General features: G+C 33.7%; 55 protein-coding genes. 11 read left to right on the plus strand and 44 right to left on the minus strand.

Translation table 11 applies throughout. The annotated features are described in order from the left end of the window. Positions 1-22 precede the first annotated feature (22 nt). Together Q0543_RS12330 and Q0543_RS12335 are read right to left on the minus strand one after the other, a co-directional pair. Positions 23-229: an ATP-binding cassette domain-containing protein gene (locus Q0543_RS12330; RefSeq protein WP_299253412.1), complete on the minus strand. Its 207-nt coding sequence runs from the start codon at positions 227-229 to the stop codon at positions 23-25. 300 nt (positions 230-529) lie between these two features. After that, positions 530-1,471, minus strand: a complete 942-nt coding sequence (locus tag Q0543_RS12335) for an arginase (protein ID WP_299253415.1) — start codon at positions 1,469-1,471, stop codon at positions 530-532. Between the two features lie 79 nt (positions 1,472-1,550). Between Q0543_RS12335 and Q0543_RS12340 the strand changes: the two genes are divergently transcribed. Further along, positions 1,551-2,420 (plus strand): META domain-containing protein, encoded by an 870-nt coding sequence (locus tag Q0543_RS12340; protein ID WP_299253418.1) that lies wholly within the window; start codon positions 1,551-1,553, stop codon positions 2,418-2,420. An 88-nt stretch (positions 2,421-2,508) separates the two neighbouring features. Here the strand turns inward: Q0543_RS12340 and Q0543_RS12345 are convergent, their stop codons facing one another. Further along, positions 2,509-3,558, minus strand: a complete 1,050-nt coding sequence (locus tag Q0543_RS12345) for a hypothetical protein (protein ID WP_299253421.1) — start codon at positions 3,556-3,558, stop codon at positions 2,509-2,511. A gap of 226 nt (positions 3,559-3,784) precedes the next feature. Between Q0543_RS12345 and Q0543_RS12350 the strand changes: the two genes are divergently transcribed. After that, the gene (locus Q0543_RS12350; protein WP_299253423.1) at positions 3,785-4,522 is read left to right on the plus strand and encodes a DsbA family protein; all 738 of its coding nucleotides are present in this window, start codon (positions 3,785-3,787) and stop codon (positions 4,520-4,522) included. 443 nt (positions 4,523-4,965) lie between these two features. Then, on the plus strand, positions 4,966-5,799 hold the full coding sequence (gene ygiD, locus Q0543_RS12355; RefSeq protein ID WP_299253426.1) for a 4,5-DOPA dioxygenase extradiol: 834 nt from the start codon (positions 4,966-4,968) through the stop codon (positions 5,797-5,799). 32 nt (positions 5,800-5,831) lie between these two features. Here the strand turns inward: ygiD and Q0543_RS12360 are convergent, their stop codons facing one another. The 6 genes from Q0543_RS12360 to Q0543_RS12385 all read right to left on the minus strand — a co-directional run bounded on the left by Q0543_RS12360 (position 5,832) and on the right by Q0543_RS12385 (position 12,063). Then, complete coding sequence (locus tag Q0543_RS12360) at positions 5,832-6,701, minus strand: ATP/GTP-binding protein (RefSeq protein ID WP_299253430.1); 870 nt, start codon at positions 6,699-6,701, stop codon at positions 5,832-5,834. 29 nt (positions 6,702-6,730) lie between these two features. Beyond that, positions 6,731-8,935 carry a glycoside hydrolase family 3 N-terminal domain-containing protein gene (locus tag Q0543_RS12365; protein ID WP_299253433.1) on the minus strand — a complete coding sequence of 735 codons (2,205 nt, stop codon included), beginning with the start codon at positions 8,933-8,935 and terminating at the stop codon, positions 6,731-6,733. A 124-nt stretch (positions 8,936-9,059) separates the two neighbouring features. Next, positions 9,060-10,031 carry an aldo/keto reductase gene (locus Q0543_RS12370; protein ID WP_299253436.1) on the minus strand — a complete coding sequence of 324 codons (972 nt, stop codon included), beginning with the start codon at positions 10,029-10,031 and terminating at the stop codon, positions 9,060-9,062. Positions 10,032-10,188: 157 nt separating this feature from the next. Beyond that, entirely contained in the window at positions 10,189-10,560 is a 372-nt protein-coding gene (locus Q0543_RS12375) for a globin (protein WP_299253439.1), read from the minus strand. 71 nt (positions 10,561-10,631) lie between these two features. After that, a complete protein-coding gene (locus Q0543_RS12380; protein ID WP_299253442.1) occupies positions 10,632-11,144 on the minus strand; it encodes a TlpA disulfide reductase family protein in 513 nt (170 codons plus the stop codon). Between the two features lie 145 nt (positions 11,145-11,289). Further along, positions 11,290-12,063, minus strand: a complete 774-nt coding sequence (locus tag Q0543_RS12385) for a prohibitin family protein (protein WP_299253445.1) — start codon at positions 12,061-12,063, stop codon at positions 11,290-11,292. A 380-nt stretch (positions 12,064-12,443) separates the two neighbouring features. On the opposite strand from Q0543_RS12385, the gene Q0543_RS12390 reads away from it, so the two are divergent. Then, complete coding sequence (locus tag Q0543_RS12390) at positions 12,444-13,040, plus strand: hypothetical protein (protein WP_299253448.1); 597 nt, start codon at positions 12,444-12,446, stop codon at positions 13,038-13,040. Between the two features lie 221 nt (positions 13,041-13,261). Here the strand turns inward: Q0543_RS12390 and Q0543_RS12395 are convergent, their stop codons facing one another. From Q0543_RS12395 to Q0543_RS12435, 9 genes are all read right to left on the minus strand, one after another. Continuing rightward, positions 13,262-15,004 (minus strand): DUF4974 domain-containing protein, encoded by a 1,743-nt coding sequence (locus Q0543_RS12395; protein WP_299253451.1) that lies wholly within the window; start codon positions 15,002-15,004, stop codon positions 13,262-13,264. Between the two features lie 44 nt (positions 15,005-15,048). Further along, complete coding sequence (locus Q0543_RS12400; protein WP_299253454.1) at positions 15,049-16,074, minus strand: FecR domain-containing protein; 1,026 nt, start codon at positions 16,072-16,074, stop codon at positions 15,049-15,051. A gap of 44 nt (positions 16,075-16,118) precedes the next feature. Further along, positions 16,119-16,721 (minus strand): RNA polymerase sigma-70 factor, encoded by a 603-nt coding sequence (locus tag Q0543_RS12405; protein ID WP_299253457.1) that lies wholly within the window; start codon positions 16,719-16,721, stop codon positions 16,119-16,121. Beyond that, positions 16,718-17,740 (minus strand): SMP-30/gluconolactonase/LRE family protein, encoded by a 1,023-nt coding sequence (locus Q0543_RS12410; protein WP_299253460.1) that lies wholly within the window; start codon positions 17,738-17,740, stop codon positions 16,718-16,720. The genes Q0543_RS12405 and Q0543_RS12410 overlap by 4 nt, the downstream gene beginning before the upstream one ends. Positions 17,741-17,809: 69 nt before the next feature. Then, positions 17,810-18,760 carry a nucleoside recognition domain-containing protein gene (locus Q0543_RS12415; protein WP_299253462.1) on the minus strand — a complete coding sequence of 317 codons (951 nt, stop codon included), beginning with the start codon at positions 18,758-18,760 and terminating at the stop codon, positions 17,810-17,812. A 101-nt stretch (positions 18,761-18,861) separates the two neighbouring features. After that, positions 18,862-19,599, minus strand: coding sequence for a thioredoxin domain-containing protein (locus tag Q0543_RS12420; protein ID WP_299253465.1), 738 nt, complete (start codon positions 19,597-19,599; stop codon positions 18,862-18,864). A gap of 57 nt (positions 19,600-19,656) precedes the next feature. Further along, positions 19,657-20,298, minus strand: a complete 642-nt coding sequence (locus Q0543_RS12425; RefSeq protein ID WP_299253468.1) for a hypothetical protein — start codon at positions 20,296-20,298, stop codon at positions 19,657-19,659. A gap of 70 nt (positions 20,299-20,368) precedes the next feature. Beyond that, positions 20,369-21,046, minus strand: coding sequence for a hypothetical protein (locus tag Q0543_RS12430; protein WP_299253471.1), 678 nt, complete (start codon positions 21,044-21,046; stop codon positions 20,369-20,371). A gap of 91 nt (positions 21,047-21,137) precedes the next feature. Then, a complete protein-coding gene (locus tag Q0543_RS12435; RefSeq protein WP_299253474.1) occupies positions 21,138-22,013 on the minus strand; it encodes a mechanosensitive ion channel family protein in 876 nt (291 codons plus the stop codon). A gap of 147 nt (positions 22,014-22,160) precedes the next feature. Here Q0543_RS12435 and Q0543_RS12440 point away from each other — a divergent pair, with 147 nt between their 5' ends. Then, positions 22,161-22,322 carry a hypothetical protein gene (locus tag Q0543_RS12440; RefSeq protein ID WP_299253476.1) on the plus strand — a complete coding sequence of 54 codons (162 nt, stop codon included), beginning with the start codon at positions 22,161-22,163 and terminating at the stop codon, positions 22,320-22,322. A 20-nt stretch (positions 22,323-22,342) separates the two neighbouring features. Here the strand turns inward: Q0543_RS12440 and Q0543_RS12445 are convergent, their stop codons facing one another. From Q0543_RS12445 to Q0543_RS12530, 18 genes are all read right to left on the minus strand, one after another. Next, positions 22,343-23,005 (minus strand): porin family protein, encoded by a 663-nt coding sequence (locus Q0543_RS12445; protein ID WP_299253479.1) that lies wholly within the window; start codon positions 23,003-23,005, stop codon positions 22,343-22,345. Between the two features lie 380 nt (positions 23,006-23,385). Further along, the gene (locus Q0543_RS12450; protein ID WP_299253482.1) at positions 23,386-23,889 is read right to left on the minus strand and encodes a hypothetical protein; all 504 of its coding nucleotides are present in this window, start codon (positions 23,887-23,889) and stop codon (positions 23,386-23,388) included. Between the two features lie 117 nt (positions 23,890-24,006). Further along, positions 24,007-24,402, minus strand: a complete 396-nt coding sequence (locus Q0543_RS12455; RefSeq protein WP_299253485.1) for a hypothetical protein — start codon at positions 24,400-24,402, stop codon at positions 24,007-24,009. Further along, positions 24,389-24,745 carry a hypothetical protein gene (locus Q0543_RS12460; protein ID WP_299253488.1) on the minus strand — a complete coding sequence of 119 codons (357 nt, stop codon included), beginning with the start codon at positions 24,743-24,745 and terminating at the stop codon, positions 24,389-24,391. Before Q0543_RS12460 ends, Q0543_RS12455 begins: the two co-directional genes overlap by 14 nt. A 23-nt stretch (positions 24,746-24,768) precedes the next feature. Further along, entirely contained in the window at positions 24,769-25,065 is a 297-nt protein-coding gene (locus Q0543_RS12465) for a YtxH domain-containing protein (protein ID WP_299253491.1), read from the minus strand. A 55-nt stretch (positions 25,066-25,120) separates the two neighbouring features. Further along, positions 25,121-25,273, minus strand: a complete 153-nt coding sequence (locus Q0543_RS12470; RefSeq protein ID WP_299253494.1) for a lmo0937 family membrane protein — start codon at positions 25,271-25,273, stop codon at positions 25,121-25,123. A 48-nt stretch (positions 25,274-25,321) separates the two neighbouring features. Then, positions 25,322-25,975, minus strand: a complete 654-nt coding sequence (locus Q0543_RS12475; protein ID WP_299253497.1) for a porin family protein — start codon at positions 25,973-25,975, stop codon at positions 25,322-25,324. Between the two features lie 28 nt (positions 25,976-26,003). After that, positions 26,004-26,612, minus strand: a complete 609-nt coding sequence (locus tag Q0543_RS12480) for a DUF4142 domain-containing protein (protein ID WP_299253500.1) — start codon at positions 26,610-26,612, stop codon at positions 26,004-26,006. A gap of 430 nt (positions 26,613-27,042) precedes the next feature. Continuing rightward, on the minus strand, positions 27,043-27,933 hold the full coding sequence (locus Q0543_RS12485; protein WP_299253503.1) for a YihY/virulence factor BrkB family protein: 891 nt from the start codon (positions 27,931-27,933) through the stop codon (positions 27,043-27,045). 38 nt (positions 27,934-27,971) lie between these two features. Continuing rightward, a complete protein-coding gene (locus Q0543_RS12490; protein ID WP_299253506.1) occupies positions 27,972-28,583 on the minus strand; it encodes a DUF4142 domain-containing protein in 612 nt (203 codons plus the stop codon). Positions 28,584-28,671: 88 nt separating this feature from the next. Continuing rightward, on the minus strand, positions 28,672-30,474 hold the full coding sequence (locus Q0543_RS12495; RefSeq protein WP_299253509.1) for a CHASE3 domain-containing protein: 1,803 nt from the start codon (positions 30,472-30,474) through the stop codon (positions 28,672-28,674). Positions 30,475-30,488: 14 nt separating this feature from the next. Beyond that, positions 30,489-30,935: a response regulator gene (locus tag Q0543_RS12500; RefSeq protein WP_299253512.1), complete on the minus strand. Its 447-nt coding sequence runs from the start codon at positions 30,933-30,935 to the stop codon at positions 30,489-30,491. A gap of 39 nt (positions 30,936-30,974) precedes the next feature. Further along, entirely contained in the window at positions 30,975-31,535 is a 561-nt protein-coding gene (locus tag Q0543_RS12505; protein ID WP_299253515.1) for an AraC family transcriptional regulator, read from the minus strand. Between the two features lie 99 nt (positions 31,536-31,634). After that, on the minus strand, positions 31,635-31,838 hold the full coding sequence (locus Q0543_RS12510) for a hypothetical protein (RefSeq protein ID WP_299253517.1): 204 nt from the start codon (positions 31,836-31,838) through the stop codon (positions 31,635-31,637). A gap of 35 nt (positions 31,839-31,873) precedes the next feature. Next, positions 31,874-32,959 (minus strand): hypothetical protein, encoded by a 1,086-nt coding sequence (locus Q0543_RS12515; protein ID WP_299253520.1) that lies wholly within the window; start codon positions 32,957-32,959, stop codon positions 31,874-31,876. Positions 32,960-33,246: 287 nt separating this feature from the next. Further along, positions 33,247-33,621, minus strand: a complete 375-nt coding sequence (locus tag Q0543_RS12520; protein ID WP_299253523.1) for a GNAT family N-acetyltransferase — start codon at positions 33,619-33,621, stop codon at positions 33,247-33,249. A gap of 214 nt (positions 33,622-33,835) precedes the next feature. Next, positions 33,836-34,834: a HAMP domain-containing sensor histidine kinase gene (locus tag Q0543_RS12525; protein ID WP_299253526.1), complete on the minus strand. Its 999-nt coding sequence runs from the start codon at positions 34,832-34,834 to the stop codon at positions 33,836-33,838. A 510-nt stretch (positions 34,835-35,344) separates the two neighbouring features. Continuing rightward, positions 35,345-36,286 carry a DUF4380 domain-containing protein gene (locus tag Q0543_RS12530; RefSeq protein WP_299253528.1) on the minus strand — a complete coding sequence of 314 codons (942 nt, stop codon included), beginning with the start codon at positions 36,284-36,286 and terminating at the stop codon, positions 35,345-35,347. A 323-nt stretch (positions 36,287-36,609) separates the two neighbouring features. Here Q0543_RS12530 and tpx point away from each other — a divergent pair, with 323 nt between their 5' ends. Together tpx and Q0543_RS12540 are read left to right on the plus strand one after the other, a co-directional pair. Further along, positions 36,610-37,119 (plus strand): thiol peroxidase, encoded by a 510-nt coding sequence (gene tpx / locus Q0543_RS12535; RefSeq protein WP_299253531.1) that lies wholly within the window; start codon positions 36,610-36,612, stop codon positions 37,117-37,119. Between the two features lie 79 nt (positions 37,120-37,198). Beyond that, positions 37,199-38,713 (plus strand): OmpA family protein, encoded by a 1,515-nt coding sequence (locus Q0543_RS12540; RefSeq protein ID WP_299253534.1) that lies wholly within the window; start codon positions 37,199-37,201, stop codon positions 38,711-38,713. 107 nt (positions 38,714-38,820) lie between these two features. Here the strand turns inward: Q0543_RS12540 and Q0543_RS12545 are convergent, their stop codons facing one another. Beyond that, positions 38,821-39,423, minus strand: coding sequence for a PAS domain-containing protein (locus Q0543_RS12545; protein WP_299253538.1), 603 nt, complete (start codon positions 39,421-39,423; stop codon positions 38,821-38,823). A gap of 265 nt (positions 39,424-39,688) precedes the next feature. Here Q0543_RS12545 and Q0543_RS12550 point away from each other — a divergent pair, with 265 nt between their 5' ends. From Q0543_RS12550 to Q0543_RS12560, 3 genes are all read left to right on the plus strand, one after another. Next, positions 39,689-40,366, plus strand: coding sequence for a response regulator transcription factor (locus Q0543_RS12550; protein WP_299253540.1), 678 nt, complete (start codon positions 39,689-39,691; stop codon positions 40,364-40,366). After that, positions 40,363-41,628 (plus strand): HAMP domain-containing sensor histidine kinase, encoded by a 1,266-nt coding sequence (locus Q0543_RS12555; RefSeq protein ID WP_299253543.1) that lies wholly within the window; start codon positions 40,363-40,365, stop codon positions 41,626-41,628. Before Q0543_RS12550 ends, Q0543_RS12555 begins: the two co-directional genes overlap by 4 nt. A 62-nt stretch (positions 41,629-41,690) precedes the next feature. After that, positions 41,691-42,128: a PepSY-like domain-containing protein gene (locus tag Q0543_RS12560; protein ID WP_299253546.1), complete on the plus strand. Its 438-nt coding sequence runs from the start codon at positions 41,691-41,693 to the stop codon at positions 42,126-42,128. A 342-nt stretch (positions 42,129-42,470) separates the two neighbouring features. Here the strand turns inward: Q0543_RS12560 and Q0543_RS12565 are convergent, their stop codons facing one another. The 3 genes from Q0543_RS12565 to Q0543_RS12575 all read right to left on the minus strand — a co-directional run bounded on the left by Q0543_RS12565 (position 42,471) and on the right by Q0543_RS12575 (position 45,936). Then, positions 42,471-44,219 carry an ABC transporter ATP-binding protein gene (locus Q0543_RS12565; RefSeq protein WP_299253548.1) on the minus strand — a complete coding sequence of 583 codons (1,749 nt, stop codon included), beginning with the start codon at positions 44,217-44,219 and terminating at the stop codon, positions 42,471-42,473. Positions 44,220-44,480: 261 nt separating this feature from the next. Beyond that, complete coding sequence (locus Q0543_RS12570) at positions 44,481-45,362, minus strand: M48 family metallopeptidase (RefSeq protein ID WP_299253551.1); 882 nt, start codon at positions 45,360-45,362, stop codon at positions 44,481-44,483. 13 nt (positions 45,363-45,375) lie between these two features. After that, entirely contained in the window at positions 45,376-45,936 is a 561-nt protein-coding gene (locus Q0543_RS12575; RefSeq protein ID WP_299253554.1) for a LemA family protein, read from the minus strand. 206 nt (positions 45,937-46,142) lie between these two features. On the opposite strand from Q0543_RS12575, the gene yiaA reads away from it, so the two are divergent. Beyond that, positions 46,143-46,574 carry an inner membrane protein YiaA gene (gene yiaA, locus Q0543_RS12580; RefSeq protein WP_299253557.1) on the plus strand — a complete coding sequence of 144 codons (432 nt, stop codon included), beginning with the start codon at positions 46,143-46,145 and terminating at the stop codon, positions 46,572-46,574. Between the two features lie 170 nt (positions 46,575-46,744). Here the strand turns inward: yiaA and pdeM are convergent, their stop codons facing one another. Genes pdeM through Q0543_RS12600 form a run of 4 tightly spaced genes read right to left on the minus strand, consistent with a single transcriptional unit; the run spans position 46,745 to position 52,476 of the window. Continuing rightward, positions 46,745-47,389, minus strand: a complete 645-nt coding sequence (gene pdeM, locus Q0543_RS12585; RefSeq protein ID WP_299253559.1) for a ligase-associated DNA damage response endonuclease PdeM — start codon at positions 47,387-47,389, stop codon at positions 46,745-46,747. Next, positions 47,389-49,830 carry a ligase-associated DNA damage response DEXH box helicase gene (locus Q0543_RS12590; protein ID WP_299253562.1) on the minus strand — a complete coding sequence of 814 codons (2,442 nt, stop codon included), beginning with the start codon at positions 49,828-49,830 and terminating at the stop codon, positions 47,389-47,391. Before Q0543_RS12590 ends, pdeM begins: the two co-directional genes overlap by 1 nt. Further along, complete coding sequence (locus Q0543_RS12595) at positions 49,827-51,443, minus strand: ATP-dependent DNA ligase (RefSeq protein ID WP_299253565.1); 1,617 nt, start codon at positions 51,441-51,443, stop codon at positions 49,827-49,829. Before Q0543_RS12595 ends, Q0543_RS12590 begins: the two co-directional genes overlap by 4 nt. Beyond that, entirely contained in the window at positions 51,427-52,476 is a 1,050-nt protein-coding gene (locus tag Q0543_RS12600; protein ID WP_299253567.1) for a ligase-associated DNA damage response exonuclease, read from the minus strand. The genes Q0543_RS12595 and Q0543_RS12600 overlap by 17 nt, the downstream gene beginning before the upstream one ends. Positions 52,477-52,598: the final 122 nt, after the last annotated feature.

The raw sequence follows: 52,598 nt of genomic DNA on the forward strand, positions 1-52,598 counted from the left end.
TACCTGTAAAGTTAATATTTTATCAGTTACTCCCCAGCTTTTTTACCTGACCCGAAGTAGGTTTGATGTGTCCTGCTATGATTTTAGAAAGTATTGTTTTGCCACTTCCAGATGCTCCTGTTAACGCAATGCATTCTCCCTTTTGGATAGAGAATGAAATATTACTTAATACCGTTTCATCTTCGATAAATAAAGAAAGGTGATTGACTTGTATGATTGGCGTGGACATTGGGATTGGTTTAAGAATGAACAAAAACTGAATAACAATTACGAAACTTTTGCTCGAATGGGATTTTTTCACTTTCTATCTATTCTCTAAAGTATCCTCTATTTTGAGAATAGATGTTTAACAGGCATGTGCTCGGACGAACCAAAAAGTCGTCTGAACACTGTGCTTAATAACAATCGGTCTGCTTCTAATTTAAATAAGAATTTCAAAGGTTTGAAGCGCAATGCAGAACGCTCCAAGAATGTTATATCCCTTGGAGCGTTCGAAAAAACGGTTGGCTGAATTATCCGCCAATCAATTCTAATCCATCAACACGTCAATCAATTCTATCACAGCTTTACTCATGCTGTTATTGTTATCGAGCAAGGGATTGATTTCTGTAAATTCCCACAGTCGAATATTTTCTAATCGTTTTAAGGTGTCTACCACTTGTTTTGCTTCATCCAATAACAAACCATTGTACACAGGAGTGCCTGTTCCTGTAGACACACTCGTATCCAATACATCCACATCAAAGGATACATAAACTGCATCGTAGTCTTTAAAGTACGATACAGCCTGATCCAAAATAAATGTAAGCCCTTTCGCTTTCACATCGTAGGGGCTGTAGTGATTTAATTTATAATCGCGTATCAAATGATACTCTTGAATTTCAAAATCACGTAAACCTATAAAGAAAATATCCTCAGGACCAATTTTAGGCATCAGTCGACTTGCGCCGCAATGCTTTAATTCTTCCCAAAATGGTTTTAGTCCTGCATCAATATCGCTTCTAGAAAGCTCTATGTTATCATAACCCATGCATGCAGACAAGGACATACCATGTATGTTGCCAGAAGGCGTTGTATAGGGTGTATGTAAATCAGCATGAGCATCTACCCAAATCACACCTAGTTTTTTATCGGCACCAATTGCTTCTCGAATACCTGCCATAATTCCGATGGCATTGCTATGATCCCCACTGATTACTAAGGGGTAACTTTTTTTAACTACTTCACAAATTTCTTTTGCTGTATTGTTATTTAGCTCAGATAATATCTTTGCATATTTCCCTTGTGCATACGGACCAGCCTCTCCTCTTTTATTCGGAAAACTTGAAAGTATTTTTGAAGGTATGTTTTTTAATACAGGCTGTTTACGCTCTGCATCTGCAACATACAATGCATCTAATGCTAAAGACGTGCCCAAACGTTGTGCGCCAATATCCGATGGTACAGAAACAAGTATTTCTGGCTTTTTCATAATTTAATAATACAATACAATCTACTTGTAATGATACGAAAACCTTTCTAAATTAGATTAAGAAATTATTAATATGATTATGATAAAATATCCTTTGTATGCCGTTCTAAGTTTATTGGTTGTTTTTGCAAGTTGTAAGAGCCATAAAAAACATTTAAGGGATAAAAGCAATTCAGACACTCTTTCAGTAGCAATGCCAATTATCAATCAGTCTGCTGAAGTAAATAATCCATATTATAATACCAATTTTCAATTAAATTTATTTCAAGACAGTGTAACATTTTATGGTTTCAATTCAACAAACAAATGGGAATTGAAAATTGTAAATAATCAAACACTTCTGTTTACTCACGATGGTGAAACAATTGAATTTAAACACGAGAAGCTGTTTCAAACTCAAGACGCATCCATCGTCAAATATTACTCTACTAAATTGGTAGATTCTTTATCCAATAAGGCAGGAAAAAATTCAATCACAATAACCGTTAGCGAAGAAAAGTACTTAGACCTTTCGAGTTCCATATATGTGCCTTTTTCGGTGCGCATTGAACTTCAAAATTCACAAAGATCTGTCGTTTACTCTGGTGGAGGCTTTTATCTGGCTGAGCCAACGATCCACGATATTTGGGTATTGGATAGTATAAATACAGAAAAAATAGAAGTAAAAAAATTCCCACAAGGGCTTCCTACATTAGAATTTAAATTAGAAGGTGGTTCTCTTTCTGGTTTTTCTGGTTGCAATTATTTAAACACCGACTTTTATAAAGTTCGCAACGAAATTCAATTTGGAGATATGGCCTTAACGATGAAAAGTTGTATGGATGTAACCGGAGAATCGGATTTTATTACGTTGCTTAATAAAAAGCGTTATTCCTATACGTTAAAAAATGGGCAGCTTATATTAGTACATCGTGATAAATCAAAATTGGCTTTTCGCAAAGTAGATTAACATTCGATTGATTTAAATTTTCATACCCTAGTATACAAAATAAAAGTCCGCTTATAACGGACTTTTATTTTGTAATTATTTTAGCAAATTAATACGCTTGAAAAGATGTCGTTGAATATACATCAACTCCACTACTATTTTTCAATGAGAAATCCAATTTATATCCATCAGAACTGCAAGATCCGTCGAAAGGAGTGTTATTTGGTGCAATATACTTATATCCTGCTGTTGCACTCCAAGCTCCAGTTGTAATTCCTCCTGCTGAAATAGGATTATTTGTCAAATCTACCGTATACTGAACTTTCCCTTGTTTCAAAATATAAGGTCCTTCATATGTTGTTCCGCAATTAGACCAGTTAAATGGAGTTGCTAGTTGGCACACAAATTTATCTCCATCTCTTGATATACCGTACTCGCTTGTTGAAACAAATTCGCCAGGAATATAAGTGTCCAATGCTATCGTGGTATCACCTTCAACTGTAACTGCTATTCCTGCTGCTGTTCCGTTAGAAGTATAGGTATTTTTTCTGCGAATATTCCATTCCCTAGTTACATTATGAGTACCTGTACCCGTTGTGTCAAATGTTAATGTTAACAATCCTCTTACTCGATGCTCTACCGTTGCTGGGGTTGTTGTATACAAACTCAACATCGTACCTCCGTTTGGACCATTTGTTACATAACTAATACCATTGTAAGTAATCGATTGATTGTTTACATAATACAATATTTTATATTTGGTATATTCTATTTTCAACACTGCGCCTGGGTCTGAAAATTGATTCCCTGAAAAAAGACTTACTTCAACAGATCCACTCAATACCCTTGTGCCACAATTCATGCCAGACTTAGAATAATCAATTGTAAAACTTTTAGCATTAAATGTGACTTTACCGCAAGGTAAAATTGCACCGCCTGCGGTCGTTCTGAGGTTAGATGCATCTGAATATTGTTGAGAATTATATACCTTCTCAATATCACTATAAACTTTATCTAGTTCATTACGGGCACCTGCATCATCTGGCTTTGATCTATCAACAATGGCTGGAGTTACTGGCGCTTCTTCCCTAGGCTTACAACTGCTCACAAAAGCCGCTATAGATAAGCCTAACAAAATGGGATATACTACTTTTTTCATAAACTATGGTCGTTATACTTCAATATATATGTTTAAGGAATAGAATGTAACCAAACAGCTGTTCCTAATTTAACTTATTATTATACGCTATCATTTTCTTAACGTTTTACTATTCAACAATTTGATTTTTAACTGAGTGTAGGCAATGCGTTTTCATAAAACAACGATGAATCAATTTCCTATATTTGATGTTGAATAAAGCACAATATTCATTTACGGAGTATTTATGAAAAAATCAACATTGTATATTTCTACCATTTTTTGTATTCTATTGCTAACAAGCTCAGAAGTAAAAAAATATGAAAGCCTCACAAAACCAATTAAGCTTATTTATGTATATGATGCACTTTGCGGATGGTGTTATGGCTTTGGGCCTGTAATCAATCAAATTGGGAATGATTATAAAGACAAAGTTGAAATTGAGATTTTAAGCGGAGGTATGGTGCTGGGAGATAGAATTGGACCCATTAGCAACATGTCCGAATACGTATTAAGTGCTATTCCCATACTTGAAGAAGCAAGTGGAGTAACATTTGGACAAGCGTATATAGAATTAGTAAAAGAGGGTAGTTATGTTTCCTCTTCTGAAAAACCATCCATTGCACTTTGTGTATACAAATCATTCACATCAAAAAATCAGATCGCATACGCACACTCCATTCAAAAGGCTTTTTTTATAGAAGCGCGAGATATAAACCAAGACTCTGTTTATGCAAACATTGCAACTCAATTTGATCTTGATAAAGTTGAGTTCTTAAAAAGAATGCAAGACACTGCCTATCTTAATTTAGCGCATGCAGAATTTGCTAAAGCGACAAAAATGGGTGTTACAGGATATCCCACTCTTTTACAAAAAAAAGAGAACGGATATCAAGTTTTATGTGAAGGATATGTAAGTTATAAAGCTCTTGAAAAAAAGATAAATAAAGCGATAAAGGAAGAAAATAAAAAGGGCTCTATTTGATTAAAAATGGGTAGCGACAAATTATATAGAGCCCATTTTGTTTTTTTATGTGTCTATAAATAAATTTGTATAACCATTGTACAAGTGCCGACCACCGCGAGGTCGCATATTTATAGTATATAACTATACGCCAATTTATACGCCCAATCATCAACTTATATTCAAGCGATTAAGATTAATCCTTTCGTAATTGCGCCTGTTTATTTACTTATTTTTGTTTTGCTATAAATATGTGAACCTGCCGCAGTCATAATGCATTTAATTGTTTGCAAAAATTTAGAAAGTCAATATATGATTACCTACTATAAATCATATAGAGGCATAAAAAGTAAAATTGCTTATCTGCTAATGAATTAATTTATACTTTAACAGTTATAGCTTTAAAATTTCTATTCATGAACAGGAGAGCATTTATTAATACAAGTACTTTATTTGGTTTCACTATGTTAGGATTACATCAATTTGCCCGTGCTTGGGATAATGAGCAAACCATTGAAACAGTAATGCCTGTCTTATTCATTGGACATGGAAGTCCAATGAATGCAATTGAACAAAATAGGTTTACGGATACATGGAAAAATATTGCTAAAGAAATTTCAATTCCCAAAGCAATCATGGTTGTGTCTGCACATTGGGAAACGGTTGGCACAAAAGTTACTGCAATGCAACACCCTCGAACCATTCATGATTTTGGTGGTTTTCCCAAAGCACTTTTTGATGCACAATATCCAGCAGCTGGAACTCCGGAATTTGCGAAACAAACGCAAGACCTTTCGACCCATTGGAAAATTGATGAAGATCACGAATGGGGTTTAGACCATGGAACATGGTCTGTATTGATGTCGATGTATCCCAATGCAGATATTCCTGTTTTTCAAATGAGTTTAGATGTACGCAAAAAACCGGAAGAGCAGTTTGCTCTTGCACAAGATTTATTTGAATTAAGAAAACGAGGTGTACTCATTATCGGAAGCGGTAATGTAGTACATAACTTACGAATGATCAAATGGGATAACTCTGCTTTTGATTGGGCTGAAAATTTTATACATACCGTTAAAACTATTGTTGATACAGATAATTTTAGCCCATTGATACAGTATACGTCTCTTGAAAATTATAAATATGCGATACCTACGCCAGAGCATTACTTGCCCTTGTTATATTGTTTAGGCTTAAAGACAAAAACAGATTCTATTCGTTATTTTAATGATGTAACAACGAATGGTTCCATCTCTATGCTTGGTTTGCTTATTCATCAAAAAAAAGAAGCTCGATAGTTTTACCGAGCTTCTACAATTTTTTTTTAAAATTACTTTGTGATGGTATACGCCATTACTGAATTACCAAAAAAAGTAGGCACAATTAATAACTGTTCCGTATCTACATAGCATGCATCTGCTGCATTTAGTTTGGCTGCTTTTGTATCTAATATTTTTTCCACAAGTGTATCATTAATATAATACACTTCTCCTGGCCAACAAGAGATAATGTATTCCTTTTTAGAAACCTGCATTACCCCATCTCCACCTGGAATGCCTTGTGCAACACCTGTTAATTTCTTAGTTGTATAGTCAGCATCGTAAAATAAACCTGTCTCCATGTCAATAATACGTAAAGAACTATCTAATGCATACAAACCATTTGGTTTAAGTAACATCGGATCTTTTGCCCATAAGCTTACCACGCCGTTTCTATAAACATGGATTGTTCTCGCATCCGAATCTGTAAAGTATACATCGCCTTTGGCATCAATTGTAACATCATTCAAAAATTGTGCACTGTCCACAACGATTGATTTTTCAATTGTTGCCGTTTCCATATCAATTATTACGAGCTTATGAATATCTGTTACATACATTTTTCCATTGTATACACCCATTCCTTTTGGTGCATCTAATCCCTTAACCCATTCCAACTGCTCTATTTTTCCATCTAAACTCATACGACTTATGAATCCATTGCCATCTACACTATCTGGTTTACCATTGATGTTCGAAACATATAGAAATTCATCTGCTTTATTATATAAAACAGATTCGGGCACTTTAAAAATAGTATCTGTTTGCCATTTTAAAATAGCCTTTACTCCTGTAACCAACAGTTCTTCAGGTTCTGGTTTTTTATTTTCTGAACAGCTTAACAGTAAGAGTACAGAGACGAAATATATAATTTTATTCATGCGTACATTTTTAATTTAGTTGAAAATAATTATTTATAATATACTAGTGCTTTTTGATTTGAAATCATTATTTCAAAAATTCCCTTTTCGGTAACGGTTTTAAGTGCTTCATTTACAAACGCAAGATCCCTCTTTGTTAATACAAAGTCAACGGATTTGGTTTCTCCTGGTATTAAATTTATTTTCTCAAATTTTCTCAATCGCTTCACACATGGCGTAATCGATGCAACCAAATCATGCGTATACAATTCAATTACTTCTTGGCCTGCTACCTTGCCCGTGTTTGTAACTTTTACAGAAATTCTTAATGAATCATTTATTGCCAATGTATCTGTATTCATTATAATCTTTCCATACTCAAACGTTGTATAAGACAATCCATGGCCAAATGGATATTGTGGATTGAACTCATAAAAATAGTTGTATTCTGGTTCAACAATTTCTACCGCTTCATCCAACAATTTATGATCGTAGGTAATCAATGTGCCACTATAACGCGGATAGGTAAAAGGTAATTTCCCACTTGGATTATACGTTCCATAAAGTACGTCGTAAATGGCTTGTGCACCGTGTGTGCCCGGCCAATAAGCCAATACTATAGCGCTGCAATAAGGTTCTATTTCTCTAATAATTCTCGGGCGACCCTCTAACAATACCAATACAATCGGCTTGCCCGTGCTAGCAAGTGTTTTTATCATATCCACTTGTGTTGAATCAAATGCCAAGTCTGGAATATTGCCTGGAGTCTCTGCATATGCCGCTTCCCCAGCACAAATTACAATAACGTCTGAACTCCGTGCTGCTTTTATCAACGCTCCTTTATTTAATACGTTCGATTTATCCCAAGCAGATAAATCAAATATGCTTGTTAGCGGTGCATTCTTTTCAAACGCTTCAGCAATGGTTAATAAAGTGTCTGGATAAAATTCTTCCTTATTCCCTTGCCATGTGTAGGACCAGGCGCCATGTAATTCTGATAAAGTATTTGCAAACGGACCAGTAACCAATACACGTGTTTTGTCTGTGAAGGGCAATAGGTCATTTTTATTTTTTAGCAAGGTAATTGATTCACGTGCCGTCTGTACTGCTGTTTTAGTATAAGCTGGCTTAGAAAATGCTTGCAATGCGTCTTGTTCTAAATAGGGGTGATCAAATAAGCCCAGATCTTTTTTTAATTGTAAAATTCTTCTGACGGATTTGTTAATGCGTTCTTCTGAAATCTTTCCTTCTTTCACTAATGCAATTAAATCGTTTGTGAAACTAAAATCAAAGGGAACAATGCACATATCAATTCCTGCTGTTACCGCTAGGTATACTGCGTCCTTATGGGTTTTCGCAACATGATGACGTTCTTGAAGTTTCAATATATCCAACCAATCTGTAATTACAACTCCTTTAAATCCCAGCTCCGTTCGTAATACATCCGTTAACAAATATTTACTAGCATGTACTGGAGTGCCATTTATTTCTGCTGAATTTACCATCAACGTATGTGTTCCTTCATTTACAGCCGCTCTAAACGATGGTAAAAAATATTCGCGCAATACAATTTCGGGTATATATGCTGGAGCTCTATCTTTCCCATTTTGCGGCATGGAGTATCCAATAAAATGTTTCATACATGCTGCCACATGAAATGGACTAGAAACATCACCCCCTTCAAGTCCTTGAATGGACGCAAGGCCCATCTCGGAAGTCAAATACGTATCTTCGCCAAAGGTTTCTCCAAATCGCGACCACTGCTGATTGCGGCCAACATCTAAGACAGGTGCAAAGTTATATCGAATGCCAGCAGCCCGAACTTGAACAGCTGTTATTGCTCCACATTCTTTTGCTAATACTCTATTTCTGGTAGCCGCCAAACCAATATTGTGAGGGAACAAGGTTGCGCCATAAACATAATTCGCACCATGTACTGCATCAATGCAATATAAAAATGGGATTTTATGTCGTGTTTTTTCTAAAGTTAATTTTTGAATGGGTTCAATTATCGCATGCCATTCGTCTAGTGTATATGCATGTGTTAATACATTTTGAATAGAACCCACATGATGTTTTATGATAACATCGTTTACCTTCGCAGTATCAAGTACCACTGTACTGTCAACTTCATTTGCAATGGTTGCTAAGGTAAGGTTTGTCATTTGTCCAACCTTTTCCTCAATCGTCATCTGAGAAATAATTTTTTCAATTTCTTCTGAACTTGCTTCTTCGTGTTGTTTGGAACACGACATACAATAAAGCATGGAGACAGCAGACAATATCCTTATGATTTGATTTTTATACATCCCTTATTTAAAAATTAAATGAAACGTGGACTATTAATTAACCTGGAGAATATTATATGGTGTTGGATTATTATTGAGACCAAGCTGTTGGCTCTCTATCCCAACGGTGTTTTTTCAGCACATTGTACATATCTGCATCAAGTCTTGTGCCATCACTAACAGCGGTATTTGCTAATACATTGCGTTCTTTTCTCATACCCGGAATGGTTGTCGACACATCGTCATTCATTAAGATAAAGCGTAAGGCAAGCTCCGCCATAGACATTTCTTTTGTAACGAAAGGTCTTAAAAGATCTGCATGCTCTGCACTCGCAATTAAATTTTCTGGAACAAAATAGCTCGCTCTCCAATCGCCTTCGTCAAAAGTAGTGTCTTTGGTAATGTTTCCTGTTAAAGTCCCTTCATCAAAGGGTACGCGCGCAATGGTAGCAATGCCTAATTTTTTGCATAAAGGAAACAAAACATCTTCAGGTGCTTGATCAAAAATATTATAAATCACTTGCACAGAATCTATCAAGCCCGTTTTTAAGGTGTTTAAACAATTTTCTGGTTCCCATCTATTTACGCTTATTCCCCAAGCATCGACTTTGCCTTCCTTTTGCAAATCTTCTACTGCTCGCTGCCAACGATCATCAAATGCCCAGGCATCTTCCCACACATGAAACTGCATTAAGTCTATCTTTTCTAGACCAAGATTTTTCAAACTTGTTTCCGTATATTTCTTTATATGGTCTGCGGGAAAACATTCATCTAGGCTATAAGATTTTTTAGAAGGCCATTTAAAATTCATCGGCGGAATTTTAGTGGCTACATATATTTTTTTGCTTTGGTGTCTTTGAACCAATTTGCCTAACAACTGTTCGCTATGTCCTTCGCCATATCCCCAAGCTGTATCAAAAAAATTAACCCCTCGTTCAACAGCAAGGTCTAACGATTTTTCAGATTGGCTATCTTCTGAACCTTTCCAGCCACTTGCACCCCACATGCCGTAACCAATTTCACTAACCTGCCAATTTGTACGGCCAAACTTTCTTAATTGCATATACTTACTAAATTATATTACTAAAACAAGGTAAGTTATTTTAATGAAATAAGAAATGGGGTATTTAACTTTGAAAAAATCTATTTAAAAATTGAATGTATTTAACATTTGGTTATACAATTATAAAATCATATGTTCTTTTAGCTTAGCTGAATTCTCACTCTTCATTTACCATAAACATTGCTGTTTGGGGGAAACGAGCAAACAATTCGTCTTTTAACGTTTCGTCTATCGGCAGCTTTCCAATTGCTTGCGACATGCAATGCAACCAAGCCATTGCATCGGGTTTTGATATTGGATGCGGCAAATGACGTGCGCGCATTTGTGGATGACCGAATTTTTGAGAGTATGCTTGTGGACCGCCTAAAAATTGTGTCAAAAATAATCGTTGTTTCTCTTTTATCTCTTCTTTGTCATTTTTAAATAAATGGGCAATTTGCTCATTTACAAATACCAAATCATAAAAGTACTTAACTAATAAATTTAGATTTTCTTCCCCTAGCCTTACATACAATGCATCTATATCCATCTCATTAATTTTATAGATGCAAATTACTAAAAACCCATTAAACCAACCAAGAATATTAATTGCTAAGCTTCTTATTTAGTCGGATATTGTTTCTTTAGAAATTTTTTAAGCTGTTTGTAACCTATATCCATAGCTAAAATCTTTCCTTTTTCATCAATTACCTGAATAGAAGGAGTACCAGATGCTTTATAATCTAACATTGTTTTAGCAGCTCCATCAAAAGGATCATACCCATGTATGGCAAAATTTAATTTATCTTCTTTTATCACGGGTCTTAATGTGCTTGTGTCCATATCAATGGCAACCATGATATACGCAATGTTTTCATCTTTATACGGCGCCATGATAATGGGTATAAATTGGTTTGCTTCTCTGCAATGGGGGCATGTTGGGCTCCATAAATGAAGAATTACTAGCTTTCCTTTATAGTCTGATAAACGTATGCTATCTCTATCCAAACCGGCTACTGTAAAAGCAGGCGCTTTATCACCAACTGAAAGCATGCTTAAAAATGTACCTGCGCTAAGTATTGCTATCAAAGATAATACGATAACATATAAGGAAATTTTGTTTCTGGCTTTCATAGTTGTGCTCTTAATTCATTTCAAAATTAAACAAAAGCAGCTTCAACCTCTTATACTATTACAGCAATTGATTGCAACATACCAGCTAAAACAAAAATACAATTTATTGGATTAGAGGGTTTTGGGTACCCTCTAATCCAATATTTTATTCACCACCTACCATTATGGGCACCTGACCATTGGTAATAATTACTTTTGCATTACTTGAAGTTGACAAGTACTTCATCATATCAATATACTTGTATTTTAAAGCAGCCTCTGTCATTGCAGAATTTATAATGTCTTGAGACTTTTTAATTCCTTCTGCTTCAACAACAATTCTTTCTGCTTCTTTTTGTTGCTTTAAAATAACATACTCCATTTGCATTGCTTCTTGTTGCGCTTGCACTTTATTTTGTATGGCTTTTGTTATTTGTTCTGGCAAAACAATATCTTTTAACAACACAGCATCAATAATAAACCCATATTTATTTACTGCAATTAACATTTGTTCTTTAATAGCAGATTCTATTTTTTCTCTTTCTGTGGCATACAGTTCAGTTGCATAATAACGTGCTGTAACCTCTCTGGTTGTTGCTCTGAAATTTGTCATGATTGCAACCTCTTCGTAATTCTGTCCAAACCGAACGTATACCGCTTTAGCACTATCCGGATTGATGTGATACAACAAACTAATTTGTGCGTCAATACTTAATCCTTCTTTAGTAGGTACTATTAATTTACTATACACTTCCGTTACTCGAACGTTTATTTTAATAATTTTGGAAACAAAGGGATTAAAACCTTTTGAACCTTGCAAAACAGGCAGTGTTTTTATAATGCCAATTTTTTGTATCATTCCTACCTCACCCGGTCGAACAATAGTACAGCTGCTTATTGCAACTAAAACAATAGCAATTAAAATAGTTAGCTTTTTCATGAAATTTGATTTAAAGGGTTTTAAATGAATGTGCGAAATCTATTCAGAAATTATGTTGTGATTCTGTAGGGTTGGTATAGGGATATAAAATAGGTCAACATCTATGAGTTATGGAGCTTTTGGAGCCACTAATTATTTTTGTAGTTGTTAGGGTTTTGCTAAAAATGAATGCGGCCGGTTCATGCATAACATTAAAATGTCATAGTTGTCGTTAATATCATTCTAACGATCGATAATTTACCTTTAAACTATTGCATGAGTGTGTATCACAATGTGCGTTAGTGAAATGTATCACCTCACGATCTCGGTTTTAAAATCAACTATTTTTCATTACTTTCAATAAATTTAACTTTTGAATATGAAATGAATATGAAATGAATATGAAAAACGAAGTGAACACACATTTAAATCCGCTTCCAACGGGCAAAGTGGAGATTGCGGGTATTGCATTGTTTTTGATTGCGCTTTTTCTAAGATTTACACATCTGCCTTTTTCAGGACCATTAACAGTTCTTTCCTTAGGTACATTGGCGGTTATTTATATAATTCGGGGCTTTGAAATAATAGGTTTTCAGCAAGATGAAAAGCAATTTAATGCCGTAAATATGATAACAGGAGTTATTCTTTCAATTACGTGTATCGGCATTTTGTTTCGCTTGATGTATTGGCCTTTTAGCCAAATGCATTTAACAATTGCGTGTTTTGGTTTGCCAATTGCATTTGGTTGGTTGTTTACTGTTCGTACAAAAGTAATTTATAAGGAAACTGCTCATGTATATTTTCTTAAATTAATTCGGGTGGCAGTATTTTTTGCTTTAGCTGCAACACTTTATTCCATATCATTAAAAACTCAAATTGACATTGAAAATTGGGACGATACTAAAATGGCAGAATTAAAATACAAGTATATGAGCAACCAAAATAATGCGCAGTATAGAGAAGAATATTTAGAGTATAGAAAAAATAAATTGAAATAATATTTCTATAGCTGAATTAAGCTTTTGGTATTTCTGCGTCTTTAATTAAGGATAAAATAAATTTCTTCCTCTATTAAGTTGAATACTTGATATTATATTTGGCGTATCAGTTTTTTCCATTTCTATTTGGCAAGTCTTTACAACAATTTCTACTATGGGGCTATAACGATAGAAGCCTTCGCATGGAGCGAAGGCTTCTATATGCACAACGTACGCTTTTATTAAAATCGAATACCCGCATTAAAGCCCAGCCAGTAAGGGTTGTAAATGTTATCCCCGTTTGATATTTTAATCGTATTTTGGTATACAATAGCTTTATTTGGAATTATTTTTGATCCTTTTACTCCACTTGAATTTATATACTTAGAAAACGACGTGTTGAATGTCGGTCCCGCAAACAAGGATACTCTCTTTGATATCTGTAAACCCAACATAATACGTAATTGAAGTTGCTCATTCATCCTATTTGTGAAGGCTTCATTTTCATTTATATGTAATGCTACAAGATCAAAAGATATTGTTGAATTCTTACTCATTTGCGAAGTAGTTCCAAGTCCATAACCAAATGTCCAGCGATAACTTACAGAATTAAAATTTACTCCGAATTCAAAAATATTATACAATCCTTTTACCCCACTTTTAATGGCAATATTTGCGCGTGTAGTTTCCGAATAATATGCTTCTATTTTAGCATATCCATTTTTAGCAATAGATAATATTCCAAAAGGCACGCCATGTATCGTATCGCAAATATTAATGAGCCCAAATTGAAAACCATTTACTTTATGCGCATGATTAACTAAACCAATTTGTCCGCCATTCACTACGCCATTATGCTGATTAACGATACACGCTAGTTGTAAACCGTCTAATTGTTCCGTTCCTACATTTACAGCACCTGACACTTGTACGCCAGAGGCTGCACCATTCGCAACATTTACAAGACCCGCAAATTGCCCACCAATAAGCTCTTGATTTGTAATGTTTGCAATCCCTGCAAACTGTGCACCTCGCACATATTCTCCAACAATATTTGTTATGCCTGCCATTTGAACACCATGTACTTCTCTGCGGACTATATTTGCTACACCACCGTATTCAAATTTTGATACTGCGCCATTATATCCAATAAGTCCATTTAACGAATACTCATTTCTATAAAGACCACTCGTTAAGCCATGTGATGCTAAAGGGTAAATTCCAGTAAATTGAAAATCATCTTGAATCAATAAATCTTCGCTGTATTGAATGTTAGATGTATCTGTAATTTTTTTGGGTCTACGCTCCAATTGTTTCGCGATCATTATACTGTCGCGCAATTGTTTGTATTCCTTTTCAAGCGCTAATTTAGATGCTTTATAACTCTTTTTTAATTGCGTATTATTTAAAAAAGATTGAATGGCTACACTATCTTTTTTTTGAACATAGGTAGAATTTAAGTCTATAAGTCCTTTTGAGTACGAATTATCTAATAGCTTTATTGCTTGCACCGTGTCTGTCGAAATAAATTCGAAGGGCTTTGCAATCAATATTACTGGTGGAATTAGTGAATCTTTGTCAGACTCTATTATTGTATTTGTTTCAGGTGTTGTCTCTAGATTTGTATTGGTCTTAACACTCGTATTATTTTTCGGGGGCGCCGGATAATGATGTTCAGCTTTATTTCTTTTTAATACAATCTGATTACCTACTGCTCTATAAACGATAGGTGTTGATTTAAATAGTTTGTTCAGAACGTAGCCTAGACTTTCATTTTTAACATAAAAAGTTACGTGTCTACTTAAATCCACTTGGTCTGGAGAATAAGAAAAATTTACACCGTACGTGTTCTTTATCTGTTTAAGTGCTTGTTCTATACTAATGTTTTGGAACTGAATAGTTACTTTTTTATCCAGTACTTGCGCAAAAATTGCATGTGTGGAAATGAATAGAAAAAGTAATGTCAGATGAATTTTTTGTCTCATCTTAAAATTTTTTCTATAAATATACTAAAAAGTCTTTTAAAAAATTATTTGCACCCTTCTCCTTTTAAGATGTATAAAGAACCTTGTTTCTCGATTTGCATATTCATGGAAAGTGCAATTACTTGTAAAATTTCTTCCACATCTGCATTGTCAAATTCACCCGTAAATCTGCATGTACCCATGTCTGGATTATTTAGTTTTACGTCAACACCTGTTCGACTTTTTAAATCCGTTACTACTTGATTTAAAGGAGTCCCAGTAAAAATCAGTAGGTCCGCATTTCTCCAAACGGCAGGCTTCGTATTCATTGTTTCACCTTTGCGCAAGTTGCCAATTCTATCTACGGTACACGTCATTCCTTTTGTTAGCATGACTTCTTTACCAGAGCGACTGTATTTTTCTAGCACAGCAACTTTACCTTCTTCCACTTTTATAACATCTACCGAATCATTTGCTCTACTGCATACCAAAAATTTGGTTCCTTTTACTACTACTCTAGATCTGAATGATAAAACAGTAAATGGCTTTTTTTCGTTTTTTTGTACTTCAAAGAACGCTTCGCCATCTAAATATACGATACGTTCTGTTTCGCCATATGTAGACGCATACCGAACCGTAGTTGTATCATGCACATATACTTTGCTGCTATCAGGAAGATAAAACTCCTTCATTCCTCCAAAGGATTGTAAATCTGTAAAAGTAGGTTTGGTAAATACAACATTACTCATAGCCCACGTTATACATGCTAAGAGCAATACTGCTGCTGCAGCTTTGGCCACTGGTGCTTGCCAGATATTCACCCATAAAGAAATACTCTTTACTTCTTTACAATCTATCGTTTGCGCTTTTACAGCATTCCAAGCCTTAACAATATTGAATTCAGGGAATTGATTTCTCTCTCTCGAAACTTTCCAAGATTTTTCAACTTCTTCAAAAAACAACTTATGCTCCGGCTTTTCCGCTTTCCAGAGGTAAAGTTCTTGCACTTCTTGTTCCGAAAGTTCTCCCTGCTTAAAAGCAGTGATTGTTTCGTACCAGTAGTCGCTATTTAGAATATTTTCGTTTTTCATGGTCATTTCAATACTAAGACAATTGAGCAAAGGATTACCCCTATTTATATATTGAAAATAATTGTGCTATTTTCAGAAATAAATATTGCGAGAAATAAGAGGAAAAGATGCTCTCTCATAATTCTCAGCGCTTTACCCATATGATTCTCAACTGTTTTAACAGATATTTGAAGCATTTCTGCTATTTCTTTGTAAGATAATTGCTCTTCTCTGCTCAACATGAAGACAGTTCTGCAAGCATCTGGCATCGATGCAATTGCCTTATTAATTGAATCTTGCATTTCTTTACCCTCTAATTCCAAGATTGGGTCATAAGAAACAGACGCTGTTTCTTCGCTCAAAATTGACACGTCTTCATGTACAATTTTTTTAGCCCTATTGTATTCATTTATGCTTCTATTATAAACCGCACGAAATAAATAGGTCTTAAAAGAAGATTGAATGATCGTACTTGTTCTTTTATCCCAAAAATTTACAAAACACGTTTGTACAACATCTTCTGCAAGATCCTTATCTCGAACAATTCGAAATGAAAATCTACATAAGTGTTTGTAATAGGTATGAAACAAAGATTCAAAATAGTCTTCTTCGTTATCAGAAGGCCAATCTTTTTCTGTGTCTTTTATAAGCCTGTGAGGGGTACTCATTTATTTAATTTAAGACGTAACAAATACATATTTGCTGTGATATACAAATAAGACTCTGTATCATCTAGGGCAACATTTGAAGCATGTTCTTTAATTTTAATCGTAGCAATATGCTTTCCAGCTGGATTGAAAACCCAAATACCCATCGGACCAGAAGCGTATATATATCCCTTGCTATCCATCTTTAAACCATCGGGCAATCCTTTACCTTTATTTACAAAAGGAGTTGCATCCATAAATACGTTGCCGTTACTAAGTTTACCCAAACTGTCAATATCATATACCGCCCAAATTGCGCGTGCTGGATCCGAATTGGCTACATATAATTTCTTTTCATCATTAGAAAGAATAAGTCCGTTGGGACGGGTTAAAGAATCAATGATTTGTTCTACAGAACCATCTGCATTCAATCTATACACGCCTTCTTTTGTTTGTTCTTTTAATGGATCATTTTCTTGTTTTTCTAATCCGTATGGAGGATCAGTGAAATAATAATTTCCCTTTTTGTCTGCAATAACATCATTTGGGCTGCTAAAGCGTTTGCCATCAAATTTATCAGCAAGTGTTTTAAAATCTGCTGTTGGAGCATCTAAAGGCGCGAGCATTACTGCTATGCGTCTATCACCACATTGTGTTAATATTAACTTGCCTTCGCTATTTAAACAAAGCCCATTAGATCCTGTTTCGCCTCCACGTGTAATTGTATCTGTATACCCAGATGGGGTTAAATATAGTTGCAGACTATCTTTCTCTGACCAGCTATTGATGGTGTTTCTGGGAACATCTGAAAAAATTAATTTGTGTTGGTCTTTTAACCAAAGCGGACCTTCTGCCCATAAAAATCCTTGTGCAAGAATTTCTGCCTTCGCATCTTTTGAAAATAAGGTTTCTGCTTCGGGATCTAATATTTCGATTTCACTCAATGTGTCTGCTAACTTAACTTGAGTATGTTGTTTTTGATCGGTACAGCTTGACAAAAAAATTGCCAAAATGGAAATAACTAAAAGACTCTTTTTCATTAAGCTAAAATACGCAATTTATTGGTATGAATAAAAACAAGGCAATTTCTTAATTCGAAATACCTATACTTAGGTAGTTTGAGATTTTTGAACGAACCAATTTTGAGGCAAGCGTTTTGTGATTTTTACGACTACAAAAGTAACAAGCAATGCAAATATCATTCTAAAAATAAACACCATCGACCAGTGTGCACCCATGGATATCATTAGCAATGAGTCTTCAATTAAGCTGTGACATAAGCCCATTAAAACAAATGCATAAAATACATCCATGGCAGGAATTTCCTTTTCTTCTGTCTCCTTAATAATTAATGCGCCTCCATATAAAATACCTAAACTCATGCCAATCACTGTCATGGGTATTACTTCTTTGTTAATCCCCAAGATGCTTAGTATTGGTTTTAAACCTTCACTAAATGTATTTAATATTCCAGATCTTTTTAATACACGCATTACAAACAATAGCGCCATCACAACAAAGAATACTATGATGTATTTTTTAATTTCACCCAATACCCAATCCCCGATGCTGGGGTTTACAAGAATTTCAGGTTTCCATTGAATACTATTTGGTTGTTGTAAAAATTGGGTTTCATTTAACAATAGATTCATGCAAATAGCAGTAAGGATTCCAAAACCAAAACGAATTAAAAACATAATCCAAAGTTTGCACCCTGCTTTGCGCGCTATTTGTAATTCTATTGGAAGTGCATGTGCCATCAACATCATACAACATAAGATGGATACTTGCGCGGTTGTCAAGGTGTTAGAAATATCTAAGGAATAAAATGCAATCATTCCTCCGTAAATATTGGTTACCATAGTTGTAGCCCAAATGATGCCGCAAGCGCCTGGTAAGCCAACAAATTTCATTATGGGGGCAAGTGCAGATCCTAAATAATCAATCCATCCTAAATACTGCAATACCTTTACAGCGATAGAAATGGGTATCATTATTTTATATAACAGCAATGCTGATTTACTTGTGTCTTTTATTAAACTTTTGGAGGCCTTAATCATAGTTGCATGAAAGAATTCAAAAATAGGCAGAAAGTAATTCATAGAAAAGGGCTTGTACGTTTTAAACATACAAGCCCTTTCTTTATGTAATTAAAGAGTACTTACTTTAATTGATTCACCAATTGTTTTTTTGTTTTATAGCCAATGTCATCATAAACCAATTTCTTGTTTTTATAAATATGTATCGCTGGTAAAGATTCTATTTCAAAATGCTGACTCAGTGTTGGGTTTTTGTCTACATCAATACGTACAACAGTAACTTTATCGGACATTGTTTCAGCAATGTCCTTCAAGTCTGGCTCCATTTGTTTGCATGGCCCACACCAGATTGCATAAAAATCTACCAAAACATATTTGTCCGTTTCTAATAATTTTTGAAATTCAACCAAACTCATCTCTTGTTCTGATTGAGCAACACTTGGTGTATTTCCTTTTTCTACAGGCAATGTGGCAGCATTCCATTTTAACATTCCTCCATCTAATTCGTATACTTTTTCAAAACCTTCCGAACGTAAATAGTTTGCAGCACTCGCACTTCTTCCACCGCTTAAACAATATACAAACACAGGTTCTTTTTTATTTAAAGGTGCTACTTGGGTTTTAAAATCTGAACCATTCCAATTCACATTTTTCGCATTTTTTATATGCTCTTTATTAAACTCTTCTTCCGAACGTACGTCCAGAAGTGTGGGATTTGCAGTAGCCTTCACCATATTGCTAAATTGAAGCGCATTAAGTTTTAGTGTGTCGTTGGTTGCTGCTGCAGATTGCTGATTTGAACAAGCGCTTAGGCTTGTTGCAAAGAATACAACCATCATTCCGATAAAAATTTGTTTCATATTTTTTACGTTTGTTTTAGAACACCTAATTATACGTTTAAAGTTCAATAATAGAGATTATTCGGCAGAAATGGTAGTTTTATGGGGAGTTCTGACATATACTTTGTGTCGTGCATTGTATTTAGAAATAAAAGGGAAAGATTTTTTATTGTCTGGGTCTTTTTTAATTTTTTTGAAACTAGCAGATAAGGCTGGGTCTCTAGTTATAATTGGCTCCAATGTTTTTTTATCAACTTTCGCAATTACTCCAGATGTATAATCTAAAAAGTACATTGTTATTTTAATCTGACCGTTGCCTACTGTTGATCGGTCTGCATCATTTGCTGGGACTGAAACCCATTCTTTTATCATAAAGGTTGAAATAGCTGCTTTTAAAAAAATCGGATTTAATTGGGATTTATAAAATATAAATAATCGCCCATTTATAACCGTTGCATATAAATTCGCTTCAAACTTTAAACGTGTGTTATTGCTGTTTATATAAAATAAATTATCAACGTTAATTTTATCTTGAATGGCTCCAATCTCTAATTCGCAATTGGGGAATTTCGGAGTATTGCTTCTTACCTCTTTTAAAGACGTATAAATTCCATTTTTTAATAGTAAACTGTTGTCAAATAACATGCTATCATACTCTGTTTGAGCAAAAAGTGTTATGGCAAAAAATGCAAGTATAATACAGGTAATTGTTTTTTTCATTGAATCAATTTGTTTCCGTCCGATTATTTGTACTCAAAAATATGTATAAAGAATTCAAATTTCCTGATTGTTATTCTTCTGATTTAGGTATTACGGGCAATACGTAAATATACATAGGATTTCGAGTATTGTATTGAGAAATAAAAGGATACGACTTTTTATTGTTAGCATCGCTTCTTATTTTTTTGAAACTTGAATATAAGACAGGATCTCTCATAATTATTGGTTCCAAATTTTCCTTATTTACTTTGGAAATAAAACCTGTAGCAAAATCCAAACAATATATGTTGACTTCTACACTACTTGTAGTTACGGGTACCGTACTTCCATAACCTGGATAGCCATAACCCATATTGTTTTGCGGCATATAGGTTGTCGTTGTAACAATTTCATTCAGTATAAATGTAGATATTGCCCCTTTCAAAAAAACAGGATTTAATTGATTGTCATAAAAAATAGATAAGCGACCTTCAACAACAGTCGCATATAAACTCGATTCAAACTTTAAGCGTGTGTTTCTGCTATTTCTATAATATAACGTATTTAAATATATTCGATCTTGATTTTTCTCTAATTCCAATTCACTATCCGGATATCTAGGCGAATTGTATTTAAGTTCCTCTAAAGTGCTATAGATTCCATTTTTAAAAACAGTTTTGTTGTCAAATAAGATACTATCAAAACCAATTTGAGCAAAAAGAGGTAGCATCAAAAAAAGATATACCGCACACAAAAACGCCTTTTTCATATACCAATTTATATAAAATTCCGCAGTAATTTGCAGAAGTTTCAATTGCAAATAAAAATGTCTGAGCCAACGCTCAGACATTTTTATTAATTTACTCTTGTAAGGTTGCTATTTTGGTTGCTTGATGAATAACGCGTTGTGGAAATGGAATTTCAATTCCTTCTTTATCAAAACCAATTTTGATTCGTTTTCTTAACTCACCTGTTACATCCCATTGTTTAATGGGTAAGGTATCTCCTACTATTTTAATATCAATAGCTGAATCCCCTAGTTTATCAACTCGTAAAAACTGAGGTGCTTTAATAATAAAGTCTTTCCACTTTTCATCGTTTGCTAAGTCATTCCCTATTTTATTGACAACGTTAATCACATGATCTAAATCTGCACTATAAGAAACGCCTACATTTAAATTTACACGAGAAAATACTTTTGACATATTTGAAACGGTCTTAATTTCTCCGTGAGGTACGTGATGTACGGTACCATCCATATCCCGTAGGGTTGTCATGCGCAAACTTATATCTTCCACTAAGCCTCCAATAGTTCCAAAACTTACTACGTCGCCTATTCTATATTGATTTTCAATGATGATGAATAATCCAGCAATGATGTCGCGAATAAGATACTGACCGCCAAAACCAAAAGCTAAGCCAACAATACCAGCACCAGCAAGGATGGGCCCAATCATCAACCCAATTTCTCCTAAAATCATTAAGGTAGCAATCGTTAAAATTAAAATGGTAGAGCTAGTACTAAAAATTTTTATAAGTGTATCTTCTCTTTTCTTCTCCCCATCTTTTGAAGTTAATTGATCGGCAGTTATTGTTATACGAACAACTTTCTCAATAAACCGATTTGCAATTTTATTCAAAATAAAAGAACCTATTATTATAAAAATAATTTTAACTCCATGTTCAAGTGCCCAAGGTAAAATATTTTCTAAATATGAGATTAATTTTTCTTTCATACGTGATGTTTTTAATTATAAAACATATTTTCAGAAATACATTTTCTGTTTCCTGTTTTATATTTGGTTTTCTCAATTGATTTCGAACGTATTTAAGCAGGGGCTTACATACACTTTGTTCCACTATCTACAATATACAAAATTTATATGGCTTATGTAAGTGATGTACATGAATTGTTGTTGAACAAAATACCCATAACCATTCAAAGTGCTCGTCAATATTATATTATAAATGTTTGTTATTCTATTATTTTAAAAAATAAAATGTTCAAAATAGAATTAATGGTAGCTTCATTAACAGTAGCGTAAATTTAATTTATTTTTATTCGTTAATATATTCTGAACCCAACTGAAGCTTGTAGCCATATATTTTTGTACCGTGGAGTTTGAGATGAACTGTTTTCTCTATTATGTGTTACATCCCAACCTGTTCTTAATCCAAAAACAACATTATTAAAGTTAAAATCTAAACCGCCTGTCAGACAAAATATATTATGGCGCACTGGTTCGCTTTTAAACTGTTCTTCTTGAAAACGATTTAATGACGAATTTGTAAAAACATTGCTTTGACTCATTAAAAATGAATATTGAGGTCCGAATAGAATTGTTAGTCGTTCAATAGGCTTTACTGCAAAAAATATGGGTATGTCGACATAGTTTAATGTGCGCTTCAATTCATAGCTGCTTAATAAATAAATACCTGAACTATTAAAGCCACGTTGAGATAAGAGTACCTCTGGCTGTATACCAATATACTTTGCGATAGGTATGTACAAGAATGCGCCTCCTGCAAAGCCTGCTTTCCCTCTTGCATGAAAGTTTTCTGTATGAGAATTATATATACTTGAAAAATTTATCCCTGCTTTAAAACCGAATGAAATGTACTCTCGTGAGTCTTCATTCTGTGAAAATGCATTTATTGAACTTAAGAGCAGAAATACGAGGCATATTGTCAATTGACGCTTACAAATATTCTTTCCAAAATTATACATACCGTACTAATCAAGAGAAGGATACTTTAGATTCTGTTTTAATTGAATTTCTATTTTCTCCACTTGTACTTTTTGATTGACTTCCTTATAACTCATCTCCTCTTTCGACTGAGAATTATTTAAACCAAATGAAAGTACAGTGCCTATAGATAAGCATACTAGTGATGAAATGATGAATGATTTGATAAATTTCATAGCGGTAACATTTATATGATTTAAATAATGTGTTTCTTCTTTTTATAATTCTTAAAATTAATCAATCGATACATATTAGGACTTACAAAAAAATACAAAATCGTTATAAATTTTTATACATAAAAAAAGGTCAGCGATTTAAGATAAATCGCTGACCTTTTTTATATATGCTATTGTAGTTTTAATTATTGAACAAATGTCCCGTCTTCCTTCACATATAAAATTACTTGATCGTTACTTACATTTGAAGATTTTTCAGTTATTACATAATATGTTCCTTCCTTAGTAATATGCTTATACGTATACACATCAACTATTTTATAATCTGGATAGGTTTTCTTGATTGAATTATAAACTGTTTGTGAAAGTTGATCCGTTAAAATTTGATGTTTTTCCTCGATTATCTTCCCTTCAGAATTATAAGTAATCACACCCTTTTTACCATCTTCTAAATATACTACTTTATATGATGTTGGATTGTTTGTGTCTTCGTTTAGTATAGAGTCCTTTGACCATAGAATATCACTAGCTCTTGTATGTTGCTTTTTAAATTCTTGTTCTATTGAATTTACAGAAACAGTCTTTTTTTCTTTTACCACTACAGTTTCTTCTTTCGAATTGCTGGGTTTTGGTTTTGCTGTTTGTGGACTTTCCTTTACAACCGTTTTGGTTGGAGTTGAAGTTTGCATGTTCTTCTTTGTACAAGAAGAAAAAATTCCCATATACATTATAGTAATGGAACTGAATAAAATAAATGATTTTTTCATATTACTGCTATTAATAAGCTTATGAATGATTTTTATTAATTAATGTATTATTTCAGTTTTAGCTTTTTTACTAACCAAATTGTTGAATATAGAACTTGCATAATCTTTAATCACATCCGAGTTACTTACTACAGCTTTTTGTACACCAAATTGCAAAATAAAACCTAATGCCTTTTTAAATAGATTATGCGAACCACCAACTAGTACTTTTTTTGAAAGATAACCTGTTGCAATACCCATCAGATTGTCCACTATAGAATTCTTACCCTCTGCGTCTGAAGTAAAGGAATTAAATAAACCTTTAATTAAATTTACAGGCTTGATTGATTCAACAAGATCATGAAAATGTTCATTAATCAAAGCACGCTCAATTTTTTTCCGTTTTTTCAAAATACTAATCGCTTCCTTTAAATTATCGTATTCATTCTTCATCATCGTCCTTTTTTAAAATTTCTTTAACCACAATATTCCTTGTTGGATTTTTTAAGAGTTGCGTTTTAAAAACAAAAAACACAATAAATAAAAAAACATAAAATCCGGATACGATTAAAAACCCTTTATACGGACTTAGAAGAATTTCACCAATCCAAAGTGACATTCCTACGCTCAACATCAATAAGAAAAACACAACCACCATTAATAAAACTAAATTGCTTACTAACCCTGATACAATATCAGCTGCTTTTTTTATTGTAGTCAGCTTATATAACGTTGCGTTTGTTGTAACGTAATCTTCAAAGTCTTCTATTATTTTCATTAATGGTGATGTGCTTTCCATAGTTGTATTTTTATCTTTTGATATTAAACTTCTGATAATGAATTTTTCAATTCATTTTTAGCTTCATTTTTAGCTTCGTTATATCTAGACTTTCCTTTTGCTATTGCACCATGGATATCCTCAGATTTTTCTTCGAATTTATCTTTTAATGAGCTTATCAAATCGTTGAATTGATCCTTAACATCTTCTAAATAATCATCCCCTTTACTTAAGATTTTCTTTCTTGTTTCTGAACCTTTATCCGGTGCTAATAATGTACCTACTAATGCTCCTACTGCAATTCCTGCTAATACGCCTAATAATGCTTTACCTGAATTCATAATTGTATAGTTTAAGTTGTTAGATTTTCATTTTTTTATTTAGTTGGGTTTAAATTTAAACCCTACCACCTTGTATTACTCTAACTAATACAGCGATTACAGCTAATACTAATAGAATGTGAATAATGCCTCCAGCTGTATAAGCGAAGAAACCGATTGCCCAAAAGATGATTAAAATAACGGCGATGATGTAAAGTAAATTTCCCATAGTTGTAATTGTTTAGTTTAGTTTTTTTAATTTTAATTTTTAAATTTTTTATAAGAAAGAAATAGCTAGATATAAACTTGCAACTCCATTATTGGCATTTGGAAATCTATATGTATTTCCTAAATATTGTTGCTCTTTGCCAATCTTTGTTAAGCCATAATTATACCTCGCTCCGATGCCAACATGGCCAATATCAAATCCAAGACCAACTGCAATACCTGCATCTAATTTATTATAATCTTCATTGTTAATATTTCTTCTAAAATCAATTAAATTGAAATTAGCGTCGTTTACTGCTTTGCCTCCAATTAAATAAGAAACATAAGGGCCAACATGAATATTAAAATTGTCCGTTACATTTACAACAGCTAAAATAGGTAACTCCAAATAATTTAAATTAAACTCTGTACTTCCTTTCGTAAGGAAAGAATTGTAATTAATTTTTGCACCTTTCGTAGAATAATATAATTCTGGCTGAATTGCAAAATGTCTGGATACTGGAATTTTCGCAAATAAACCAGCATTGAAACCCGTAAGCATTTCTGAATTTTCATCGCCATCTTTTGTATATAAGTTAGAGAAATTAACTCCTCCTTTTATACCAAATCTAGCATGTAAATCTTCTCCTGTAACTTGTGCATTCGTATGCAAAGCGCATAAGCTAATGCATAACATAGATAGTGAAGTGATAAATTTTTTCATAGCTGGTAGAAGTTTAATAATTTTAATATTACATTTTATCAAATTTGGCTTGAATTGCCATTGCATGATCCAAGTGCTCTCTCAAACCTGGCAACATTGAAGTAGCCCAAGCTCTAATATCTGCATCGCTAGAATCTGTTGATTGTTTTTCAAATAAGTCTATCGCGTCTTTATGGCCCTTAACCATCATGTCTGCATACGCTTTATTGAAATCTTTTTGATCCGTTTTGTCGTTTAATTTTTTATATGCATCCTTAATATCATCTGTATTTTCAGTTGGTATTGAGATGTTTTTCTTAGCAGCTAATGTTGTTAAATCTGCAGACGCTTTAGTATGAGCTGTGACCATCATTTTTCCTAAAGCTTTAATATCCGCATTAGTACTTTTTTCTTGTGCTAGTTTTCCTAATGAAATTTCTTCAAGGTTAATCTCATTTGCTTTAACTAAAAATTTAGCGTTTTTTTCATCTGCATTATCATCAAACTTTGCGTCGTTTTGTTCTTTCGCCAATTCTTCTGTTTTAACTTCACTATGGTTTTCTTCAGCAGCGTGATCTTTATGGTCTTCACAAGAAGAAAATCCAAATAGAGATGCGGATAAGAAAACAATAATTGCGGATGATTTAACTTTAGACATTTTCATACTTTTAAAAGATTTAAGTTGTTGTTTGTTTAGCTTGTTGTTCATTTATAACATTACAAATTTGCATTAGATTGCTAAAGATTATATTACATTAAAAAAATATTATGTTATATGATTTCCATTAACACGTCTTGATCGACAACAATTATAATTCAACTATTTAAAATAGTTAATCCTATTTGTTGCGTTTGAGCTTTGCCACAACTTATTACCAAGTGGGTGGTCTAAACAACACAACCACGACAGAAGCAATGCAGATAGCATAATATTATATCCTTTGTAACATTACAAAACAGCATTGATCTGTATTGTATTTATATGTTAACCATCTTACCATAATGCATTTCATTTATTAAATTGCCATCTGTCTAAATAAAAATGGCCTGTAAAATTTACAGGCCATTTTTATTTAAATACTTGAATTTCATTTTTCATCACGTACTATTTCTTTTTCTTTAGGAAAGAAACGTTTTGAATACGAGTAAGTAAACTCTGCGCCAAAAAATAAAATCATTGAAGAATAGGAAACCCATAATAATAATAATACAATAGACCCGCCTGCTCCATAAGCAGATTCTGGTGAGGCTTTACCAAAATAAAAACCTAATGCTGTTTTGCCGATCGTAAACAATACGCCTGTCACCAAAGAGCCCATCCACACCTGATTCCATTTAATTTTTGTGTCTGGTAAAATTTTAAACATAAGACCAAATAAAAATGAAATAACAATTAAGGAAAAGATGAAATTTATAATATTAAAAATATATAACATGAAATCTGATCTGTCCGTATGAAACCATTCTCCCACAGCAGATAATGCTGTTGACAATACAAGCGAAATCAATAATAAAAAAGCAATTGCTAATATTAGACCGAATGAAAATAATCTGTTCTTTAATAATAAAACAATTTTGTTTTTCTTTTCTTTTATTTCCTCTGGCTTTACTTCCCAGATTTCATTTAACGTTTTTTGTAAGGCAATGAATACTCCTGTAGCGCCTATAATTAAAGTTGCAATACCTATAATAGAACCTAAAATTGTTTCCTTTCCCTGTCCCGCATTTGTTAACAATGATTCCATCTGCTTTGCAACGTTTGAGCCAAATGTAGAGGATATTTGATTAATGATGTTATGTGTTACAGCATCTCTGGTAAAGAAATAACCCGTCACAGTTACTATAAGTACCAACAAGCCGGGCAAACTAAAGATGGAATAATATGCAATTACTGCACTTTGTCTAAATGGATCTTTCTTATTCCATTCTGTAAATGTTTCTTTTAATAGAGATGGAAATTCTTTCAAATGTAAATTCATAATTCTTTTTATTATAGTCTAGTTGGTAGCTTTTACAGTTACTTCATTTTTTTTTGAAATTTATTTTGGCAAAGCAATGCATATTCCCGTTGATTGTATAATGCTGGAATACTTATTGAAGTAATATCAATTATTAGATGATCTTTTGTTTTTCCTCTTATATTTTCAAAAATTTCAATTGCCTTAGTATTGGTTATGGCTATTTCATCACACAAGGTTTCATCAAATGTGTCGTCTATTATTGAAAAAAGATTGGATAAACGCTCTTCATCCATTCGGTTTAGTGAAGTAGGCATAGAATATTTTTTTGCTCCTAAAATACCTATCAACTCAAGATATTTTTTTGTATAAAACACTTCGTTTATTTTTCCTAACTCTCTCACATCAACTGTAATTGCTCTTGTTTGGGCAGCTTGAGCATACTTAATCTGCAACAAAAATAGTTCTGTTGCGCGTACTAAAAATGCTGCATTTAGTTTGTCCTCCGCTAAAACAGTTTTTTTATCGTTCAGTGTATGTACGTTCTTTTGAGAAAATATTGTTGGACTTTTAGAGATTGAAACACGAAAAATTGATGAAGCTGTAAATAAAAAACAAACGCAACATATTAGTTGCAAAATTATTCTTTTTGACCTTTTACTAAGATTCATAATTGCATGATTTAGGTATCATGCAATTTGCCTAATAAATAAAAAATTGTGTTGTACGTATTTATTTATTTGTTATACCATTACAATCTTAACGCTTATTTAGATTGATTGGTAAAAAAATATGAAATGTTGAGCCTTCTCCAAAAGTGCTTTCTGCAGTTATAAATCCTTTATGATTTTCTATTATTTTTTTGCAAATAGCCAATCCAATTCCTGTGCCAGGATAATCTGAGTTATTATGTAAACGATAAAACAAGGTAAAGATGGCATCTTTATATTCGTCTTTAAACCCTAATCCATTGTCACTAATTGATAGTTTATAATATTGTGCATTTTTTTCTTTTATCAATTCATTGTAGTCCGATGAATTAATTTTTTTGCAGGCAAAAGAAATAATAGGCGAGATGTCTTTTCTTGAGTATTTTATTGAATTTGAAATAAGATTTATAAATAACTGTTGTATTTGAAATGGAATCACAACCAAGGTAGGGAGAATTGTTCTGTGGATTTGAGCTTTCGCATCTTCTATTTGCTCCGTCAATTCTAGCACAGCCATATCTAATAATATATTTAAATCTGTACGCTCATATACCTTTTCTACTTTATTCGTTCGCGAAAATAGCAATAAATCATCTATTAGTATACGCATACGTTTTGCAGAAACCTGAATGCGCTCTAAGTAATCTTTTCCATGACTGGATAAATTCGTTGCCTCCTTTTCAAATATTCGAGAAATAAATGTTTGTATTTTTCTCAATGGTTCCTGTAAATCGTGGCTTGCGACATGATTAAATGAGGCCAACTCTTTATTACTTTTTTCTAATTCGCTATTTCTATCTTCTAATGATTTACTCACTAAGTATTCTTCTGTAACATCCATATTGATGCCAATTAATATTCTATTCCCAGAAGATGCAGTCAAAAACTTACCCGTTGATTTAAAATAGCGCAGATTGCCATCCTGGCGAATTACTCTAAAGAAGGCTACTGTAGATTGATTATGTTCTATAACTCTATTCTGTCCACTTATAATAATATGTCTATCATCCGGATGAACAAAATCTAAAAATTGATTCGTTTTTGCGTTATATTCTTGGGTTGGTATTCCTAATAATTTATGATGATTTTCTGAATATACTAAGTTATTATTTTCAAGATCCCACTGCCAGCTGCTAAATGCGCCTATGTCTTCAGCGTGATTCATGGTTTCTGTAGATATTTTTAAAATTAAATTGGCTTGTTTAAGTGCCTCAAGATCTTTATTAATTTTATAATAGGAAATAATAAATACAATTAATGAAAACATTAACATCACTAAGGAATACAATGGTGTAAAATACGTTTCTTTTTCATAATGTTGTTGCTGTTCTTGCAAATAAACGCCTTCCAAATCAATCATTTTATTTATGTGATTTCGAATGATCTTCATTATTTCTTTTCCTTCTAAAAGGCTTTTGTTAAATCTTTTCGCATTAACCTGGATGGAATCATCTAAATTGATAGCATTTTCTAATAAAATATTATAGCGCAAACGAATTAATTTTACCAGAGAATCTAAATTATTTTGTTGCTTTAAATTATCATGTGTAAGTGATTGCAACAGATTAATTGACTCGCTAACTTTTAACCTGGAATCGTTAAAGTCTTTTAAAAAAATAGAATCTCTCGAAATGAAATAAGATGTCTGATTAATTTCTACATTTTTCAAGGATGAATTTAATTGCTCTAATTCAACCCTTACCTTCTGCGTATGTATTAATAATTGAGTAGATTCTGTGATACTAACAGAATTTTTATATGTAATTGTTGATATAAAAATTAAAACAAAAAGAGAACCAACAAATATGGATTTTATGAGATTAGATTTATTAAGTAATGACTTAAAATTCATTTCACTCCTCTACGTTATATACTCAATAAAAAATTATCTCTATTTAGTCCATTTGTATGATATTGCCAATTAAGAGTTATCACTTCTGAAAGTGTACTTTTTAACATTACAAAATCATGCGGTTTTTTAATATATATGTTAGCCCCTTGTACAAAGGTTTCTTCAATATCTTCATCGGATGAAGAAGTTGAATAAATTGCAATTGCTATGTCTTTAAATGTGTCATTCGCTTTAATTTCACGCAAACAATCTAGTCCTGTTTTTCCAGGCATGTTTAAATCCAAAAAAAGAATGTGTGGCAAAACGATATTGGGCTTATTTAAATAATCCATCAATTCAATACCATTATTTAAAGTAGTTACTGAAGTTTTAATTTTAATTTCTTCAAATGCTTCCCGGAAAAATAATCTATCGTCTTCATCGTCATCCGCTAACATTACTCTTATAATTTCACTTTGCATCTTACCTAAATATTTTAGTTTGTTCTTTAATTATGAAAATTAGATGTTACGAATGTTATTTTTACGCTTATCAATAATACGCTGAAATGCACTAGGTGTTAATCCGGTTGCACCTTTAAATTGATTACTGAAATGTGCTACGCTACTGTAATTTAACTTCCAGGCAATTTCTGTAATGGTTAATTCATTCGTCAATATCAATTGTTTTGCACGTTCAATTTTTTGCAAAATAATATAATTAGCTATAGATGTATATGTAACATCTGAAAAAAGATTAGAAATGTATCCATAACTTTGACCTATTTTATCGGCTAAATATGCAGAAGTTTTAGAAGTAGATAGTTTCTCATCTGAATAAACCATTTCGACTATTGCATCTTTAATTTTTTGAACCAAAACACTTTTATGACTTTCTACAACTGAAATACCATAGTCGTTCAAACTTTGATTTAACTTTTTTATAGTTTCTTTTGAAGGTGAGTTGTTTAATTCAACTTCGCCAAATCCTAGCACAGTATAATTCAAATGTAAAGAATCTAATTGCTCTTGAAGCACTTTCTTGCAAATAGAATTTATGTCAAATTTTAAATACAGCTTCATTCTCTTTTTTTAATAAATATAATTATTTTAAATAAATATACCTACTTCAATATGCGTTATTGAAGTAGGTATATTCCTATTTTTTAATTAAATAGTTTATTATTTTTTCTTAGCCAACATAATTGCTCCGCCGATAACTAATACCACGCCTACAATAGGAGACCATTGAACAGGATGCTCTTTTTCTTTATTGATTTCAATTGGACCAAGATCGACAACCTTTTCTTTTGTAACAAAAGTAAATCCTGTATAAGCAATCATTAAAGCCCCAATCACTATAATTACCCAAGCAATATTTTTCATAGCTGTTAATTTTAAATGTGTTTATTTTTATACTATTATTTACACTGCATAGATTTATTTAAATTCAACCAATCAGCAGAGCGTTGCATTTTTATTAAATACTGCTCTTCTTTAAATATCTTATAAAAGGTGTTTAAAGAAAAAATAATTGTATTCACTTCAGATGATTTTTTTCCTGAGAACATTTTTTCTTCTTTTAAGAATGAACTGTATTCTTGTTCGTTCTTAAAAATATTCATCAACAAAAAGTCAAACGTAGTTTTTGCAATTGTTTTATATATTGGCTCTCCAGTTGCCATCCAAGCGCAAAGCAATGCTTCTGAAATAACACTGGCGTTTATACTTACATTACGTTGAAACCATTTCCAATTCTCCGTTTCAACCAATTTATATTGATCTACTAATAGCCCTGCGTATTTTTTAATCAACCATACACTTTCAATACTTTCATTTACTTTATTATTAAAGTATAATCCTTTAATTAAAAGGGATATCGCATATACGGAGTGAATTTTACTTGCTCCTTGCAAAGCATTTTGAAACATCGCTTCAGCTTTTTCAATAATTTCTTTGGGCATAACCTTCTTTTTTGAAATTAAATACCCTAAAGCCCAAATAGCGCAGCCTGTTGTATCAGCCAAATTTACCTCGCTATTAGCATCGGTGAATTTTTTATCTGCATCTACAAACTTGTAAAAGTAGCCTGATGGTTGCAGACAATGCTCAATAAAGCCTAAATAAATATCTATTAGTTCTAAATCCGTATCAGTTTTGTTCAACTCAAAATGATCGCACATGATAACCAATGCCATCGCATTATCATCTAATGCATAAATATTTAAATTTGAATCTACATTGTTTTGCTTGATTCCGAAATCTGTTGTTAATGTTTTAATTTGATTAAAACTTGTTTCTGAAAATGTATGAGAAATTTTTTCTCTAATGTCTGAAATTTCAAAATTACGTACCGTTGTATTATATAATAAACCATTTCTATTAAAAGAAGCATTCGCTTTGTTTAAAAAATATGGATTGATTGCAGTAGAAGAATCTTTTTTTAATAGCGTTTTAACAATTTCTTTGTCGTTTGTAAAACCGCTTTTATTTCTCAACTTTCTCATAATTCAGACCTTTAAATTAAACTTTCCAGAATCAATAATTGATTTCCTAAAAGCATGCTGTAAAAGTGCTATGTTTTCCACATTAAAATATTACAGAATTATATTCTATTGTTACATAAATTACATATTATGCTTCCATAATATGGTAGAATATTTATAAATAACTAAAAATAAGATGGTTGTGTTTTTATATGTAAAGCAAAAATTTCATTATTTTATACCATTCCACTCATAATAATTATGATCAGAATCCTTTTGAAAGCCCATTTTAGTATACAATTCATTTCCTACGTGTTGGTCTTAGCCGTTTCTAAAATTAAACCACAAGCATCTGTTTCCATGCATAATTTTTGAGCTGCAGATAATAAAGCTTTAGATAACCCCATTCCTCTAAATGATTTACTTACAAATAAATCATTTAGCAACCACAAACGTTTCATGCGAGTGGAAGAAAAAATAGGATATAATTGTACGAAACCTGTTAATTCGGAATTTTCACCAACTGCAACAAAAATAATGGATTCATTATTTTTCATTCTTTCTGATAAAAACACTTTCGCAGCCTCTTTATCAGAATTCATTTTGTAAAATTCTCTATATGCCTCAAATAACTCTGTTAATTGGTTCAAATCTGCTGATTGGTAATTTCTAATGATATGCATATATCTGTGTGTTCCTATTTTTAAAAGTACAATAGGATGGTTTTAATTTAGATTCAATTTTAAGCGTTACAAGGTTCTGTTCGTAATCTTAATTTTTAAGGATTAAGTGCAAGATTCACAAGTATTGTGAGATTGTGATGCTTTTACAAACTGGCTATCTTCCAAATTTCAGTTTCTGAAAAGTATGTATTGCTAATTAAAAAATTAACTATTTTTAATGGGGAAAGGTAATGATAAAGATCGTTCCTCTTTTTTGTTTATTATTTACTTCTATACACCCTTTATTTGCATCAATTAATTCTTTGCACAACAACAAACCAATGCCTGCTCCTTTTTCATTTAACGTGCCGTATCTACTTTTGGATAAATCATTCACAAATAATTTTGCCTTTAAATCATCCGTAATCCCGATTCCTTCATCTTCAATATACAGCTTCAGGCTGTGCTCGTCTGAAGTTGCATATAATTTAATTGTACTGCTTGGAGGAGAAAATTTAATGGCATTGTTAAAAATATTTCTAAATATAATTTGAAACATTACTTTGTCAAAGTATATTATTGCTTTCGCATCAATTTCTAAATTAATTTTTAATTGTTTCTTTTCTAAAGACTCATGAATTTTTTGAATTTCGGATTTGATTTCTTCAAAAATTAAAATAGACTCTGGCATGGGATGCAATCCGTTCATTTGTGAATAGGACCATGTCAACAGATTCTCCAACATTTGATATACATGCAAGGAAGACTCTTTTAAACGTAAACCCAACTGAACCATTTCTTCATGAGATAAGGCTGAATGAATCATGACCTCAGAAACACTCAATAAATTATTGACAGGCTGTCTAACATCATGAGAAATAATGGATATCAACTTAGATTTTAATATGTTTAATTCTTCTTGTTCTTTAGTCGTTTTATTCAGTTGAATAGTGGATTCATACAATTCATTTCGTTCTATTAATAAACTTTTATTCCGTTGAAATAAATACTTAACAATAACATCTGAAGAGATTACAAATATATACGACAAGAATACAGTACCCATCAAAGAGATAATATTGTATGTGGTATTAATGAATACAATTGAATCTGGCTTTAATCGAATGAGTGCATCAAAATTATAGTGATGCATCATAAATGTTATAATGCTTGAAATGGTAACTAAAACTATTGAAGAAATGAGTGCATTTTTATATTCTTTATCGAATAGCAAAAATATAATTATAATTAAGGGTAAATAAAATGTCGCCATGTTTATCTTATTACCTAATAATATTGAGAGCGTAAGCACATTCGCAGTCATCGTTGAGAATATAATTGCTCGTGCAATAGTGTACTTTCTCCTTGAGTTAAAATTAAAGCATAATAAATATATAGGTGAAAATAAAATACACACCCATGCAAGTACATGCAAATCATAAATAATATACGGAATGATCATAAATATAGACGCCGCGATGCATAATACTGCAAGTGCGTTAACAAAGTAAATTCTCTTTGCTTCTACCGATTTAACATTTTCAGTGATTCCTATTTTTAATAACTCAAACAATTTTATTCTTTTTTATATTTTGAAAATATATTGAAATAAAATACTTGTACCTCCTAAAGATAAAAAAGCGTAATGGTTATTTTTCAATTCCATTACGCCTTTCTAAGTATTTTTAGTATTAATAAATCACTTATTAAATTTTAAAATGACACTTAATTTTTTAAGAAGTTTTTACTTCTTCATAGATCGAGCAATTTTCAGTAACTCGGTATCTCCTATTTTTACGGCAACGGTAGAAGGAAGTTTTACTAATTTATAAGTTACGATGTATTTTAATTCTTCTTTCGCTTTCAATTCAACGTATTTTCCTTGTTGTTCAATTTCAATATAACTGTGATCTGGGTTTGCATACATTTCAATTTCCCCTTCTTCTGGTGCATACTTCCCTGTAGGAACATCTTCAAAAGATTTTACCATTAACAACCCATTAGAGACTTGTGCCATCCAGCCTTCTTTGCCATCCGATAATAATTTCGGAACACCTTCAGGTATTGTTTCCATATTGTATTCAAACCAAGTAACATCTGCGCTATCCTTTGTTAGCGGAGCTAACAAACCTCTTTTTGATTCTTCCCCGCTTGGGTAAAATGTTAATCCCCCTGGCGCTACTCTTGAAATTTCCCAAGCTGCTACTTTTTGAGATACTTCAGACTCATTGATTATCAAATAGGTAATTTGTAAACTCGTATCCTTTACATCTATTTTGTAGGTTTTATTAAATACAAAACCTTGTTTGGGATCCTTCTGGCTTCTAATAATTATTTCTGTTGGGTCTGAAATTACTGCATACGGAAGATTATCTAATTGTTGTGAAGGTGGCCACCCCCAAGCACTTTGCGGACTTGGCCATAATGATGTACCCCAATTATTTGAATTCACATCTTTGCCACTTAAAATATTTTCACCATTTAAAGAAAGCGCTTCCAACCTGCCACCATTCTTTACATCTACTCGTGCTTGTAAGCCACCATACGTTAATATGTATAGACTGTCCCCTACAGTTGAAATGGTAGAATAGGGCTCTTCTTTTGTTTCGATTTTTTTCGGTTCCTCACAAGAATTCAATAACATTACTCCTAAAAGTGCCGCTGAGGTTAAAAGATTTCTTTTCATTTTTATATTCTTAAATTATTGATTGATAAGCAATTTAATTTGAAATTTACAGTATTTTTTAGAAAGCTAACACCTTACGCAAGACTATTTTTTTATTTAAACAATCGATTTATCGTTCATAAAATAAATGATGCACATACATCTATTCTAAATATTTCTTTTAGGTATTTAATTTATACCTAAAAGTAGTGGTATCAATTAACCAAGGCAGAAGCAAATGCTATTTGAATTCAAAAAAAATGACTACATTATAATCAGGAGTTTTCATTCCCAAATAATACCATCCAACATCATTAAATTGAATATTAAATAAAATCAACGTTATGACAAAAGTTACATTAAAAGGCAATCCGGTTACCATTAAAGGCGATTTGCCAAACATTGGCACTACAGCATCGGATTTCACATTTGTTAAATCTGATTTATCAGAAGGCACTTTATACGGACAAGGGGATGTGATTAAAGTTATTATTGCAGTCCCAAGCTTGGATACAAGCACATGTGCCCTTGAAACGAGACAATTCAACCAAAAATTAGCAGACCAAAAAGGCGTACAAGGAATTGTAATTTCAAAGGACTTGCCCTTTGCTATGAAACGTTTTTGCGAAACAGAAGGAATTTCAAATGTTGTGAGTGGTTCTGATTTCAGATCATCCGAATTTATTCAAAAGTATAATACCGAAATATTAGACGGACCATTAAAAGGTCTTTCTGCACGCGCTATTGTTTTAGTTGATAAAAATAATGTAGTCCGTTATACAGAGTTGGTGTCTGAAATTTCTGCAGAACCAAATTACGATCACGTATTAAAAGCAATTGAAGGCTTAAAATAAGGTTGTTCGTTACGTATTTGTTTTAAGAGTCGCTAATGCGACTCTTTTTTTTTATTTTTAACTCAAACGATTTCATTTTATGATACATAAACATCTTTTCATTCTTGGATTATTTCTCTTATCCATCATGGCGAGCAAAGCAGAAAGTATAAATGCTCTTTCTTTAAAAAATGGTTGTGTAGCCGTACAAAAACCCTCCACTTTTTTTACAGCAACCATACACAGCCCTAAAATTAATGAATGGTCAGTAAATGCGATGCAAGATGAAAAGAATCATACAGGCTGGTGCTCTGGAGCAGCATCAAGGGTTCCTTATGTCTTTGTATTTGAATTGTCAGAAGATTTTATTATAAATACTATTTCATTCAATACCTTTTGTCAAAAAGAATATCCAGGCATTAGCGCTAAAGATATCAAAATTGAATATTCAATAACTACAGCAAAAACGGGTTTTTTATCTGCTGGTAATTTTGCCTTACAAGAAAATGCAGAAAATATATTTACAATTACTGGAGTCAAGGTACGTTGGATTAAACTCACTATTTTATCAAACTTCGGAAACCCTCAATGGACAGAGCTAATGGAGTTTAAAGCTTTGGGAGAATACGCAGTTGCTAAACCTAAAACAGTTTCCATAACCGGTATTTGGGACAGCGATTTTGATTGGGTAAGTATTAAAACCAATCCCAATAATGAACTTTATGGTTGCTATAAGTGGTCTCATGGCGAGTTGTATATTAAAAAAGTAGAGCGTTCGACCTTTACATTTACTTGGAAACAGAACGATGATGGACAACAAGGATGGGGTGTGGTAGTCCTAAACAAAGAAGGGACAAAATTAAATGGTATTTGGGGTCTAAATAATGATACCACAATTTTTGGCTGCTGGGCATTATCTAAAAAACAAAGTACACCGTACGATTGTCCCAACGACTTAATAGCATCAAAACCCCCAATTAAAAAAATAGAGGAGCCTAAAATTCCATCATTAAACGTAATGATTGAATTAGTGGATCGAACTTCAAAAAAGACTGTACCCGGAAAGATAGAGCTTTACACCAAATCCAATTTTTATCCTATCATTTCTGAAGACGGAATGTATTCAGCAGATATTAAATCGGATTCTGTCATTATTATTAAAACTGCCTTAACAAACTATTACCCAACAATTGATACGTTTAAATTAGTAGCGCAAGAGTTAAAAGCCAACTATGTAAGCCACTCCATAGAGTTGTCAAAACTTGAAGCGGGAAATAATATTTTATTAAACAACATTCTTTTTAATAGAACCAGTTATGTATTACTCCCTAGTTCTACTGTTCCTCTAAAACAGTTAATATCCGTACTCAATCAATATCCTACGATGCTTATTGAGTTGTCTGGACATACGGATAATCAAGGAAACGCAAAACAAAATTTAAAATTATCTCAACAGCGTGTTGAAACAGTAAAAGCGTATTTGGTTGAAAATGGTGTCAACGGCGATCGAATTAAAACGGTTGGCTATGGTTCACAATATCCCATATCAAGTAACGATGGCGAACTGACACGAAAACTTAATAGACGTGTTGAGCTGAGAATTATAACAATGTAAATTAAGCTGAAGACGGAAACGAAAAGCAAATAGTTCTTTGAGGATGATTGGTCGATTCACTTAGTCCGAGAAACAACCAACCCAAGATGGTAATGAATAAAATTCTTTTACGTATTTGCCCTATCCTGTAGTTCATGTAAAAATTGTGTAAGCTCCTTTGTAAATTGATTTAAGGAATTCAAGGAAGATTTCATATATATTGAAATTTGCAATAAATCTTCCTGTGTACATTCCTTTCTATCTATTAAAGAAGTCATCCCAAGCATTTGTGTCACTGGTTGCCGAACTTGATGTGAAGTCATAAACAACATTTCCTCCAAGCCCTGTATATACTCTAATTTTTTTTCTTGCGCTTTCTTACGTTCCGTTATATCTATAGAAAGTATAAAAAGGCCTTCGGGAACAGGTTGAATGCGTAGCTCGAACCAACCTTTTGAATTGTCTTGATAGGTAAATTCATTTTCGAAAAATTCGGCACATCGCTCCTTCATGCATATTTTAAGTAAATCAAATAGCGGAGTCTTTTCTATACCCGGATACTTTTCCATCATGGTATAGCCAAGAAGTTCTTCTTTTTTAAACTTACTGTGTTTAACTACAGAATCATTTACATACAAATAGCGCCAATCAAAACCAATCAATTGAAAACCTTCTATAAGATTGTCTAACGTGCTTGCTTTGCCTTTTTGATTATGTAATTCTCCGGTCATAATAAAAATTGATTAAGATGTAAACAAACTCCATTGCTGAGATAAAATCTGATTTGAAAATTATTTATTTATAAAAATTCAATAAGTTATACGAATGTAACTATAAATGATCTAGCTTTTAGAAGAATATTTTAATTAAATTTAAAAAAACTATTCCTAAAATTAACAATTGTTAAATTGCTTTCTTATAAAAATTTAATAGAAAGGAAATTAACAATACACCACAATTCCCATTTCTTTACAGAATTCATTTCTACTTTGAATTATGAAAATACTCGTCATAGAAGATGAACTGTCGATGCAAGAAATAATTAAAGAGACCCTCGAAAAAGAATCTTATATTATTGAATCCGCAACAACCTTTGATTCGGCCATTGATAAAATTGTCTCCTACGACTACGATTGCATTTTACTAGATATTATGTTACCCGGCGGCAGCGGACTTGATATTTTGAGTGAATTAAAAAAATTAGATAAGGCGAGCAATGTCATTATTATCTCAGCTAAAAATTCCATTGAAGATAAAGTAATGGGTTTGAATTTGGGTGCAGACGATTATCTAATCAAACCTTTTCACATTGCTGAATTGACTGCGCGTGTTAAATCCATCTTACGAAGAAAATCTCTGAATGGCAAAAATGAGGTTGAAATTAAAAATGTAAAAATAAATTTTGATGATCGCACGGTTGCAATCAATAACGAAGAAGTAATATTTAATAGAAAAGAATACGACATACTCGCCTATTTTATTTCAAACAAAGACCGACTCGTAAATAAGGCTGCTTTGGCAGAACATGTTTGGGGCGATTATATGGATCAAGCAAACGACTTTGAATTTATATACTCACAAATAAAAAATCTCCGTAAAAAATTAAAAGATCATAATGCTGATATTGAAATACAGGCGGTATATGGTATTGGTTACAAATTACATGTCTTATGAGATTGCACAATTATACATTACTATATATCTCTATTGCGCTATTTTTTATCATAGGTGTTTGGGCAAGTATTTTTTACATCCAAATGTTAGACGAAATATACGACAGCATAGATGATACACTTGGGAATAATAAAGCACTGATTATAAAAAAATCGAAAACGGATACGACTATTCTTTATAAATCTGATTTTGAAGAAAGTAATTATTCCATAAAAAAAATTGATGCAGCGTCTGCAAAAAAAATGAAAGACGTGTATGTAGATACGCTGATGTATATGGCTAATGAAGACGATATGGAAATTGTTCGTTTATTAAAAACAGTTTTTACAATCAATCATGTCGATTATTATGAATTGAATGTCATCTCTTCTATGGTAGAAGAAGATGATTTGATGGAAGATTTATTCTATTCGCTTTTCTGGTTATATGGTATTTTATTGGTCAGCATATTTACTGTAAACACGCTTGTGTTGCGTAAAGTATGGAAACCTTTTTATAGCCTCATACAACAATTAGAACATTTTAATATTACGAAAAGTGCCTTTGTAGCTCCGCAAACTAAGGTCCACGAATTTAAATTGTTAAATAAATCCATTGAATCATTGCTCAAAAAAAACAGTGAATTGTATATCAGTCAAAAACAATTTATAGAGAATGCTTCGCACGAGTTGCAAACGCCTTTAGCAATAAGTATAAATAAGTTAGAACTGCTTTCAGAAAAAAATGATCTTACCGAAGCAGATATGATTTTATTGACTGCTGCAATAGAAAATTTGCAACGCCTAACCCGTTTAAATAAATCTTTGCTCTTATTATCTAAAATTGAAAACAAGCAATATGCGGATGAAACTACTGTTGCTGTGTCAAGCATTTGCAAACGTTTAAGTGAAGATTTTGAAGACTTGGCTGAATTTAAAAACATACAGATATCCTTTGAAAAACAAGCAGATTTAAACATCCAGATAAATGCCGACCTAGCAGAAATATTATGCAGCAACATTATTAAAAATGCAATTGTACATACTGATAATGGAGGCTTTGTAACCATTAGCGTAAAACAACATTCCATCCTTATTGAAAACAGCGGCGACAAAGCATTAGACTCAGAAAAAGTGTTTCAACGTTTTTATAAAAATGCAACTAAAAAAAATAATACGGGTTTGGGCTTGGCAATTGTAAAGTCCATCGCGGATAAATATGGATTTGAATTACGTTATTCTTTTATGGACAAACATCGAATTGAAATAATTTTCTCAAAATAATATATTCCCAATTCTTTCCCATTTTGAGTTTTATCTTGTATTCATATTAAACATCTATCACTATGAAAAAATTATCTATCTTATTATTCCTCGCTGCAACAAGCTGCGCATCGTTTGCACAAGACATCGCACAAAAAGATGTGCCTGCAGTTGTTGTTAATGCCTTTCAACAAAAATTTCCAAATCAAGCAAATGTTGAATGGGAATTGAAAAGAGGTTTGTACGAAGCAGAGTTTGAAATTAAAACCATGGACCACAGTGTGTATTTAGACAGTACAGGTAAAGTTGTGAAACACAAGCAAGAAATTGCTGAAACCGAATTACCTGCTGTAGTTATGGCTACTATTAAAAAAGATTTTGCTGGATACAAATTAGAAGATCCAAAGAAAATTGAAGAAGGTACAACCGTTACGTACAAAGTTGAATTGGAAAAAGGAACAGACGAACGTAAAGTAACGTTTGGTACCGATGGAAAAGTGATCGTGAATAAAGCAGACTAATTTCATTATTATGCTTGCTCCTCCAAGGATGGTTGGTCGAAAAGACACATCCATGGCAAACTTCGGTTCATAAGTGTAATTCTTAATCCGCGATTCATCCACCTTTATTGATCTTAAAAATAGCCCAAGATAAATATCTTGGGCTATTTTTAAGATCTGTTTTTACAACACTAATTATTTATCCGTATTGAACTGTAAACGAATGACAGCTTTATACATCAATCTATAAACTTTTTTCAGGACGAGTCACACTATAGATTTTAAGATGGTTGGTCGAAAAGACACAACCATGGCGTAAATTTTTAGCCTTAGGATTTAGGTATTTAGCCCTAAGCATTCCGCTTATATTCGCGCTTGGTAGGTATGCAATTCATAATACCTTCCCTCCTTCGCAATCAGTTCCGTATGGTTTCCTTGCTCCGCAATTTTTCCGTTTTCAATTACTAATATTTGATTGGCTTTTCTAATTGTACTCAATCTGTGTGCGATTACAAAAGTTGTTCTGCCTTTCATTAATTCGGCCAAACTTTGTTGTATCAAGGATTCGCTTTGTGTATCTAAATTAGAAGTGGCTTCATCCAAAATAATAATTTTAGGATCTGCTAAGATTGCACGTGCAATGGCAATACGCTGACGTTGCCCGCCTGATAATTTTACACCACGCTCGCCAATTAAGGTATCCAAGCCTTCACCAAAACGATCTGTAAATTCATTCACGTAACCTGCTTTCACGGCGTTCAACAATTGCTCTTCCGTAGCATCTGGTCTCGGGAATAAAATATTTTCTCTGATCGTTCCTTCAAACAAAAAATCATCTTGTAATACCACACCCAAATTTCTACGATAGCTGCTTAAGGTAACTTCTGATAAATCAATCCCATCGATGGTGATTTTTCCTGATTCTGCATTTAAGAACGTTGCGACCAAGCCTGCAATTGTAGACTTGCCCGAACCTGATGTTCCTACCAATGCCGTTACTGTTCCGGCTGGTGCATCAAAACTCACATTGTTTAATACTTCTTTTCCTTCTACATAAGCAAAACACACATTATCAAATTTAATATCCCCTTTGATTTCATTTAATGCAATCGTTCTTTTTACGCTATCTTCTTCTGCATCCATGTTCATAATTTCTTCGGTACGATCAAGACCTGCAAATGCTTCCGTAAGCTGACTGCCAATGTTACTCATTTGTACAATGGGTGCAATCATAAAGCCTAAATACATTGTGAACGACAAAAACTCTCCGCTCGTCATTTGTCCATTAATCATCAAATAACCACCAATGCCCATAATCCCTAAGGTTGCCATACCCAATAAGAACAACGAAGCACTCGCAATCAATGAAGTAGATGTTAAGCTTTGTTTTACATTTTCAAACAAGCGCTGCACTCCTGTTTCAAACGACTTGTTCTCTTGTTCTTCCGCATTAAATCCTTTGATGATGCGCACACCATTTAACGTTTCTGTTAATCTACCTGTAACTTCTGCATTAATAATTCCACGCATTTTAAAGATTGGTCGGACATAACCAAATGCCTTCATCGCTATCACGGCAAAAATGGCAACGGGCACCAATACGTATACCGTCATCAGTGCATTGATCTTTATTAGTAGGACCAATGCAATAACAGACGTAATTGTTCCGCCAATTAATTGGACCAAACCTGTACCAATTAAATTTCGAACACCTTCAACATCCGTCATAATCCGAGATACCAAAGCGCCCGATTTATTATTGTCGAAATAACTGATTGGCAAGCTCAATATTTTGCGTTGCACTTGTACCCGTAATTTTGAAATCAACAATTGCGCTTCCACGCTGAGAAGCTTTGTTAACAAGTACGAAATACCTGCATTTACGGTAATGGATAAACCAACTACCCACAAAATTGTATACAGCATGTGCATGTCTTTATGCGCAACGACATCATCCAACAAGTATTTACTTGCGCCTGGTAACACCAAACTAGACAATCTACTGATGATGATTAATATCAAACCTATAAAAAGAATTTTTCTTCGGGGCCAAATGATTGTTTTAAAAACCTGACTAAGTGTTACTTTGCTTTTACTTTTAATTTTTTCCATTATCTATTTTGAATGTAAAAAGATTCTAATTTTAAAGGTACAACACAAAACGTGTATGTATTGATATAGTCGTATTAAAATTGGTTTTATTGTATGAAAAAAGAATGAATCAATAGAATTCAAGACTGTAACCCTTATGGAGACAAAAATTATTGGAATTTAAAGGATTGATAATGGCTATACCTTGGTAGAGCATGCACTCAAAAAAAGAAAAGAGTGTGTTTTCAAAAACAACTATTTGAAATAGAGATAAATAAAAATCTACACAAACTGCTCTAACAATTCTATACGCTTTTCAATAGGCGGGTGCGTAGAAAATAAATTTCCAAAGAAACTCGTTTCCGCTATTTGTGGGTTGTGCATGAATAACTGCGCCACATCTTTTCGGGTTACTGCTTCAATATATGGGTCTTCTGAGATTTTACGCAAGGCGGAAGCCAGTGCATAAGGCTTTTTTGTTATTTCTGCTGCGCCCGCATCTGCCAAGTATTCGCGCTTACGCGAAATAGCAAAGTGTAACAGACGTGCAATAAAAAATGCAAGAATCGATGCGCCAATTGCCATAAGGATTACAGGTAAATTACTTTTGCCGTCGTTGCTTCTGCCAGAGAAAAATCGACTATACTGTGCCGATTGAGCAATAAAAGAAAATATACCCACGAACACAATCGATATCATAAGCAAGCGAACATCTCTGTTTATAATGTGCGAAAGTTCATGTGCTAGTACACCTTCTAACTCTTCATCATTCAATTTCTCTATGATTCCTCTTGACAAAGTAATTGTGAATGTGTTTTCATTAATGCCGCTCGCAAAAGCATTTAAGGACATGTCGTCAATGATATTTAATTTAGGCATTGGCATACCTTGCGAAATACAAATGTTTTCAAGCAAGTTGTAGACCCGAGGTTGTTGGCTGCGCGACATGGGCTCAGAAGCAGTTGCTCTTTCAATCATATTTGTATGCTGAAAATACGCAAACACAAACCAAATTGCCGACCCACACAGAAATAAAAAAGCTACTTGAGGCGAACCTGTTAGGATTAAACCCAGTATAATAAGTATAAGCGGAAACAAAAAAAGAAGTACAATAGATTTTCTATTGTTACTTCTAATTTGTTTTTGAATGCCGATGTATTCCACGTGTTAACTGAATTTAAAATTTAATTACAGGTGGCTCTTCCATCATTTGTCTTTTCTCTGCTCCCACGTCATACATGGTTTCTCTTTGAAAATTATAGCGTTTCGCGATCATGTTATTGGGAAACGATTCTACCGAGGTATTGTATTCTTTTGTAGCAGCATTAAAGAAACGACGTGCAGCGGCAAGTTTGTTTTCAATGTCGCTAATCTCTTGTTGTAATTGCAAAAAGTTTTGATTCGCTTTTAAATCTGGATAGGCTTCAACCGTAATGCGCAAGCCTTGTAAGGCCGAAGTCAGTTGATTATCGGATTTAATTTTGTCGTCAATAGAACTTGCACTTAATACACTGTTACGCGCTGCAATAACATCCGTTAACGTTTTGCTTTCGTGACCTGCATATCCTTTTACTGTTTCTACCAACTGCGGAACAAGATCGCTACGTTGTTTCAACTGTACATCAATATCCGAAAACGCTTGCTCGCGTCTGTTGCGCAAACCAACCAATGAGTTATAAATGCTTACCAACCAAAATATGATTAGAACAATCGGTATAAGAATTACAAGAATTGCCATTATTAAAATATTGTTTAGATGGTTTGAACTTAAAAATTACCCATTTAAGAAATGGAAACAAAGAAGTATTTTTTAAATACCAGATTTAGCAAATTTCCTAATATTTTTGTCTTCGTATCCTTTATATTAACAATTGTTAACATTTTCATTATCAATTTTTTACTTATATTTTTATATGTACTTTTGGGCATAAACCAAATCAAATTATGAATCAGAAACCTTCTAATGCTTTTATTGGTGCATCATGGATAGCTCTCGTAGCTGGTATGGTAGGATATTTAATCGGCTTATGGCGATCAGATATGTTGTTAAGTGAAAAAGGATATTACTTTACTATATTGATGTATGGCTTGTTCTCCGTAGTGTCTTTACAAAAAGCAGTTCGCGACCGTATTGAAGACGTTGTTGTAACCGATATTTATTTCGGTTTGGCTTGGTTTTCGAGTTTGCTTTCCATCGCTTTACTTATCGTTGGTTTATGGAATGCAGAATTACTGCCGAGTGAAAAAGGTTTTTATGCATTCTCTTTTTTGTTATCTCTGTTTGCAGTTATTACCGTGCAAAAAAATACTCGAGATAGTCAGGTATATAAAAAACCTGATTCGCGTCAAATTAAGGCAGATTACTCCGGTGAATAATTAAATTTTTCCTCTTCTATTTTTTCTAAAGCCTACAATGTGAATAACATTGTAGGCTTTTATTTTTTGGATCTATCTGATTTTTAGTACTTTATAAAAAATGGACTACTATATTGGTTCCTATTTTATGTAATCGTTCAAAATTATAAAAGTATGTAAGTTACGTTCCTTCACACCCGAAACACCCTTTCCCCCGTCGATACATAAATCTCTGCATCTTTATCTTTTGGCATACGTGCCAAACCTGTTAGTCCACCGAAGGCAGGCAGAATTAAACTATTTTTTTTCTTATAAAAACAGGGCAATGCTAAACGTTGTCTGCCTTTACCAAACAATACAAATCCTGGATGTATGTGACCTGTAATGATAAACTCATGTTCTGCTATTTCAATGACATCGTGGGCAAAAATAATATTACCTTCCTTCAAGGTGTTTTTGTATACCACCACATTGTATTTTTCGTAGTGGTGCATCTGCAAAATATCGTGATTACCGCGTACCAAGATACATTCCGTATCCGGATGCTTCTTCAATAGGGATCCAAAATATTCCCACTCTTGATTGTATGCGCTGTGAAACAAATCACCTAAAATCAATAATCGTTTCGGGTGATACATTTCCAATAAATGATCTAATTGAATTAAGTCCTCCAAACCAGATTCTATTGGTATCGCCATGCCGTTCTTTCTAAAATGCGAGGCCTTACCCAAATGCAGATCCGAAAGAATTAGCGTTTGTTTCTCTTTCCAAAAAAGTGCTTTCTGCGGAAGGATTTCAAATGTATTGTTATCGATGTGGAACACGGGTATTTCCATTATTCTTTCTCTAACTGTGTCTTCATTTTAAACAACCGGTCTTCAAGTGTTTCATTGGTATACTTTCCGCGCATGCGATCCACTAAAATCGGAAAAGCAAATGGGGTTGGTTTCTTCAGTTTTACTAAAACAAGTTTTTGTTGATTGATACGGGTATACGCTTTTTGCATCCGTGCTATTTCCAATTGAAAATCCAACACTTCGTCATAGGCTTGTCGCAACAATAAATTCGTTGGGTCGTATTGTTCAAATACTTTAAAAAACAATTCCGCATTGGCTTGTAGGTGTTTTGATTTCATCGACTTTCCAGGAAAGCCTTGAAAAACCAATCCTGCGATTGATGCTATTTCTCGGAACCGACGACGCGCCATTTCTGTGGAATTGACACTCAACTGTATTTCTTTTTCTAAATTTTCAATGCCAAACAAATCCAATTCTAAGGCTTCTTCAATCGGAATTTCTTGATCTGATAATAATTCAAATCCATAATCGTTCATCGCTATTGAAAACGTCATGGGTTTAATTTCAGAAATTTTTCGCGCAACAATTGCCGCCATACCTTCATGTACAAAGCGTCCTTCAAAGGGATACATAAATACATGATAGCCTTCGCGCGTTTGAATAGACTCAATCAGAAATTCTTTATTGGATGGTAAGTGGGATCGGCTTGCCTGCAATTCAAACAGCGCTTTTAATTTTATTAACTCTTCCTCTTCTGCCTGATCGGTATCAAAAAAATGATCTATTTTATATCGAATCATTTCGGATAGTTGGGAAGACAATGGCATCCTTCCTCCTTGCCAACTCGGTATCAAGCCTTTTTTTGCTTTACTTTTACGCACCAATACATCCATGTGATGGATGTGTACGATTTCCAAATTGTTTCCCGAAAACCAAAAGACATCGCCTGGTTTTAATTTTGAAATAAAATTTTCTTCAATGCTTCCGATGCGTTTGCCACTCATAAACTTTACTTGCATAGCCGTATAACTCACAATGGTTCCCATCGATAAGCGATGCCGTGTTGCTACTGCTCTACTCGTTACGGTATAGATGCCTTCTTCTATCACGACTTTATGAAATTCATCGTAAGCATCTAAGGCATTTCCGCCTTTGGTAATAAAATCCAAACACCAAGCAAACTCCTCTGGTGTAACACTTGCATAACAAAACGTTTGTTTGATTTCATTATATATTTCTTCCGCCTTGAATCCGTTGGATAATGCAAGCGTAACCAAATACTGAATCAATACATCAAAACTACGCACATAGGGAATACGGCTTTCAACGACATTGCGCTTCAAAGATTCGCGCATCGCTGCGCCTTCAATAATTTCTAAGGAATTGGTAGGCACAAAATAAATTTTGCTCAATGCACCCGGACTGTGTCCGCTTCTACCAGCGCGTTGCATAAATCGTGCTACGCCTTTCGGACTCCCCACTTGTATGACAGTATCCACGGCAGAAAAATCTACACCTAAATCCAAACTAGAGGTACAGATCACGGCTTTCAATTTTCCTGCGTGTAAATTGTCTTCTACCCAAGCTCGTGTCTTCTGGTCTAAGGAGCCGTGATGCAATGCTATCAAACCTGCTAAGTCTGGCGCTACTTCTAATAATTGTCTGTACCAAATCTCGGACTGCGAACGGGTATTGGTAAATATTAAAACCGACTGACTGCTATAAATGATCGGAACTACTTTCGGTAATAACTTCGTACCTATAAAACCAGCCCAAGGAAAATTTTCAATTACATCTGGAAAAATGGTTTCGATCTCAAGGCGCTTCGGAAGTTCTGCGCGAATCATTTTTGTTGGACTTGCATAGTTTCCCAACAACACATCTTTTGCTTCCTCTAAATTGCCAATGGTTGCAGAGATTCCCCAGATTTTTAAATCTGGCTTCAAACCTTTTAATCTCGATAAGGCCAGTTCAATTTGAACGCCTCGTTTGGAGCCGATCAATTCATGCCACTCATCTACCACAACAGTAGAGATATTTTTAAATACTTCGTCGTATCCTTTTTGTGCAAGTAGTAAATGCAAACTTTCTGGTGTGGTTACCAAAAGCTGCGGCATGTTTTTTTTCTGTTTCGTTTTTTGTGCCGTGGTTGTATCACCACTGCGTATAGCCACTTCAAAAGGTATCTCTAAATCACTACACGATCTGGACGTTGCATATTGAATTTCTTTTCCGAGTGCACGAATGGGTGTAATCCAAATGGCTTGCAAGCCGGGTTTCTTTTTTGTTTTGTAATTTGGATTGCGTTGCATGTAATCCAATAGTATTCCAAACCAAACAGAATAGGTTTTGCCTGTTCCGGTTGGTGCATTTACCAATCCTGAATAACCCGCCAACAGCGCTTCCCAGGTTTCTAATTGAAACGCATATGGTTTCCATTTTTGATTCTTAAACCAAGCAAGTATGTCTTTTTTCGTCATACTTTATTATTGAGTTGTTGAATCAAATCCAATAAATCTTGTTTGGTGTTTGCATCCTGAATTGCCTTATCTTTACGCCAGCGCGCAATACGAGGGAAGCGCAAGGCTACTCCCGATTTATGTCTTGGCGATGGATTGATGCCTTCAAAGGCAATTTCAAAAACAAGTCCGGGTGTGACACTGCGCACCGGACCAAATTTTTCAAGCGTGTTCTTTTTTATCCATCGGTCTACTTCTACCAATTCTTTATCTTTTAATCCGGAATAGGCTTTTGTAAATGGGACCAATTCTTCTCCGTTCCAAACGGCAAAAGTGTAGTCGGTATATAAATCTGCTCTTCTGCCATGTCCTTTTTGTGCATACAACAACACACCATCTACCGTTAAGGGATCAATTTTCCATTTCCACCATTTGCCTTTTCTTCGTCCCGATTCATATAAACTATCTTTGTGCTTCAACATCAAGCCTTCGCATAGGTGATCGCGCGATACATTGCGCAGCTGAACCATTTCATCCACATGCGTACACGGAAAGACCTTCGATAATTTTAACACCTCTTTTGCTGCCGGATTTTTTTCTGCAATCTGTCTTAATAACTCTTCGAGCTTTGCTCTACGCTCAAACATAGGCAAGGCGCGTATGTCTACACCTTCATATTCCAATAAGTCATAACACATCATTGCCAAGGGTGCATCTGCTAAACTTTTTTTAGAAAGGTTTTTTCTACCGATGCGCGTTTGCATGATGTGGAACGGCATGGGTTCTTCACCATCAAAGGGAAGGATTTCTCCATCGATCACCGTGCCATCGGGCAAGGCCAGCTTTAATATTTCAAATTCCGGAAATTTATCCGTCATCAATTCTTCGCCTCTAGACCAAACAAACAATTCATTTTTACGCACAATGATTTGTCCGCGTATGCCATCAAATTTATATTCTATTTGCCAATCTGCAATCGTGCCCAATGCTTCCATGGGTATATCTAATTGATAGGCCAAATAAAATGGGTACGGTTTGGACGCATCTTCTTCAATGCTTGTATTGAATAATAAATGTTGCAAGCTTGTATCTTCTGCGGTCCAGTTGCCCATTAACTGATAGGCTACACTGCTTTCAGGTACGGAGAAATTTTTTGCTAAGGCTTTAATCACCAATTGTTGTGAAACACCCACGCGGAAACTTCCCGTTATTAATTTATTGAATACAAACCGCTCTTCCGTATTTAACTGCATCCAAATTTCTTGAATGATGTGTTTGCGTTCCTCTTCCGTTTTTGTACTTAACGATTTTAATAAGGCCATCATGGCACTCAAACCGTATTCTGTAAACGATTCGGATTTCGGTAACAGTAAGGTGATGGTTTCCGCTAAATCTCCCACTACATGATACGACTCTTCAAAAATCCAATCGCTGACACCCGATAGTTCAATCGCCCACGTTTTTAACTCAGCCGTTTTTACCGTCCGTTTCGGTTTCCTTCCGGTGAGTAAAGCCACTGCCCATATGGCATCATCCTCATTGGCTGTATTAAAATATTCAACCAATGCATCTACTTTTGCATTAGTCTTTGTGGTTTGATCCAAGTCGGAAAATAAATCAGCGAACTTCTTCATTGTGTACCTGTGTTTCGTCGTCCTTGTCTTTTCCTTCTGTTTCGTTTAAAGATTCTCCTTCATATAAGGTATCTACTTCAACCGCATTTATTTTTAATTCTTCGCGCAGCCATTTTGCAAACACCGATTTATAGCCATGGGTTACATATACATTTTCTGCGCCCGTTTCTTTTATGGCTGTATTTAAACCATCCCAATCTGCGTGATCGGATAACACAAATCCTCTATCTGCACTTTTGCGGCGGCGCGTTCCTCTTAATTGCATCCATCCACTGCAGATGCCAACTGAATAGGAATCGAAGCGTTTAAGCCAAGGGGTTCCTAAAGCAGAAGGCGGAGCAACAACAATATTTCCTTTAAACAAGGCTTTGTTTTTTTCACCTTCTACTCGAGTGGTCGGCGGTAAATCCAAGCCGTCTTCGATTAAAATTTTATTCAAATTGTCTACCGCACCGTGCGTATATATGTCTCCAATGTTGGTATCCAAATGTTTGATGATGCGTTGTGCTTTTCCCAAGGCATAGCCAATGATGATACTTGTTTTCCCTTCTTCTTTATTTTTACTCCACCAACTATTGATGTCTGCATGGGTTTCAGCCGCATCAGGAAACCGATAGACAGGCAACCCAAAAGTAGACTCGGTTACAAAATGATGACAACGTATCGGTTCAAAGGGAGTGGAAACATGATCGAGTTGCAATTTATAATCCCCAGATGCAACCCATATCTCGCCCTTGTATTCTAAGCGTACTTGTGCAGAACCTACAATGTGACCTGCAGGATGCAAACTAATCTTAACGCCATTCATCACGCGTTCTTCTCCATACTCAATGCCTTCTACGTCTATATTCTGACCCAAACGAAGTCTTAAAATTGGTACACTTTTTTTATGGGTTAAATAATGTTGATTTCCCCATTTAGCATGATCGGCATGCGCATGGGTTATGATGGCGTTTTTTACCGGTCGCCAAGGATCAATGTATACATCTGCCTGTGGACAGTATATTCCGTATGGATCAAATTTTAATAACATAGCTGAATGAATGATAAACTGCGCATTAGATGCAGCCCTTTATTAAGTTCGGAATTTATTTAGAAGAATAGGGTCAGGTAAAAAAGCTGGGGAGTAACTGATAAAATATTAACTTTACAGGT

This window comes from uncultured Cytophaga sp., from assembly GCF_937863595.1.
Classification (GTDB): domain Bacteria; phylum Bacteroidota; class Bacteroidia; order Cytophagales; family Cytophagaceae; genus Cytophaga.

Coding starts and splice junctions, on each gene's coding strand:
- Q0543_RS12330 (WP_299253412.1), bottom strand. CDS start 229: ATGTCCACGCCAATCATACAAGTCAATCACCTTTCTTTATTTATCGAA.
- Q0543_RS12335 (WP_299253415.1), bottom strand. CDS start 1,471: ATGAAAAAGCCAGAAATACTTGTTTCTGTACCATCGGATATTGGCGCA.
- Q0543_RS12340 (WP_299253418.1), top strand. CDS start 1,551: ATGATAAAATATCCTTTGTATGCCGTTCTAAGTTTATTGGTTGTTTTT.
- Q0543_RS12345 (WP_299253421.1), bottom strand. CDS start 3,558: ATGAAAAAAGTAGTATATCCCATTTTGTTAGGCTTATCTATAGCGGCT.
- Q0543_RS12350 (WP_299253423.1), top strand. CDS start 3,785: ATGAAAAAATCAACATTGTATATTTCTACCATTTTTTGTATTCTATTG.
- ygiD (WP_299253426.1), top strand. CDS start 4,966: ATGTTAGGATTACATCAATTTGCCCGTGCTTGGGATAATGAGCAAACC.
- Q0543_RS12360 (WP_299253430.1), bottom strand. CDS start 6,701: ATGAATAAAATTATATATTTCGTCTCTGTACTCTTACTGTTAAGCTGT.
- Q0543_RS12365 (WP_299253433.1), bottom strand. CDS start 8,935: ATGTCGTGTTCCAAACAACACGAAGAAGCAAGTTCAGAAGAAATTGAA.
- Q0543_RS12370 (WP_299253436.1), bottom strand. CDS start 10,031: ATGCAATTAAGAAAGTTTGGCCGTACAAATTGGCAGGTTAGTGAAATT.
- Q0543_RS12375 (WP_299253439.1), bottom strand. CDS start 10,560: ATGGATATAGATGCATTGTATGTAAGGCTAGGGGAAGAAAATCTAAAT.
- Q0543_RS12380 (WP_299253442.1), bottom strand. CDS start 11,144: ATGAAAGCCAGAAACAAAATTTCCTTATATGTTATCGTATTATCTTTG.
- Q0543_RS12385 (WP_299253445.1), bottom strand. CDS start 12,063: ATGAAAAAGCTAACTATTTTAATTGCTATTGTTTTAGTTGCAATAAGC.
- Q0543_RS12390 (WP_299253448.1), top strand. CDS start 12,444: ATGAAAAACGAAGTGAACACACATTTAAATCCGCTTCCAACGGGCAAA.
- Q0543_RS12395 (WP_299253451.1), bottom strand. CDS start 15,004: ATGAGACAAAAAATTCATCTGACATTACTTTTTCTATTCATTTCCACA.
- Q0543_RS12400 (WP_299253454.1), bottom strand. CDS start 16,074: ATGAAAAACGAAAATATTCTAAATAGCGACTACTGGTACGAAACAATC.
- Q0543_RS12405 (WP_299253457.1), bottom strand. CDS start 16,721: ATGAGTACCCCTCACAGGCTTATAAAAGACACAGAAAAAGATTGGCCT.
- Q0543_RS12410 (WP_299253460.1), bottom strand. CDS start 17,740: ATGAAAAAGAGTCTTTTAGTTATTTCCATTTTGGCAATTTTTTTGTCA.
- Q0543_RS12415 (WP_299253462.1), bottom strand. CDS start 18,760: ATGATTAAGGCCTCCAAAAGTTTAATAAAAGACACAAGTAAATCAGCA.
- Q0543_RS12420 (WP_299253465.1), bottom strand. CDS start 19,599: ATGAAACAAATTTTTATCGGAATGATGGTTGTATTCTTTGCAACAAGC.
- Q0543_RS12425 (WP_299253468.1), bottom strand. CDS start 20,298: ATGAAAAAAACAATTACCTGTATTATACTTGCATTTTTTGCCATAACA.
- Q0543_RS12430 (WP_299253471.1), bottom strand. CDS start 21,046: ATGAAAAAGGCGTTTTTGTGTGCGGTATATCTTTTTTTGATGCTACCT.
- Q0543_RS12435 (WP_299253474.1), bottom strand. CDS start 22,013: ATGAAAGAAAAATTAATCTCATATTTAGAAAATATTTTACCTTGGGCA.
- Q0543_RS12440 (WP_299253476.1), top strand. CDS start 22,161: ATGGCTTATGTAAGTGATGTACATGAATTGTTGTTGAACAAAATACCC.
- Q0543_RS12445 (WP_299253479.1), bottom strand. CDS start 23,005: ATGTATAATTTTGGAAAGAATATTTGTAAGCGTCAATTGACAATATGC.
- Q0543_RS12450 (WP_299253482.1), bottom strand. CDS start 23,889: ATGCAAACTTCAACTCCAACCAAAACGGTTGTAAAGGAAAGTCCACAA.
- Q0543_RS12455 (WP_299253485.1), bottom strand. CDS start 24,402: ATGATGAAGAATGAATACGATAATTTAAAGGAAGCGATTAGTATTTTG.
- Q0543_RS12460 (WP_299253488.1), bottom strand. CDS start 24,745: ATGGAAAGCACATCACCATTAATGAAAATAATAGAAGACTTTGAAGAT.
- Q0543_RS12465 (WP_299253491.1), bottom strand. CDS start 25,065: ATGAATTCAGGTAAAGCATTATTAGGCGTATTAGCAGGAATTGCAGTA.
- Q0543_RS12470 (WP_299253494.1), bottom strand. CDS start 25,273: ATGGGAAATTTACTTTACATCATCGCCGTTATTTTAATCATCTTTTGG.
- Q0543_RS12475 (WP_299253497.1), bottom strand. CDS start 25,975: ATGAAAAAATTTATCACTTCACTATCTATGTTATGCATTAGCTTATGC.
- Q0543_RS12480 (WP_299253500.1), bottom strand. CDS start 26,612: ATGTCTAAAGTTAAATCATCCGCAATTATTGTTTTCTTATCCGCATCT.
- Q0543_RS12485 (WP_299253503.1), bottom strand. CDS start 27,933: ATGAATTTACATTTGAAAGAATTTCCATCTCTATTAAAAGAAACATTT.
- Q0543_RS12490 (WP_299253506.1), bottom strand. CDS start 28,583: ATGAATCTTAGTAAAAGGTCAAAAAGAATAATTTTGCAACTAATATGT.
- Q0543_RS12495 (WP_299253509.1), bottom strand. CDS start 30,474: ATGAATTTTAAGTCATTACTTAATAAATCTAATCTCATAAAATCCATA.
- Q0543_RS12500 (WP_299253512.1), bottom strand. CDS start 30,935: ATGCAAAGTGAAATTATAAGAGTAATGTTAGCGGATGACGATGAAGAC.
- Q0543_RS12505 (WP_299253515.1), bottom strand. CDS start 31,535: ATGAAGCTGTATTTAAAATTTGACATAAATTCTATTTGCAAGAAAGTG.
- Q0543_RS12510 (WP_299253517.1), bottom strand. CDS start 31,838: ATGAAAAATATTGCTTGGGTAATTATAGTGATTGGGGCTTTAATGATT.
- Q0543_RS12515 (WP_299253520.1), bottom strand. CDS start 32,959: ATGAGAAAGTTGAGAAATAAAAGCGGTTTTACAAACGACAAAGAAATT.
- Q0543_RS12520 (WP_299253523.1), bottom strand. CDS start 33,621: ATGCATATCATTAGAAATTACCAATCAGCAGATTTGAACCAATTAACA.
- Q0543_RS12530 (WP_299253528.1), bottom strand. CDS start 36,286: ATGAAAAGAAATCTTTTAACCTCAGCGGCACTTTTAGGAGTAATGTTA.
- tpx (WP_299253531.1), top strand. CDS start 36,610: ATGACAAAAGTTACATTAAAAGGCAATCCGGTTACCATTAAAGGCGAT.
- Q0543_RS12540 (WP_299253534.1), top strand. CDS start 37,199: ATGATACATAAACATCTTTTCATTCTTGGATTATTTCTCTTATCCATC.
- Q0543_RS12545 (WP_299253538.1), bottom strand. CDS start 39,423: ATGACCGGAGAATTACATAATCAAAAAGGCAAAGCAAGCACGTTAGAC.
- Q0543_RS12550 (WP_299253540.1), top strand. CDS start 39,689: ATGAAAATACTCGTCATAGAAGATGAACTGTCGATGCAAGAAATAATT.
- Q0543_RS12555 (WP_299253543.1), top strand. CDS start 40,363: ATGAGATTGCACAATTATACATTACTATATATCTCTATTGCGCTATTT.
- Q0543_RS12560 (WP_299253546.1), top strand. CDS start 41,691: ATGAAAAAATTATCTATCTTATTATTCCTCGCTGCAACAAGCTGCGCA.
- Q0543_RS12565 (WP_299253548.1), bottom strand. CDS start 44,219: ATGGAAAAAATTAAAAGTAAAAGCAAAGTAACACTTAGTCAGGTTTTT.
- Q0543_RS12575 (WP_299253554.1), bottom strand. CDS start 45,936: ATGGCAATTCTTGTAATTCTTATACCGATTGTTCTAATCATATTTTGG.
- yiaA (WP_299253557.1), top strand. CDS start 46,143: ATGAATCAGAAACCTTCTAATGCTTTTATTGGTGCATCATGGATAGCT.
- pdeM (WP_299253559.1), bottom strand. CDS start 47,389: ATGGAAATACCCGTGTTCCACATCGATAACAATACATTTGAAATCCTT.
- Q0543_RS12590 (WP_299253562.1), bottom strand. CDS start 49,830: ATGACGAAAAAAGACATACTTGCTTGGTTTAAGAATCAAAAATGGAAA.
- Q0543_RS12595 (WP_299253565.1), bottom strand. CDS start 51,443: ATGAAGAAGTTCGCTGATTTATTTTCCGACTTGGATCAAACCACAAAG.
- Q0543_RS12600 (WP_299253567.1), bottom strand. CDS start 52,476: ATGTTATTAAAATTTGATCCATACGGAATATACTGTCCACAGGCAGAT.